The organism is Streptomyces sp. NPDC090445, from assembly GCF_044769385.1.
Taxonomy (GTDB): Bacteria; Actinomycetota; Actinomycetes; order Streptomycetales; family Streptomycetaceae; genus Streptomyces.
Map to the genome: position 1 here is coordinate 27,852 of NZ_JBIVXV010000020.1, position 57,671 is coordinate 85,522.

Annotated in this window: 48 protein-coding genes and 3 pseudogenes (1 of these 51 only partly in view); 34 read left to right on the forward strand and 17 right to left on the reverse strand. The window is 72.5% G+C overall.

Annotated features, from left to right (window positions below):
• Positions 1-179 precede the first annotated feature (179 nt).
• The 11 genes from ACIQUT_RS29005 to ACIQUT_RS29055 all read left to right on the forward strand — a co-directional run bounded on the left by ACIQUT_RS29005 (position 180) and on the right by ACIQUT_RS29055 (position 16,010).
• Positions 180-1,535: a lanthionine synthetase C family protein gene (locus ACIQUT_RS29005; RefSeq protein WP_403567027.1), complete on the forward strand. Its 1,356-nt coding sequence runs from the start codon at positions 180-182 to the stop codon at positions 1,533-1,535.
• A 50-nt stretch (positions 1,536-1,585) separates the two neighbouring features.
• Positions 1,586-4,912 (forward strand): lantibiotic dehydratase, encoded by a 3,327-nt coding sequence (locus tag ACIQUT_RS29010; RefSeq protein ID WP_403567028.1) that lies wholly within the window; start codon positions 1,586-1,588, stop codon positions 4,910-4,912.
• Complete coding sequence (locus ACIQUT_RS29015) at positions 4,909-6,729, forward strand: ABC transporter ATP-binding protein (RefSeq protein ID WP_403567030.1); 1,821 nt, start codon at positions 4,909-4,911, stop codon at positions 6,727-6,729. The genes ACIQUT_RS29010 and ACIQUT_RS29015 overlap by 4 nt, the downstream gene beginning before the upstream one ends.
• Before the next feature lie 57 nt (positions 6,730-6,786).
• Positions 6,787-7,029, forward strand: coding sequence for a hypothetical protein (locus ACIQUT_RS29020; protein WP_403567032.1), 243 nt, complete (start codon positions 6,787-6,789; stop codon positions 7,027-7,029).
• Positions 7,026-7,715 (forward strand): ABC transporter ATP-binding protein, encoded by a 690-nt coding sequence (locus ACIQUT_RS29025; protein WP_403567033.1) that lies wholly within the window; start codon positions 7,026-7,028, stop codon positions 7,713-7,715. The genes ACIQUT_RS29020 and ACIQUT_RS29025 overlap by 4 nt, the downstream gene beginning before the upstream one ends.
• Positions 7,712-9,382, forward strand: coding sequence for a DUF6297 family protein (locus ACIQUT_RS29030; RefSeq protein WP_403567036.1), 1,671 nt, complete (start codon positions 7,712-7,714; stop codon positions 9,380-9,382). The genes ACIQUT_RS29025 and ACIQUT_RS29030 overlap by 4 nt, the downstream gene beginning before the upstream one ends.
• 93 nt (positions 9,383-9,475) lie before the next feature.
• On the forward strand, positions 9,476-10,642 hold the full coding sequence (locus tag ACIQUT_RS29035; protein ID WP_403567038.1) for a S1 family peptidase: 1,167 nt from the start codon (positions 9,476-9,478) through the stop codon (positions 10,640-10,642).
• A 258-nt stretch (positions 10,643-10,900) separates the two neighbouring features.
• On the forward strand, positions 10,901-12,562 hold the full coding sequence (locus tag ACIQUT_RS29040) for a flavin monoamine oxidase family protein (protein WP_403567040.1): 1,662 nt from the start codon (positions 10,901-10,903) through the stop codon (positions 12,560-12,562).
• A gap of 261 nt (positions 12,563-12,823) precedes the next feature.
• Positions 12,824-14,062: a serine hydrolase domain-containing protein gene (locus ACIQUT_RS29045; protein WP_403567042.1), complete on the forward strand. Its 1,239-nt coding sequence runs from the start codon at positions 12,824-12,826 to the stop codon at positions 14,060-14,062.
• Between the two features lie 84 nt (positions 14,063-14,146).
• Positions 14,147-14,668 (forward strand): SigE family RNA polymerase sigma factor, encoded by a 522-nt coding sequence (locus ACIQUT_RS29050; RefSeq protein ID WP_403567044.1) that lies wholly within the window; start codon positions 14,147-14,149, stop codon positions 14,666-14,668.
• Positions 14,669-14,774: 106 nt separating this feature from the next.
• The gene (locus ACIQUT_RS29055; protein ID WP_403567046.1) at positions 14,775-16,010 is read left to right on the forward strand and encodes a hypothetical protein; all 1,236 of its coding nucleotides are present in this window, start codon (positions 14,775-14,777) and stop codon (positions 16,008-16,010) included.
• An 87-nt stretch (positions 16,011-16,097) separates the two neighbouring features.
• Here the strand turns inward: ACIQUT_RS29055 and ACIQUT_RS29060 are convergent, their stop codons facing one another.
• On the reverse strand, positions 16,098-17,816 hold the full coding sequence (locus ACIQUT_RS29060; protein ID WP_403567048.1) for a bifunctional 3'-5' exonuclease/DNA polymerase: 1,719 nt from the start codon (positions 17,814-17,816) through the stop codon (positions 16,098-16,100).
• A gap of 154 nt (positions 17,817-17,970) precedes the next feature.
• Here ACIQUT_RS29060 and ACIQUT_RS29065 point away from each other — a divergent pair, with 154 nt between their 5' ends.
• The gene (locus tag ACIQUT_RS29065) at positions 17,971-19,158 is read left to right on the forward strand and encodes a DUF2786 domain-containing protein (RefSeq protein ID WP_403567050.1); all 1,188 of its coding nucleotides are present in this window, start codon (positions 17,971-17,973) and stop codon (positions 19,156-19,158) included.
• A 116-nt stretch (positions 19,159-19,274) separates the two neighbouring features.
• The gene (locus ACIQUT_RS29070) at positions 19,275-19,511 is read left to right on the forward strand and encodes a DUF397 domain-containing protein (RefSeq protein WP_403567052.1); all 237 of its coding nucleotides are present in this window, start codon (positions 19,275-19,277) and stop codon (positions 19,509-19,511) included.
• Positions 19,512-19,643: 132 nt separating this feature from the next.
• Here ACIQUT_RS29070 and ACIQUT_RS29075 read toward each other — a convergent pair whose 3' ends face one another.
• A complete protein-coding gene (locus ACIQUT_RS29075) occupies positions 19,644-20,141 on the reverse strand; it encodes an ATP-binding protein (RefSeq protein WP_403567054.1) in 498 nt (165 codons plus the stop codon).
• 408 nt (positions 20,142-20,549) lie between these two features.
• Between ACIQUT_RS29075 and ACIQUT_RS29080 the strand changes: the two genes are divergently transcribed.
• The 6 genes and pseudogenes from ACIQUT_RS29080 to ACIQUT_RS29105 form a co-directional block, all read left to right on the forward strand.
• Positions 20,550-21,383 (forward strand): helix-turn-helix domain-containing protein, encoded by an 834-nt coding sequence (locus ACIQUT_RS29080; protein WP_403567182.1) that lies wholly within the window; start codon positions 20,550-20,552, stop codon positions 21,381-21,383.
• Positions 21,384-21,471: 88 nt separating this feature from the next.
• The gene (locus ACIQUT_RS29085; RefSeq protein ID WP_403567055.1) at positions 21,472-22,929 is read left to right on the forward strand and encodes an aldehyde dehydrogenase family protein; all 1,458 of its coding nucleotides are present in this window, start codon (positions 21,472-21,474) and stop codon (positions 22,927-22,929) included.
• A 77-nt stretch (positions 22,930-23,006) separates the two neighbouring features.
• A pseudogene (gene mrdA, locus ACIQUT_RS29090) lies at positions 23,007-25,076 on the forward strand (penicillin-binding protein 2); the annotation flags it as partial.
• 111 nt (positions 25,077-25,187) lie between these two features.
• Positions 25,188-25,721, forward strand: a pseudogene (locus tag ACIQUT_RS29095) (DinB family protein); the annotation flags it as partial.
• 137 nt (positions 25,722-25,858) lie between these two features.
• Complete coding sequence (locus ACIQUT_RS29100; protein ID WP_403567057.1) at positions 25,859-26,617, forward strand: MerR family transcriptional regulator; 759 nt, start codon at positions 25,859-25,861, stop codon at positions 26,615-26,617.
• Between the two features lie 172 nt (positions 26,618-26,789).
• Positions 26,790-27,440, forward strand: a pseudogene (locus ACIQUT_RS29105) (VTT domain-containing protein); the annotation flags it as partial.
• 184 nt (positions 27,441-27,624) lie between these two features.
• Here the strand turns inward: ACIQUT_RS29105 and ACIQUT_RS29110 are convergent.
• Together ACIQUT_RS29110 and ACIQUT_RS29115 are read right to left on the reverse strand one after the other, a co-directional pair.
• The gene (locus tag ACIQUT_RS29110; RefSeq protein ID WP_403567058.1) at positions 27,625-29,292 is read right to left on the reverse strand and encodes a threonine/serine exporter family protein; all 1,668 of its coding nucleotides are present in this window, start codon (positions 29,290-29,292) and stop codon (positions 27,625-27,627) included.
• A gap of 244 nt (positions 29,293-29,536) precedes the next feature.
• Positions 29,537-30,028 carry an inorganic diphosphatase gene (locus ACIQUT_RS29115; protein WP_179173985.1) on the reverse strand — a complete coding sequence of 164 codons (492 nt, stop codon included), beginning with the start codon at positions 30,026-30,028 and terminating at the stop codon, positions 29,537-29,539.
• A 174-nt stretch (positions 30,029-30,202) separates the two neighbouring features.
• Between ACIQUT_RS29115 and dacB the strand changes: the two genes are divergently transcribed.
• The 7 genes from dacB to ACIQUT_RS29150 all read left to right on the forward strand — a co-directional run bounded on the left by dacB (position 30,203) and on the right by ACIQUT_RS29150 (position 38,069).
• On the forward strand, positions 30,203-31,648 hold the full coding sequence (gene dacB / locus ACIQUT_RS29120; RefSeq protein ID WP_403567060.1) for a D-alanyl-D-alanine carboxypeptidase/D-alanyl-D-alanine-endopeptidase: 1,446 nt from the start codon (positions 30,203-30,205) through the stop codon (positions 31,646-31,648).
• A gap of 73 nt (positions 31,649-31,721) precedes the next feature.
• Positions 31,722-32,867 carry a zinc-dependent metalloprotease gene (locus ACIQUT_RS29125; protein ID WP_403567062.1) on the forward strand — a complete coding sequence of 382 codons (1,146 nt, stop codon included), beginning with the start codon at positions 31,722-31,724 and terminating at the stop codon, positions 32,865-32,867.
• A gap of 198 nt (positions 32,868-33,065) precedes the next feature.
• Positions 33,066-34,112 carry a tRNA lysidine(34) synthetase TilS gene (gene tilS / locus ACIQUT_RS29130; protein ID WP_403567064.1) on the forward strand — a complete coding sequence of 349 codons (1,047 nt, stop codon included), beginning with the start codon at positions 33,066-33,068 and terminating at the stop codon, positions 34,110-34,112.
• 63 nt (positions 34,113-34,175) lie between these two features.
• On the forward strand, positions 34,176-34,736 hold the full coding sequence (gene hpt / locus ACIQUT_RS29135; protein ID WP_403567066.1) for a hypoxanthine phosphoribosyltransferase: 561 nt from the start codon (positions 34,176-34,178) through the stop codon (positions 34,734-34,736).
• Positions 34,737-34,947: 211 nt separating this feature from the next.
• Entirely contained in the window at positions 34,948-36,969 is a 2,022-nt protein-coding gene (gene ftsH / locus ACIQUT_RS29140) for an ATP-dependent zinc metalloprotease FtsH (RefSeq protein ID WP_403567068.1), read from the forward strand.
• A gap of 109 nt (positions 36,970-37,078) precedes the next feature.
• Positions 37,079-37,684: a GTP cyclohydrolase I FolE gene (gene folE, locus ACIQUT_RS29145; protein ID WP_385423776.1), complete on the forward strand. Its 606-nt coding sequence runs from the start codon at positions 37,079-37,081 to the stop codon at positions 37,682-37,684.
• Position 37,685: 1 nt separating this feature from the next.
• A complete protein-coding gene (locus ACIQUT_RS29150; protein WP_403567070.1) occupies positions 37,686-38,069 on the forward strand; it encodes a hypothetical protein in 384 nt (127 codons plus the stop codon).
• Between the two features lie 22 nt (positions 38,070-38,091).
• Here the strand turns inward: ACIQUT_RS29150 and ACIQUT_RS29155 are convergent, their stop codons facing one another.
• From ACIQUT_RS29155 to ACIQUT_RS29180, 6 genes are all read right to left on the reverse strand, one after another.
• Positions 38,092-38,577 (reverse strand): DUF3180 domain-containing protein, encoded by a 486-nt coding sequence (locus tag ACIQUT_RS29155; RefSeq protein WP_403567071.1) that lies wholly within the window; start codon positions 38,575-38,577, stop codon positions 38,092-38,094.
• 67 nt (positions 38,578-38,644) lie between these two features.
• Entirely contained in the window at positions 38,645-39,253 is a 609-nt protein-coding gene (gene folK, locus ACIQUT_RS29160) for a 2-amino-4-hydroxy-6-hydroxymethyldihydropteridine diphosphokinase (RefSeq protein ID WP_403567073.1), read from the reverse strand.
• Positions 39,250-39,609 carry a dihydroneopterin aldolase gene (gene folB / locus ACIQUT_RS29165; protein WP_150209025.1) on the reverse strand — a complete coding sequence of 120 codons (360 nt, stop codon included), beginning with the start codon at positions 39,607-39,609 and terminating at the stop codon, positions 39,250-39,252. The genes folK and folB overlap by 4 nt, the downstream gene beginning before the upstream one ends.
• Positions 39,610-39,739: 130 nt before the next feature.
• Positions 39,740-40,183 (reverse strand): nuclear transport factor 2 family protein, encoded by a 444-nt coding sequence (locus tag ACIQUT_RS29170; RefSeq protein ID WP_403567074.1) that lies wholly within the window; start codon positions 40,181-40,183, stop codon positions 39,740-39,742.
• Between the two features lie 43 nt (positions 40,184-40,226).
• Entirely contained in the window at positions 40,227-41,096 is an 870-nt protein-coding gene (gene folP / locus ACIQUT_RS29175) for a dihydropteroate synthase (RefSeq protein WP_403567076.1), read from the reverse strand.
• 240 nt (positions 41,097-41,336) lie between these two features.
• Positions 41,337-43,190: a phosphatidylglycerol lysyltransferase domain-containing protein gene (locus ACIQUT_RS29180; protein WP_403567078.1), complete on the reverse strand. Its 1,854-nt coding sequence runs from the start codon at positions 43,188-43,190 to the stop codon at positions 41,337-41,339.
• Positions 43,191-43,342: 152 nt separating this feature from the next.
• Here ACIQUT_RS29180 and ACIQUT_RS29185 point away from each other — a divergent pair, with 152 nt between their 5' ends.
• Positions 43,343-44,452, forward strand: a complete 1,110-nt coding sequence (locus ACIQUT_RS29185; RefSeq protein ID WP_403567080.1) for an alpha/beta hydrolase-fold protein — start codon at positions 43,343-43,345, stop codon at positions 44,450-44,452.
• An 89-nt stretch (positions 44,453-44,541) separates the two neighbouring features.
• On the opposite strand, the gene ACIQUT_RS29190 is transcribed toward ACIQUT_RS29185, so the two are convergent.
• The gene (locus tag ACIQUT_RS29190) at positions 44,542-45,513 is read right to left on the reverse strand and encodes an ABC transporter ATP-binding protein (RefSeq protein ID WP_403567081.1); all 972 of its coding nucleotides are present in this window, start codon (positions 45,511-45,513) and stop codon (positions 44,542-44,544) included.
• Between the two features lie 722 nt (positions 45,514-46,235).
• Between ACIQUT_RS29190 and ACIQUT_RS29195 the strand changes: the two genes are divergently transcribed.
• From ACIQUT_RS29195 to ACIQUT_RS29210, 4 genes are all read left to right on the forward strand, one after another.
• On the forward strand, positions 46,236-46,922 hold the full coding sequence (locus ACIQUT_RS29195; RefSeq protein WP_403567083.1) for an ABC transporter permease: 687 nt from the start codon (positions 46,236-46,238) through the stop codon (positions 46,920-46,922).
• A 5-nt stretch (positions 46,923-46,927) separates the two neighbouring features.
• Positions 46,928-47,593 carry an ABC transporter permease gene (locus tag ACIQUT_RS29200; RefSeq protein ID WP_403567085.1) on the forward strand — a complete coding sequence of 222 codons (666 nt, stop codon included), beginning with the start codon at positions 46,928-46,930 and terminating at the stop codon, positions 47,591-47,593.
• A 103-nt stretch (positions 47,594-47,696) separates the two neighbouring features.
• The gene (locus ACIQUT_RS29205) at positions 47,697-48,686 is read left to right on the forward strand and encodes an ABC transporter substrate-binding protein (RefSeq protein WP_403567087.1); all 990 of its coding nucleotides are present in this window, start codon (positions 47,697-47,699) and stop codon (positions 48,684-48,686) included.
• A 97-nt stretch (positions 48,687-48,783) separates the two neighbouring features.
• Positions 48,784-49,962: a hypothetical protein gene (locus ACIQUT_RS29210; protein ID WP_403567089.1), complete on the forward strand. Its 1,179-nt coding sequence runs from the start codon at positions 48,784-48,786 to the stop codon at positions 49,960-49,962.
• A gap of 78 nt (positions 49,963-50,040) precedes the next feature.
• On the opposite strand, the gene ACIQUT_RS29215 is transcribed toward ACIQUT_RS29210, so the two are convergent.
• From ACIQUT_RS29215 to ACIQUT_RS29230, 4 genes are all read right to left on the reverse strand, one after another.
• Entirely contained in the window at positions 50,041-50,373 is a 333-nt protein-coding gene (locus ACIQUT_RS29215) for a hypothetical protein (protein WP_403567091.1), read from the reverse strand.
• A gap of 98 nt (positions 50,374-50,471) precedes the next feature.
• A complete protein-coding gene (locus tag ACIQUT_RS29220; RefSeq protein ID WP_403567093.1) occupies positions 50,472-50,684 on the reverse strand; it encodes a hypothetical protein in 213 nt (70 codons plus the stop codon).
• Positions 50,685-50,757: 73 nt separating this feature from the next.
• Positions 50,758-51,669, reverse strand: a complete 912-nt coding sequence (locus ACIQUT_RS29225; RefSeq protein ID WP_403567095.1) for an arylamine N-acetyltransferase — start codon at positions 51,667-51,669, stop codon at positions 50,758-50,760.
• Positions 51,670-51,724: 55 nt separating this feature from the next.
• Positions 51,725-52,867: an NADH-quinone oxidoreductase subunit D gene (locus ACIQUT_RS29230; RefSeq protein WP_403567097.1), complete on the reverse strand. Its 1,143-nt coding sequence runs from the start codon at positions 52,865-52,867 to the stop codon at positions 51,725-51,727.
• An 80-nt stretch (positions 52,868-52,947) separates the two neighbouring features.
• On the opposite strand from ACIQUT_RS29230, the gene ACIQUT_RS29235 reads away from it, so the two are divergent.
• Entirely contained in the window at positions 52,948-53,451 is a 504-nt protein-coding gene (locus ACIQUT_RS29235) for a PH domain-containing protein (RefSeq protein ID WP_403567099.1), read from the forward strand.
• Positions 53,448-54,869 carry a PH domain-containing protein gene (locus tag ACIQUT_RS29240; protein ID WP_403567101.1) on the forward strand — a complete coding sequence of 474 codons (1,422 nt, stop codon included), beginning with the start codon at positions 53,448-53,450 and terminating at the stop codon, positions 54,867-54,869. Before ACIQUT_RS29235 ends, ACIQUT_RS29240 begins: the two co-directional genes overlap by 4 nt.
• 81 nt (positions 54,870-54,950) lie before the next feature.
• On the opposite strand, the gene ACIQUT_RS29245 is transcribed toward ACIQUT_RS29240, so the two are convergent.
• Both ACIQUT_RS29245 and ACIQUT_RS29250 read right to left on the reverse strand, forming a co-directional pair.
• The gene (locus ACIQUT_RS29245; RefSeq protein WP_403567103.1) at positions 54,951-55,661 is read right to left on the reverse strand and encodes a response regulator; all 711 of its coding nucleotides are present in this window, start codon (positions 55,659-55,661) and stop codon (positions 54,951-54,953) included.
• Positions 55,662-55,710: 49 nt separating this feature from the next.
• Positions 55,711-56,910, reverse strand: coding sequence for a sensor histidine kinase (locus ACIQUT_RS29250; protein ID WP_403567105.1), 1,200 nt, complete (start codon positions 56,908-56,910; stop codon positions 55,711-55,713).
• Positions 56,911-57,017: 107 nt separating this feature from the next.
• Here ACIQUT_RS29250 and ACIQUT_RS29255 point away from each other — a divergent pair, with 107 nt between their 5' ends.
• Positions 57,018-57,671 carry the 5' portion of an SAM-dependent methyltransferase gene (locus tag ACIQUT_RS29255; protein ID WP_403567107.1) on the forward strand. Its footprint extends 318 nt past the window's final position, so 654 of the gene's 972 nt are visible here — the first part of the coding sequence; it begins with the start codon at positions 57,018-57,020; its stop codon lies off the right edge, out of view.

A 57,671-nucleotide genomic window follows, 5' to 3' on the forward strand; every position in this document is an offset into this window, starting at 1 on the left:
AATCAAAACCCCCCTGTTCTCTTTATTTTCGTCCACGGGCCCCCCGGCCAACACCCTCCCCCGGTTTTTCTTTTATTTGGTGCCCGGCCCCCCCGGGGGCGGGGGGGGGGGGGCGCCCGCCCGGCCGCCCCCCCCCCCTCCCCCCCCTCTCCGCCCCCTGCCGAAAGAAACACCTGGTCGTGTCCACTCCTGTGCAGATCCTCGTCCCGGACGCCCTCGCGGCGCGCTCCCGTGAATACGCAGAACTCATCGTGAGCCGCCTCGCTGATCCGGACGTGGTGCAGCAGGCGTTGAATTCCTGCGAGCAGAACTCCGTCAATCCATTTCTTTGGGGAGGGGTTTCCCTGCTCGCCGGCGAAACCGGAAGTGCACTCACATTCCGGTACGCGGCCCGCGCCATTCCCGATGCCGCCGAGCACTGGACGGGCCTCGCCCACCAGCGCCTCGCGGCCGTGGTCCGCTCGACCCACGACACCCCCATCGAGGAGCCCGGGCTCGCAGGCGGAACCGCCGGCCTCGCACTGGCACTCGCCGACTTCGCCGCCGACGACCCCCGCTACGCGCCGGCCCTGGCAGGCATCGACACCCAGCTGGCGGCCCAGGTCGCGGCCCTGCCGCCGGGCCACACGCTCCTCGGTGACGGCGTCGCCTTCGACGCGTACGACGTGGTGGCCGGCCTCTCCGGCATCCTCGCCCATCTCGCGGGCACTCCCACCGCGCAAGGGCCGGACGGCGCCGCCGTGCGGAGCGCAGCGCAGACGCTGACGGCCGAACTCGTCGGCCTGTCGGGTGCCCGCACCGCCGAGGGGCGCCCCGCCTGGTACGTACCGCCCCGGCACTACCCCCAGGACAACTACCGCGAGTCCTTCCCGCACGGCTACGTGAACCTCGGGCTCGCCCACGGCGCTCCCGGTATCCTGGCCGCCCTCGCCCTCGCGCTGTCCGCGGGAGACCCCACCCCGCAGCTCGCCGGGACGGTCCGGGCGATCGCCAACTACCTCGTGTCCGTGTCCTTCGAGGACCAGTGGGGCCTCAACTGGCCCAGTGGCGTACCCCTCGACGCCGCCGGGGCCGAAACGGCGACCGCGGGCCTCGCCTCCGCCCGCGCCTCCTGGTGCTACGGCGCCCCCGGCATCGCCTGCGCGCTGCTGAACGCCGCCGACGCGCTCGGCGACCCGCTGCTGCGCACGCTCGCCGTCGACGCCTTCGAGGCAGTGCTGCGCCGGTTCGACGCCGTCGGCCGCATCCCGTCCGCCACCGTCTGCCACGGAACGGCCGGCCTGGTGGTCATGTGCGCGGAGTTCGTCCGGCGGACCGCCAGCACGAAGGCCCGTACGTCCCTCCCCGTGCTGACCGAGCACTTGCTGAGCCACTGCGACCCGGACCTTCTGCTGGGCGTCCAGGAGCTGGAGCAGCCCGGGGTCCTCCTGGACAGCCCCGGCATCCTGACCGGCGCCGACGGAGTCGCCCTGGCGCTGTGGGCGGTCTCCACCCCGGTCGAGCAGCGCTGGACGCGCGCACTGCTGATCGCCTGACGGCGCGCCGGCCACCAGGACACCAACGGGTCATCGAGGAGCACATTCCCTTGCAGGCAGAACGTCACCCTTCCCCCACCGCCGTGGACGGCGGCACGCTGTACCGCGACGCCGGGTTCTTCCTGCTGCGCGCGCCCGTGCTGCCGGTGCAGGACTTCCTGGCGATCACGCAGGGTCCGGAGCCGCAGGGCGGCTCCCACCACGAGGAACCGTCGCGGCGGCTCGACCGCATGCGCGAGCACGGGCGCAGTCGGCTGCGGGCCATGGTGGACAGGCCTCGGGTGGCCCAAGCGCTGCACGTGGCCAGCGGCTCCGTCACGGCGGGTCTCGACCGGCTCGACGAGGACCCGAGCGACAGCCGCAGGGCCCGGCGCGCCTACTCCACGCTGCTGCGCTACCTGACCCGCATGTCGACCAGGTCCACCCCGTACGGCCTGTTCTCCGGCGTGGCGACGGGGCTGTTCGCCGACGCGGCCGACCTGGGGATGGCCGCCGACCCGGTCGCCAGGACGCGTACCCGGGCCGACCTGGGCTGGCTGCTGGCCGTGCTCAAGGAGGTCGAGAAGGATCCCGCCGTCCGGCCCCTGCTGGGGATGCGGGCCAACTCCGTCCTCTACCGCGTCGGCGGCCGGGCCGTGCTGCCCGGGGCGGACGTCTACGGTGAGGAGGACCACCGGCTCGCGGGCTTCCGGCTCACCGAGCCCGCGGAGCTGGCGCTGCGCCTCGCCGGCGTGCACGGAACCACGTACGGGGACATCCTCGACCGCATCACGACCGACGTCGCCGGAGCCACCCGGGACCGGGCCGAGGCCTTCCTCGCCCAGCTCTGGGACCTGCACGCGCTGACCAGCGACCTGCGCCCCTCCCTCCACGAGCCGCACCCCGAACGCGATCTCGCGAAGAGGCTGACCGGCCTCGACCCGGCAGCCGCCGTCCGGGACGCGCTGCACACGGTGCGGGACCTGGCCGACCGCGTCGACGCCGGACGCGGCGCGGCCCCGGTCTCCCTGCTCCGCGACCTCACCCGGCACCAGAAGTCCCTGGCGCCTGACTACCCGAAGGAGACGTACCAGCTCGACACGGCACTGGCGGTCACCGGCACCGGGCTGCCGAAGGAGATCGGCGCCGTGGCGGCGGGCACCACCGAGGCGCTCCTGCGGATGGGCGCCTTCCCACCCCGACCCCAGCACATCGCCGAGTACCACGCGGCCTTCCTGGAGCGCTTCGGCGTCGACTCCGAGATTCCGCTGCTCCAGCTGCTCAGCCCCGAGACCGGGCTCGACGCGCCCAACTCGTACACCAAGCCCGAACGGGCCTTCCCGCTGCCGGCGGTCGGCGAGGACCGGGTCGTCGGCAGGGAGCTGAAGCTGTCCGCCCTCGTCGCGGAGACCCTGCGGGCGGGAGCGTACGAGCTGGAGATCACCGACGAGCGGCTGGAACGGCTGTCCGTCTGGCAGGCCGGCGAGCAGCAGCCCCGGGTCCGTCCGGCGATCGACCTGTACGCGCAGGTCGCCGCGGAATCTCCGGAGGCGCTGCGCGGCGGTGACTGGCGGCTCGTGCTGGCACCGGCCGGCATGGCCGAGGGCGGGCGCACTTTCGGCCGGTTCTTCGACCTCTTCGACGAGGATACGGTCGAACGCCTGCGGGAGTACGCGCGGGCCGAGGAAGAGCTGTGCCCGGACGCGGTCTTCGCCGACCTCAACTACCTCCACCCCCACGGCCGGTCGGCCAACGTGGCCCTCCACCCCACCCTGCGGCGCTACGAGATCTGCGTCAACACGGCGCCCACGCTGCCCGCGGACCGGCAGATCCCGCTCAGTGACATCCTGGTGGGCGCCACGGCGAACCGCTTCTTCCTGCGCTCGGCGCGACTGGGCAAGGAACTGGTCGTGTCCCAGGGGCACATGCTCAGCGCCCTACAGGCCCCCAATGCCTGCCGGCTGCTGCTGGAGCTCTCCGAGGACGGGTACGCGCCGCTCACGGGCTTCGACTGGGGCCCGCTGCGCATGTCGCCGTTCCTGCCCCGGGTGACCCGTGGACGCGCCGTCCTGGCCCCCGCCCAGTGGTCGGTCACCGCCGAGCGGCTCGGGCTGCCCGCGGGGAAGGGCGCCCTGCCCGACCGCGACGCCTTCTACGCCGCCGTACAGCGTTGGCGCGAGCAGTGGAACGTGCCGCGGTACGTCTCGCTGGTGTACATGGACAACTGGCTGGCGCTGGACCTGGAACACCCGCTGTCCGTCGACGAGCTGTACGACGAGGTGGCCGGCCTGTCCGAGGCGGACCGGCAGCACGTGATCGTCCAGGAGGCCCTGGCCGGCTTCCCCCGCACCTGGCTGCGGGACCCCGCCGGCGGCCAGTACCTCAATGAGGTCGTGGTGCCGCTGCTGGCCCGCGACCCGAAGCGCTCCCGGCGCTCCGCCGTCGCGGTCCGTCCCCCGCGGACCGCGGCGGCCGGTCCGGGGGCGGTGCCGCTCGCCGACCTCGCCTCACCGGACCAGCGCCGTTCGTTCCCGCCCGGCAGCGAGTGGACGTACCTGAAGCTGTACTGCCCGATGGACGGGCAGGACGACCTCGTCGCAGGGGCGCTGGGCGAGCTCGTCGAGGGGCTGCGCTCCCAGGGCGCCGTCGACCGCTGGTTCTTCCTCCGGTACGCCGATCCGATGCCGCACCTGCGGATCCGGTTCCGCGCCTCCCGTCCCGAGCTGTCCGCCCCCGTCCTGGCCGCCTGCCTGGACTGGGCGAACGGGCTGATCGGCGAGGGCCTCGCCCATGACGTGGCCGTCGTCGGCTACGACCGTGAAGTGGAGCGCTACGGCGGCCCCGAGGCGATCGACGCCGTGGAGCGGGTCTTCCAGGCCAACAGCGAGGTGTGCGCCGCGCTGGTGGCGGCCCGACGGCACGGCGACGTGGAGCTGGACAGCGAGGTCCTGTGCGTGCTGGGGATGCACGCCCTCCACCGGGACTGGGGCGTCGACCCCATGGAGCTGCTGCCCCCGCCCTCGGAGCGGTCGATCCCGGAAGCCACCCGCAAGCACTTCCGGCGCGTGCAGCGGCAGTTGTGTGATCTCCTGGCTCCGTGGGACGCGCACCCGGACCTGACGGCGCGAACGAGCCGAGATCATCTCGAAGGTATACTTTCCCGACAGCAGGAGACGCTCGCCGAAGTCGGCCGCCACGTACGCGGGCTGGCGTCGGCAGACCGGCTGGTGGGGAACGAACGGCAGATGTTGGCAAGCCTGGCGCACATGCACGCCAACCGCTTCCTGGGCCTCGGGCAGGATCGTGAGCGGCTCTGCCTCGACCTGTGGGTCCTGGCCGCCGAGGCGATACGTCGCCGTCCCGAGGCCGCCCCGCAGCGGCCGGAGGGCCGCCGATGACCTCGAAGGACGAGAGCCCGGAACGCACCGGCCGGCACTGGGGGCGCACCCTTCGCCTGCTGTGGCAGGTGAGCCCGGCCCACATGCTGGGCGTGGTCGTCACCACCACGCTCACCGCCCTGCTGCCCGCGGTGTCCGTGCAGTTGACCACCGAGGTCGTGCAGAACGTGGCCGACGCCGTGGCGGGCGACGAAACCGCCGCCCGCGGTGCGATGGGCGTCGGCGTGCTGCTGGCCGCCGCCGCCGTCCTCGGGCACCTGTGCTCCACCGGCCAGGGCTACCTCGAGGCCCTGCTGCAGTACCGCATGGCCAACGGGATCAACACCCGCATCATGGAGAAGGCCGTACGGCTGCGGCTGGAGCACTTCGAGGACTCCGCCACCTACGACAGCCTGCAGCTCGCGAACCGGGAGGCGGCCTACCGCCCCTACCAGCTGTTCACCGAGCTCATATCGGTGATGTCCAACGCGGTCACCCTGGTCTCCGTCGCCGCCGTGCTGCTGTCCTGGGACCCGTGGGTGGCCCTCGCGGTCCTGTTCGCACCCGTGCCCGCGGTGGGCGCCACCATGTTCTACAGCCGGATCACCTGGAAGGTGGAGAACGAGCGGTCCGCCGACCGCCGCCGCACCAGCTACCTCCAGTACCTGGTGACCAACGACCGCACCTACAAGGAAACCCGGCTCTTCGGCCTCGGCGGCTTCTTCCTCGACCGCTACCGGGACCTCATCGGCCGCTTCTACCACGTCGACCGGTCCCTGGCGCGCCGGCAGTCCACCTCCAACGCGCTGCTGGGCCTGTTCAGCGTGGCCGCGACCAGCGGCGCCATCCTGTTCGCGATCAGCAGCACCATCGACAGCGGCAGCATCGGGCAGCTCGCCGGCTACATGGCGGCCGTCGCCGTCGTGCAGGGCGCCGCGCAGACCCTGTTCGCCGGCTTCGGGGAGCTGTACGAGCACAACCTCTTCCTCGGCAACCTCTTCGCCTTCCTGGACATGCCCGAGCGCGACGTGCCCTCGGGGACGAGGCCGTTCCCCGAACGCCTGGGCAAGGGAATCGAGTTCCGGGACGTCACCTTCGCCTACCCGGGCAGCGCCAAGCCGGTCCTCGACCGCTTCAACCTCACCCTGCCCGCCGGCCGCTGCGTGGCCCTGGTCGGGCAGAACGGCGCCGGCAAGACGACGATCGTGAAGCTGCTCTCCCGGCTGTACGAACCGGACGGCGGAACCATCCTCATCGACGGCCACCCGGTGGAGGAGTACGACCTCGACGAGCTGCGCGCCAACATCGGTGTCATCTTCCAGGACTTCGTCCAGTACGAGGAGACGGCCCGCGCGAACATCGGCTACGCCAAGGTGGCCGACCTGGACGACGAGGAGGGCATACTCCGCGCCGCCGCCCAGGCCGATGCGACCGGCTTCATCGAACGGCTTCCTCAGGGCCTGGACACCCAGCTCGGGCGGTGGTTCGAAGGCGGCCGCCAGCTCTCCGGCGGCCAGTGGCAGAAGGTGGCCCTGGCCCGGGCCTTCCTGCGCAACGCGCCCGTGGTCGTGCTCGACGAGCCCACCGCGGCCATCGACGCGGCGGCGGAGGCCGAGATCTTCGAGAAGCTCCGGGCGATCTCCGGGCGGGCCACCACGCTGCTGATCGCACACCGCTTCTCCACCGTGCGGGTGGCTGACCACATCGTGGTGATGGACGGCGGAAAGGTGCTCGAAGAGGGCACCCACGTAGAGTTGATGGAACACGACGGTACCTACGCCGAGTTGTTCCGCCTCCAAGCCGCTGGCTACCTCGACGGTCCCGTCGTGGAGGCGTGAGGCGACGTGAGCCGCACACCATCAGGACCGGTCCCCCCACACGAAGGCGAATCCACCATGTCCATCGAGCAGCGCGACGAAGCCGCCACCCCGGCCACCCCCTCCTCCAGGATCGCCTGGATCGCCGGCGGTGTCGCCCTCATCGTCCTCGGCGTCGCCCTGATCTGGGTGACGCAGGACCAGGCCGCCGACCTGTCGGAGGACATCCGCCTGGTCGTCAACGTGGCGATGCGCGGGGCGACCTTCCTCCTCCTCGGCGGCGGCGCCTGGTGTCTCGCACGGGGCTGGAAGCGCACGTGACCCGAACGCCGCTCCTCGAACTGGCGGGAGTGCAGCGGACGTACGACGAGCGCACCGTGCTGCACCCCGTCGACTTCGTCCTGCGGCCCGGAGAGTCCGTCGCCCTGATGGGGCCGAACGGATCCGGCAAGTCCACCCTGCTCCGGATGGCCGTGGGACGGGACCGGCCGAGCGCGGGCACCGTCGCCTTCGACGGGAGTCCCCTGTACGAGGACGATCCCCGAGTGCGGGCCCGCATAGCCGTCGTTGCGGAAGGCCCCTCCTTCTACCCCGACCTCAGCGTCCGCCAGCACCTCGAGCTGGTGGCCGTCGCACACGGGGCGGGAGCACGGGCGCCCGCGCTCGTCGACGCAGCGCTGGACGCCACCCGGCTCACCGACCGGGCGGGCCTGCGGCCCTCGGCGCTCTCCTCCGGGCAGGCCCAGCAGCTGCTGCTGGCCGCCTCGCTCGTACGCCCCCGCGACCTCCTCGTCCTCGACGAACCCGAACAGCGGCTGGACCCCGAGGCCCGTACCCGCCTCACCGAGCACATCCGGCGCGAGCAGCGCCGCGGTGTGGCCGTGGTGTTCGCCACGCACCACGCGGAGCTCGCCCTCGGCGCGGCGGACCGGGTCCTCGTCCTGGCCGACGGCCGCCTCGTCGCGGACGGGCCTCCCGAGCAGGTCCTGCGCGAGGCCGCCCGGTGAACCCCCACCTCGTGCAGGACGCCGGCCCGGCCGGCAGCGCGGGGACGACGGGGCGCGCCACGGCCGACGAGGCATTCGCCTACCTGCGCGAGGCGCGCCGGGGCCACCGCGTGCAGCGGCGCCGCGACACCGCCTTCCACGTCTACGTCGTCCTGCTGTTCGGCGCCATGTACCTGCTCCCGTTCGGGGCGATCGCCTACGGGGCGGCCGGCAGCCCGAGGGAGCCCTGGGCCTCGTACGCCCGGGACGCGTTGCCCTTCGCGGGATGCACCGTCGCCCTGGTCTGGCTGCGGATCGTCGTGGGCGACGCGCGCTGGCGGGGCCCCGTCCTCCTCGACGGGGCCACCGCGACCTGGCTGCTGCCCGCGCCCATCGACCGCGGCCGGCTGCTGCGGCCCAGGCTGCGGCGCGCGGTCCTGGCGCACGGCGCGGGGGCCGGGCTGCTGACCGCGGTGGCCGTGTACTTCCTGAACCTGGTGATGCTCGGTCGCCCCACGGCGGGCATCGGCCTGGCGGCGGCCGCGGCGGCGGCGTTCGGCGCGCTCTGCGCCGGGGCCGCCGGTCTCATCGTGTGCCGCGACGCGGTCGACCACGCACGCAGGGCGGCCACCGGGCTCACGGCGCTCGCGGGAGCAGCCCTGCTCTGCACTGTGGCCCGGGCTCCCTCCGCCCTGGAACCGGTCTTCCTCTGGTCGGGCCCCTGGGGCTGGGTCACGCAGTGTCTGGCCGCCGCGTCCGGCAACCCGCCCGCCGGATGGCCGGTCGGCGCAGCGCTGCTCCTCGCGAGCGCGGTGTGGGCGGTGGTCCGGGCGGACCGAGACGTCGCCGCCCTGCCCGCCGGTGTGCTGCTCCGGCGGATCCGCTCGGCCACTTCGGTCTCGGCGGCGGTGGTGACGGTCGACTTCCGGCTGGCACGCCTGGCGGTTCAGCAGGCCGGGCCCAGCCGGTCCCGGTCCCGGCTGCCTGCGCTGCCGCCTCCGCGCCGTCCTTGGCTGATCGTTCCCTGGCGCACCGCGGCCGGCTGGCTGGCCGGGCCGTCCCAGCCCGGCTGGGCCGCCGTATGGCTGGCCGTGGCGTACACCGCGGTGACGGTCGCCTCGGCCGCCCGGGATGCGGAACGGGTCGCGGCCACGCTGGTGGCCCTGGCCGCCGGATACGGTGCCGCCGCCCAGCTCGTGGAAGCCGCCCGGCTGGACGGCGACGACGTGAACCGCTCCCGGACGCTGCCCTGGACGTTCCCGTCGGTCGTGCTGCGGCACGCGCTGCTCCCCGTCGCCGCGCTGGCCGTCGCCGGTGCGGGTGCCTGCGCACTCGTCGCGGTGCTGGGCCGTCCCCTGCTGCCCGCGCTGCTGCTGGCCTGCTGCTTCCCCGCACTCGTCGCCGGGGCGCTGGTCTCCGCATGCCGGGGAAGGCTGCCGCACGAACTGCTCATCGGTGCCGAGACCGCCATGGGGAACACGGCCGTGCTCCAGGTGGCCGTCTGGTACCTGCGCGGTCCCCTGGCCGCCTGCGTCGTGCTGTTCCCCTTCCTGACCTTCGGGTTCCACCTGGGCACCGGCGGTGCGGCACTGGTGCGGGGGCTCGCCCTGGGCTGCGGTCTGCTCCTCGGCACCGCCGGGCTCACCGCGTGGGCCGGCTTCCGCGCCTGGTCGCACGTACGCCGCTGACGCGTCCGCCCCGGGCCTTCCCCTCCCTCCTTCCTTTCCCTCCCTCCTTCTCTCCTTTCGCCTTAGCGTTCCCGTTCGACCTCAAGGAGTCGTGTGAAGACCTCGCCCCTGTCCAGAATCCTGTGCGCCGGAGCCCTCGGTCTCGGCCTGCTGTCCGGCGTCGTCGCCCCCGCTCACGCAGCACCGCGCACGGACGGCCCGTACGGTGTGGCGGACCATCCGGTGTCCGGGACCGCCGAGACCAGGGCCGTCGCCCTGATGCGACGTCAGAAGCCCTTGCTGGACGCCGCCCACCAGCTGCGGCAGAAGGGGATCGCCGCCGAAGCGGGCTTCTCCGGCATCACCGTCGACCCGGAGCGCTCCACCCTCCACCTGTACTGGCGCGGCGCGCTCCCGAAGCAGGTGAAGCGGACGGTCCAGAGCCTGAGCCGGCCCTCCGTACGGATCGAGGTGCGCAAGGGGCCGGCCCCGGGGTCCGAGCGGTCCGGGGACGCCCCCAAGGTGTCGGTGGCCGCCGGGCCCGCCACCGGAGCGGCGGCCGGAACCACCGACCCCGCGCCCCGCCCCGCGGGCCGGGTCAACGACCGGTGGCCCGTGTCCGGGGGCGCCCTGATCATCACCCAGTCCGAGACCTGCACGACCGGCTTCGGCGTGGTCAGTGTGGCGAGGGGCCACAAGCAGCTGCTCACCGCCGGGCACTGCGGCCCGGTCGGCAGCCCGTGGTTCAACGGCGACGCCGAATTCATCGGCAATGCCGGGGCCCGCCACCCCGAGGTGGACGCCCTGGTCATCGACGCGAACAGCTCCGACAAGGTGTGGCACGGCGCGGTCACGGAAAGCCTCGACGGCATCGACGACAAGGCCCGGACGGTGACCGAGGCCCGCTCCCCGGAGGTCGGCCAGTACCTGTGCACCTCGGGTGCCGTGTCCGGGACACGGTGCGGCCTGCGGGTCACCCGGACCGGCGTGGTGGTGTCCATCGCCGGGACCGACGTCCCCGGCCAGGTCGAGGCCGAACAGGTCGACCACCTGGACGCGGCCGGCAACGGGGACAGCGGCGGACCGGTCTACTCCGGCACCACGGCCACCGGACCGGTCACGGCACACGGCATGATCACGGCCTACGACCGCCAGCAGACGGTGCCCTGCAGCGGCATGCCGACCGGCAACGGACGCAACTGCTCCTGGCGGGTCTACTTCACCGACATCCATGTGCTGCTCAAGGCCACCGGCACCCGGCTGCCCGCCCCGGGGGCCTGAGCCCACCCCGGCTCCTGGCACAGGGAAAAGCACTGGTCAGGGCTGTGGTGTGGGGGTTGGCCCGGTCGGGTGAAGTGTTGCGCGGGGCGTTGAGTTGGCCGCGGCGGATGCTGAAGCATCGGCCGCGACGGGCTGTGGAACATGCCGGCCGAATGGTCCGTGGCGTTCGGTCTCTTCGTACCCGCGTGCGCGCCGGGGCGTGAGTGGTCGGTGTCGTCCGTCGTCGTCCGCACGTTCCGAGGAGAGGTGCCCACCGAAATGACCCCTGTCCAAGATCCGGCGGCGCTGGCGGCCGCACCTGAGGCCGCGCAGGCGTTGTACCAGGCCATGATCGGAGCCGCGGGGCCCGCCGCGACCGGCTGGACCGGACCGCGGAGCCTGCCCGCACCCACCAGGTGGGGCGAGAAGGTGCTGATCCTCGGCGCCGGAGTCGCCGGGCTCACCGCGGCGTACGAGCTGAGCATGCTCGGCTTCGACTGCACCGTCCTGGAGGCCCAGCAGCGCGTCGGCGGCCGCAACCGCACGGCGCGCCGGGGCGACAAGCTCTACGAGATCGACGAGCACAGCGGGCGGGCGGTGCACACGCACACCTGTCGGTTTGACGATGGGATGTACCTGAACCTGGGACCGGGGCGCATTCCGTACCACCACCGCCGGGTGCTCAAGTACTGCCGGGACTTCAAGGTGGCGCTGGAGCCGTACGTCATGGAGACCACGGCCAACCTCGTCCGGCCGCCGAACGCGGCGAAGCCGCTGCCCAACCGCCGCGTGGCCAACGACACCCGCGGCCACATCGCGGCGAAGCTCGCCGAAACCCTGGTCACGCACGACGCGTTCACCGGGGAGGTGCGGGATCTGCTGCGCATCTTCGGCGCGCTCGACGTCGACGGCAAGTACTCCCAGGCCAGACGGTCCGGGTACCTCTACGACCCGGTGATCGAGGAGCCGTTCCCGGTGCCCGCCCCGCCGTTGACCTGGGAGGAGCTGGTGGAGTCGGGCTTCTGGCGGACCAGTTTCTACCAGCCGCTCGACTACCTGTGGCAGGCGACGATGTTCCAGCCGGTCGGCGGCATGGACAAGATCGTCGATGCGCTGGCGCAGCAGGCCAGGCTCGCCGGCGCGGAGATCGTGCTCGGTGCCGAGGTCACGGCGATCGATATCGGCAGGGACGGGCCCGGGGCCGTGGTGTCGTACGTGCACGGCGGCCGGGAGCTGGAGGCCGAGGCCCGCTACTGCGTGAGCAACATCCCCGTTCCGGTCCTCAAGGGCGTCGGGCGGACCGGCTTCTCCGAGGCGTTCGAGAACGCGATCGGCGTCGTGGAGTTCGAGAAGACCTGCAAGGTGGGCTGGCAGGCCAACCGGCGTTTCTGGGAAGGGGATTTCGACGGTGCGGGCACCGTCGGGGGCATCTACGGCGGGATCAGCTGGACCTCCCACAACATCACGCAGATGTGGTACCCGTCCAACGACTACTTCTCCGCCAAGGGCACCCTGACCGGCGCCTACAACTTCAAGGAGAACGCCGGACACCTCGGCAGCCTGCCGACCGGGGAGCGCCTGGACCTGGCCCGCGAAGGCGCCGTCGCACTGCACCCCGAGTTCGGGAGCGACGAACTCGTGCCCCAGGACAAGGGCGTCACCATCGCCTGGCACAAGGTGCCCTACCAGCTCGGCGGCTGGGCGTACTGGAAGCCCGGCGAGGGCGGCCACATCGAGGCGTACCGGCAGCTGCTCCAGCCGGAGGGCGGTGACGTCTTCTACGTCACCGGCGACCAGATCTCCCCGCTGCCGGGCTGGCAGGAGGGGGCGATGATGTCGGCCGAGTACGTCGCCTGGCAGATCCTCGGGATCATCCCGCGCACGGTGCCCGAGGTGGTCGCCGTTCCGGACTCGGACGCGCTGACACAGGGCATGAGCTGACCCTGACCCCCGCGCTCCCCCTCCTGGGGCCCGAACGACCCCGGCGGCCCCGGTGACCCCGGCGGTCCCGCGACCCTGGCGACCCCGGTGACCCTGGCGACCCCGGTGACCCCGGCGGCCCCGCACCACCCCCGGCCCGACCGCGCGGAGTTTTCCGCTCCGCCGGTTGGGCCGTCAGGGTGCGGTCGCCGCCGTTCGGGGGGCGGGCTAGCTTGGAAGGGCTGGACCTGGACCTGGACGTCGCGTGGCAGGAGGCCGGGCATGACGACACGGTTGCGCAGGGCGGCGGTGGCGGGGGCGGCCGCGGTGGGGCTGCTGGCGGCGCCCCTCGGAACGGGGACCGGGTACGCACAGGACACGGACACGCGGACGGCACGCACCGCGGCGGTGTCGGCGGCCCCCACACGGCAGGGGGAGTTCCCGCAGCTCACCCCGGCGGTGGCCCGGCAACTGGACCGGGCCGTGCGGAAGGTGCTCGCCGAGGCCAAGGTGCCCGGTGTCATGGTGGCCCTGTCCGCGCCCGGGAAGGGCGAGTACATCCGCAGCTTCGGCGTCGCCGACAAGTCGACCGGCCAGCCCATGACCACCAACCTGTACATGCGGATCGGCAGCGAGACCAAGACGTTCACCGTCACCGCCCTGCTGGAGCTGGTCGACCAGGGCAAGGTCGGCCTGGACGACCCGATCGGGCAGTACGTCGACGGGGTGCCGAACGGCGACAGGATCACCCTGCGCGAGCTCGCCGGGATGCGCAGCGGTCTGTACAACTACTCCGAGGACCCGGACTTCTTCAAGGCGCTGACGAGCAACCCGCGCAAGCCGTTCACCCCGCAGGAGCTGCTCGCGTACTCCTTCAAGCACCCGGTGATGTTCGAGCCGGACGCCAGGTTCTACTACAGCAACACCAACCTGATCCTGCTGGGCCTGGTGGTCGAGAAGGTCAGCGGGATGAAGCTCAACGACTACATCGACAAGTACGTCACCACCCCCGCCGGGCTGCTGCACACCGTTTTCCCCGTCGGCGCCGAGTTCCCGACGCCGCACGCGCAGGGCTACACCGACCAGACCGCCGACGGGCAGGTGCAGGACGCCACGGACTGGAACCCGTCCTGGGCGTGGGCGGCCGGCGCGATGGTCTCCGACCTCGCCGACCTGCGCAAGTGGGCCCGGATCCTGGCCACGGGCACGCTGCTGGAGCCCGCGACCCAGGCCGAGCGGCTGAAGGTCGTCGACGCGCTGCCCGGGACCGGCTACGGGCTGGGCATCTTCAACGTGCAGGGCTGGATCGGCCACAACGGCTCACTGCCCGGCTACCAGTCGCTGACCGTCTTCCTGCCGGAGGCGCAGGCCACGCTGGTCGTGCTGCTCAACACCGACATCGCGGCCGAGGGGGAGGAGCCCAGCACCCTCTTCGGCAAGGCCATCACGGAGATCGTGACCCCCGACCACGTCTTCGACCTGCCGGCGCAGGGCGGAGCGGGAACGCCCCCGCCGAGGTGAGACAACCGAGGTGAGACAACCGAGGTGAAACATTCCTGCATCCCCATCGCGTCAACGTGGTGAGACGGGCACGAGGGGGAGTGGATGCGGCAGGGGCGCAGGGACGGGTTCCGCGAGTTCGCGGCAGGCCGATCGGGACACCTGTACCGGTCGGCCTGCCTCCTGACCAGCGGGGACACCCATCTCGCGGAGGACCTCGTCCAGGAGACCCTGGGGCGGATGTACCTGCTCTGGGGGCGGATCTCCCGCATCGACAACCCCGCCGCGTACGCGCAGGCGGTGCTCGTACGGACCTTCCTGACGCACCGTCGGCGCCGCTCGGCGGCGGAACGCCCGCTCGGGGACGTCCCCGAGCAGCCGGGCGGGCCCACGGCGGCGGAGGGCGGTGACCCGGCGCTGCGGCTCACCCTGCTGCAGGCCCTGGGGAACCTGCCGCCCAAGGACCGGGCGGTGCTCGTCCTGCGGTACTGGGAGGACCGCAGCGTCGAGGAGACCGCAGACGCCATGAACTCCAGCTCCGCGGCCGTACGCACCCGCAGCACGCGGGCGCTGGCCCGGCTGCGGGATCAACTGGGGGGTTCGCTGGCCGAGTTCGCGGGGCGGTGAGGGCTGCCCGACCGGTCGATCTCCGTGCCCGCCCCCGTCCCCTTTTCTTTTCTTCTCTTCCCGTACCTCCCCTGCCCTTACTACTTGGTGGAAGGTCTGGTTCCGCATGCCTTTTGAAGATGAGCTCGGCGGCGCCCTGCGGCGCGTCGGCAACGAATTCGACGCCGACCGGCAGGCCCTCGCCGAAGCCGGCGAGCAGCGCGGGCGGCGCCTGGTGGCCCGGCGCCGCGCCGCCGTCGTCGGCGGGTCGGCCCTGGCCCTGGCCGTGATCGGGGCGGGTGGCGCCTACACCGGCGGCCTGTTCGGCACCGGCAGCACCGGGGTGCACGCGGCTTCGTCGCCCACCGAACCGAAAGGCGAAACACTCGGCCGGGGGCCCGGCAGCGGGGCCGTCACCGCCGACCAGCTGGTCGGCGTACTCAAGCAGCTGCTCCCGGGCGGCACCCTGACCGGCACCGAGGCCCGCGGCACCGGCGACCAGCCGGGCCCGATGGTGTCCGGGGTGTACGACGACGGCAAGGGCGGGGCGGCCGTCTCCGTGGGCCTCTCGCGGGTCGACCCCAAGGGCCAGGACGCCGACGCGGCCGTCAGCTGCGCGGAGGAGCCGCGGGCACAGTACGACGCGTGCGAGACGTCGACCCTCCCGGACGGGTCCCGGCTCAAGGTCTTCCAGGGCCACGAGTACCCCGACCGGCGCGAGCCGACCAAGCGGTGGCTGGCCGTGCTCGTCACCGACCAGGGCTTCCGGGTGGACGTACAGGAGTGGAACGCTCCGGCCGAGAAGGGAGCTCCCGTATCGCGGCCCCAGCCGCCCCTGGACAAGGGCCGGTTGACGGAGGTGGCGGCCTCGCCGCTGTGGCACCCGGCCCTGAACGACCTGCCGGCCGCAGCGCAGGACAGGCAGCAGCCCCTCGCCCCGTCCACCGGGCCGGACGCCGGAGCGGTCCTGCGGGAGCTGCTCCCCAAGAACGGCGCCACGGTCACCGAGAAGGGGGGCAAGGCCGGCTACGCCTACGCCGTGCTCGACGACGGCCGGGGCGGCTCCCTCGTCCAGGTCAACGCGCAGACGGGGATGGGCGAGCTCCTGGCGGGGCAGTTCGCCAACCTGCAGACGACCGTGCTGGGGGACGGCACCAAGGTCCTCGCGGAGAAGAAGGGCGGCGAGAAGGGCGGCAAGGGCGTCGTCATGTGGACCGTGGACACGCTGCGCCCGGACGGCCGGCGCGTGGTGGTCTCCGCGTTCAACACCGCCGACCAGAACAAGGCGGCGACCCGGGCCGAGCCGCTGCTGACGATCGAGCAGCTTCGGCAGATCGCCCTCGACCCCAAGTGGCTCGGCTGAGGCGGAGCCACTGCCGGGGTCGAAGCGGAGCACCGATCGGAGGGCGGAGCGGAGGCCGGAGCCGAGGCCCGGGTCGTCGGGCCGGGGTCACTTGGCGTCGGCGTAGCACTCCACGACCGCCGTCGTGAACGGGAACCGGACCGGGGTGTCGCCGAACGCGATCCGCCCGGCCCGGTCCCCGGCGGCGCGGATCGCCTCGGCGACGGCCTCCGCCTCCTCGGCCGGGCAGTGGACTATCACCTCGTCGTGCTGGAAGAACACCAGCTCGGCCCGCATCCCGGCGGCCGCGATGGACTGCCGCAGCGCCGCCAGGAGCAGCAGCGCCCAGTCGGCGGCGCTGCCCTGCACGACGAAATTGCGGGTGAAGCGGCCGCGGGCCCGGGAATCGGTGGAGGCGTACCCCGGGGTCCAGGCGTCCTCCCGGCGGCTCTGCGGGAGGCCCGCCTCCCCGGGCTCGTCGGTGTGGCCCGCCTCGCCGCCGTCCGCGTCCTCGGCGTCGCCGCGGCGCACCGGGGGCGGGCAGGTGCGGCCCAGCCACGTCCGGACGAGGCGGCCCTCCTCGCCCGCCTTCGCCGCGTCGTCCACGTACGCCACGGCCTGCGGGAAGCGGCGGCGCAGCGCGGCCAGGTTCTTCAGGCCGTCGCCGGAGGTCTGGCCGTACACCGCGCCGAGGACCGCCAGCTTGGCCTGGTCCCGGTCGCCGGAGAAGCCCTGCCGGGAGATCGCCGTGTACAGGTCCTCCCCGCGGCCCGCCACCTCCATGAACGCCCGGTCGCGGGAGATCGCGGCCAGGACGCGCGGCTCCATCTGGTCGGCGTCGGCGACGACCAGCCGCCAGCCGGGATCGGCGACGACCGCCCGGCGGATCACCTTGGGGATCTGCAGGGCGCCGCCGCCGTTGGTGACCCAGCGGCCCGTCAGGGTGCCGCCGGGGACGAACTCGGGGCGGAAGCGGCCGTCGCGGACCCAGTCCTGGAGCCAGCCCCAGCCGTGCGCGGTGTAGATCCGGTACAGCTTCTTGTACGCGAGGAGGGGCGCGACGGCGGGATGGTCGAGGCCCTCGATCTCCCAGCGGCGCGTCGACGTGAGCCGGATCCCCGCCGCGGCGAACGCCTTGACCACGTCGGCGGCCAGCTCCGGGCGCACGCGGCGGCCGAACGCCGCCGAGACCTCGTCGGCGAGCTCGGCGAGGCGGCGGGGCTCGCCGCCGCCCGCATAGCGCTCGCCGAGGAGCTCGGTGAGCAGGGCGCGGTGCACGTCGGCCCGCCAGGGCATCCCGGCGCGGTGCATCTCGGCGGCGATCAGGAACGCCGCCGACTCCGCGGCCGTCAGCAGCCGCATGCGGTCCGGGTGGGCGGTGGCCGCCTGCCGCCGCTCCTGGTTCTCGTAGACGGCGATCAGCGCGTCGAGGGGCAGCGGAGCGGGCCGCGGCTCGAACAGGGAGTCCTGCGCGCCCGGCGCGGCGGCCCGTGCCGGGGGGTCGGGCGGGACCGGCGCGCCCGACAGCCGGGCCCAGGCGGCGGCCGCGGAACGGGGCTCGCCGGAGCGGCCCTCGTGGCCGAGGAGGAGCAGCTCGGCGTCCTCGACGTCGTAGCAGCGGTCCACGCGGATGCCGGCGGCGAGCAGGCGCGGGTAGACGGCGGAGGTGGACCGCCAGATCCAGCGGGTGGTGGCGGGCGCCGCCCGGACGGCCTCGGCGGGGTCGGCGACCGTGATCCGGGGCCCGGCCGAGGGGGTGAGGGGGGTGGCGTGCCAGCGGCCTTCGGCGTCTTCGGCCAGGGCCCACCGTGGGGGGCGGTCGCTCATGCGTCCGAGTGTCCCACCGGGGTCTGACAGCGCCCCGCCGCCGCCCCGGGGCTCCGCCCCGGCCCCGCGCCTCAAACGCAGGCGGGGCTGGATTGGCGGCGGGGCTGGGTTGCGGCGGACGGCTGGGACTGTGTTTGTGGGGGCGTGGGAGGCTGTGGGGGTGAGGGATGTTGTTGATCGGGCCTGTGAGGCCGCGCTCTATGGTCAGGACGATGCCGGGCTGGACACGGGGGCCTCGTTGCTCGCCGCCGATCCCGGCCGCTGGGCCGAGGCCGGGCGGGAGCTGCTGGCGCGCGGGGAGGCGTACGCACGGCAGGCCTGGGAGCGCGGCTGGCGGCCCGCGGACGTGCTGCGGCTGGTTTGCCGGGACCTCGGCGAGCGGCATCTGCGGATCACCGGGGACCTGATCGCGGGCGAGGCGCGGCGCTACGCCCGGCTGCCCGAGGGGTGGACGGACGCCGAGGCGTGGTGGACGGACGACACCCGCTACGGGGAGCGGCTCGCGCAGCGGGAGAGGGCGGACCGGTTCGCGCTGGCGACGGCCTTCCTGGAGGTGTTCCGCCTGCTGATCCGGCTGCCGTCGATCGAGCCGGTGGGCCCGCTCCCCGGTGACGCGGCCGCCGACGCCCTGGAGCACGCGCACATCGAGCCGCGCATGCTCGGCCGTATCCGCGCCCTGCTCGCCAAGGCGGAGGCGACCACGTACCCGGAGGAGGCGGAGGCGCTCAGCGCCAAGGCCCAGGAGCTGATGGCCCGGCACACCGTCGACGAGGCGCTGCTCGCGGCCGGCGGCAAGGGGCCCGCGCAGACGCCCGCGGCCTGCCGGATCGGGGTCGAGCCGCCGTACGAGGAGGCCAAGGCGGTGCTGCTGGACGCGGTGGCCACCGCGAACCGCTGCCGGGCGGTGTGGAACGGCGCCTTCGAGTTCTCCACGGTGGTCGGCTTCGAGAGCGACCTGGAGGCGGTGGAGCTGCTGTACACCTCGCTGCTCGTGCAGGGCACGGCCGCCATGACCCGGGCCGAGGCCGAGCAGCGGGCCGGCGGGCGCAAGCGGACAAAAACGTTCCGGCAGTCGTTCCTGCTCGCCTACGCGAGCCGCCTCGGGCGCCGGCTCGCCGAGACCGCCGAGCACACCGCGGCGCAGGCCCCGGACAACCTGCCCGCGCTGGTGGCCCGCGACGTGGCCGTCACCGCCCGGGCGGACGAGATGTTCCCCCGCACCACGACCACCCGGCTGCGGGGGGCCACGGACCCGGCGGGCTGGAACGACGGCACGGCCGCCGCCGACCGGGCGCACATGGGCAACGGCAGGCAGCGGCCGGACCGTTCGCTCCCGCGTTAGCCCCAGAACGTGATCAAGAGAGCACCCTCCGCGTGCACGTGCATCTGCCCATGCAGCTACCCGTGAACACAGCTATGATCCGGTGGAGTTGACATCTGCACTATCGGGGGCTTCCTGTGGACCACGCGTACAACGGGATGGCAGCTGCAGAACTCGACGGCGTGACCTGGCAGAAGAGCAGACACAGCAACTCGCAAGGGTCCTGTGTGGAGTTCGCCAAGCTGCCGGGTGGCGCTGTCGCCGTGCGCAACTCCCGCTTTCCTGACGGACCGGCACTCGTCTACACGCCGGCCGAGATCGAGGCGCTGCTGCTGGGCGTCAAGGACGGCGAGTTCGACCACCTGATCGGCTGAGAGGCGGACTCGGGAGCGGACTCGCACCACTCAGGAACCGTGCCACCGATCAAGCCGTGCACGTGCACCGGCCGGAACCGATCGCCATGATCGATTCCGGCCGGCTGCCCGTTCCCGCGCCGCTGCGGGCCGTTACTCGGGGAGCATGAACAGCGCCCACACGACCTTGCCGGTCAGCCGCCCCGCGAGCGGGTGCCAGCCCCAGCTGTCGCTGTAGGCGTCCACCAGGAACAGCCCGCGCCCGGACTCCAGGTCGCAGTTCTCCCGGGTGTGCTCCGGTTCGAACGATCCGCCCGGCCGGTCCTCGCTGGGGTCGCGCACCGCGCACACCAGCCGCGAGCTCCACCGCATCAGGTGCAGCCGCACGGCCGCCTCGGGCTCGCCGCCCGCGGCCGCCGCCGGCCGCGGATCCCCGGGCAGGGCGTGCCGCAGCGCGTTGGTGACCAGTTCGGAGACGACCAGGGCCACGTCGTTGAAGCGGTCGTCGAGGCCCCACTGGGACAGGGTCGACCGGGTGAACGAGCGGGCGCCGCGGACCGCTTCGAAGCGGGCGGGCAAGGAGCAGGAGGCGGACCCGGACACGGCGGTGGGGTCGACCGGGGGCAGCCCCTGCCGTAACGGCTCGAGCATGGTCGATCCATTCGTCCCCATGCGAGGCACTCCCGGGATTCGCGGACGTGGCGGCGGCTTGCGTCCAGAAAGAACTGCGGGGTGGGTCCGGCGCCGGCGCGAAGAGCACGCAGGTGCGCGGCACCATCGTTCCGAATGCAGAAGCTGGATGCAAGGGCAGATGCACGTGCACGCGCCCGACCCGTCCCTTCCCGTGATGGTTCTTGCTCATTTCTTCCTACGCATACTTACGGACTTCTTTTACGGCGGCCGGGATTCCGTTACAGAACGAGTACGGGCCGATGCGTTTTGGTGGCAGACTGCGTGGCCTGGGTTCGGGGGCCCAGCGACGCAGCACACGCGCAGACCACGCGTATCCATGGCGATGGGGAGGGCAGGACAGTGACCGCAGAAGCAGGCGGTTCCGTGGTGCGCCGCATCCTCCTGGGCTCACAGCTCAGGCGACTCCGAGAATCCCGGGGCATCACCCGTGAGGCGGCCGGCTACTCGATCCGCGCATCCGAATCGAAGATCAGCCGCTTGGAGTTGGGAAGGGTGAGTTTCAAGGCACGAGACGTCGAGGACCTCCTCACGCTCTACGGGGTCACGGACGGCGCGGAGCGCGAGTCGCTCCTCGGCCTCGTCCGCGAGGCCAACGCGACCGGATGGTGGCACAGTTACGGCGACGTGCTGCCCGGCTGGTTCCAGACCTACATCGGCCTGGAGGGCGCCGCCTCGCTCATCCGGATCTACGAAGTCCAGTTCATCCACGGCCTGTTGCAGACCGAGGCGTACGCCCAGGCCGTCGTCAGCCGCGGCATGCCCGGCGCCTCCCAGGCCGAGATCGACCGCCGCGTCGCGCTGCGCCTGGAGCGCCAGAAGGCGCTCGTCTCCGAGAGCGCCCCGGTCTTCCACGCCGTCCTCGACGAGGCCGCCCTGCGCCGCCCGTACGGGGGCCGCGACGTCATGCGCGGCCAGCTGGAGCACCTCATCGAGGTCTCCCAGCGGCCCAACGTGCAGCTCCAGGTGATGCCGTTCTCCTTCGGCGGCCACTCCGGCGAGAGCGGCGCCTTCACCCTGCTGCGCTTCCCCGAGTCCGACCTCCAGGACATCGTCTACCTGGAGCAGCTCACCAGCGCGCTCTACCTCGACAAAGAGGAGGAGGTCGCGCAGTACGAGCGGGCGATGACCCGGCTCCAGGAGGACTGCCCCGACCCCGACCGGACCCGTGATCTCCTGCGCGGGCTACTCCAACTGTCTTGATTCGCACGTAGTATGACGTCTGATCAGTGCATGACCGATCGGATCTGACGGTGCAGCGCACGGGTGCGCGCTCGCAGTAAGGGATGGCATGTCCATATTCGACGACCTGGCTCACCAGTACATCGACGGCACATGGCAGGCCGGCACCGGTTCGTGGGACATCATCGACGTCAACCCGTACAACGGGGAGAAGCTCGCGGCCATCACCGTGGCCACCGTCGAGCAGGTGGACCAGGCCTACCGCGCCGCCGAGCGCGCGCAGAGAGACTGGGCCGCCACCAGCCCCTACGCCAGACGGGCCGTCCTGGAGCGCCTCCTGCGGATCACCGAGGAGCGCGAGAAGGAACTCGTCGAGGCGATGATCGACGAGCTCGGCGGCACCCGCTCCAAGGCCGAGTACGAGATCGCCCTCGCCAAGGAGTTCGTCCGCGAGGCGATGCAGCTGGCCGTCCGCCCCGAGGGCCGGATCCTGATCTCGCCGGTCGAGGGCAAGGAGAGCCGCGTCCAGCGGCTCCCCGTCGGGGTGGTCACCGTGATCAGCCCCTTCAACTTCCCCTTCCTGGTCACCCTGAAGTCGGTCGCGCCCGCCCTGGCCCTGGGCAACGCCGTCGTGGTCAAGCCGAACCAGAACGCACCCGTGATCGGCGGCGGGGTCATCGCGAAGCTCTTCGAGGACGCGGGCCTGCCGCCCGGCCTCCTCAGCGTGCTGGTCACCGACATCGCCGAGATCGGCGACGCCCTCCTGACCCATCCGGTCCCCAAGGTGATCTCCTTCGCCGGCTCCGACCGCGTCGGCCGGCACGTCGGCGCGGTCGCCGCCCGCCACTTCAAACGGACCGTCCTGGAGCTCAGCGGCAACAGCGCCCTGGTCGTCCTCGACGACGCGGACATCGACTACGCCGTCGACGCGGCCGTCTTCAGCCGCTTCGTCTACCAGGGCCAGGTCTGCATGGCCGCCAACCGGATCCTGGTCGACGCCTCCGTCGCCGAGGAGTTCACCGAGAAGTTCACCGCCCGGGTGCGGGGCCTGAAGACCGGCGACCCCCGCGAGGCCGACACCCACATCGGCCCCCTGATCAACTCCTTCCAGGCCGAGGCGCTCACCGCCCTCGTGGACCGCGCCGTGGAATCCGGCGCCCGCGCCCTCGTACGCGGCGCTACGCGCGGCAACCTGGTCGAACCCACCGTGCTGACCGGGATCCCCGAGGACTCCCCGCTGCTGGGCCAGGAGATCTTCGGCCCCGTCGCCCTGCTGATGGTCTTCGACGGGGAGGAGGAGGCCGTGGCCCTGGCCAACGCGACCCCGTACGGGCTGTCCGGCGCCGTCCACACCCGGGACGTCGAGCGCGGCGTCCGCTTCGCCCAGCGCATCGAGACCGGGATGATCCACGTCAACGACTCCACCATCGGCGACGAGCCGCTGGCCGCGTTCGGCGGGGAGAAGGCCTCCGGGCTCGGCCGGCTGAACGGCGAGGCCACGGTCGAGGCCTTCACCACCCAGAAATGGATCTCGGTCCAGCACGGCAGGAGCACCTTCCCGCTCTGAGAGCGGCCCGCTCTAGACTCGGCGGGACCGGCACCCGGCCGGGTCGGCGGCGGGCAGCGCTTCGGGGGAGTTTCGAGTTGAGCAACATTCCGGAGACGGGGCGGACGCCCCGGGTCCAGAACCGCCTGGTGGTCATCCAGGTGGTCGTCTTCTCGCTGCTGCTCACCCTCGGCGGCCGCCTGTGGTACCTCCAGATCCGCAACGGCCAGGAGTACACGGACGAGGCGAAGAACAACCACGTCCAGCAGGTCGTCCAGCCCGCCGTGCGCGGCTCGATCCTCGACGCCCGCGGGGTCCCCCTCGCCGACAACGAGACCCGCATGGTGGTCTCCGCCAGCCGCACCGAGCTGAGCAAGATGAAGGACAAGGGCAAGGACGTCCTCACCCGCCTCGCGGGCGTCCTCGGCATGCAGCCGGAGAACGTCGTCAACAGTGTCCGGCTGTGTGACGCCAAGACCCCCAAGCCCTGCTGGAACGGTTCGCCGTACCAGCCGATCCCCATCACCGCCGAGGCCACCACCGACCAGGTCCTGGAGATACGGGAGCACGCCGAGCGGTTCCCCGGCATCACCGCCGAGCCCACCGCCCTGCGCCGCTACCCCGCCCCGGACCAGGCCAACACCTCCCAGGTGCTGGGCTACCTCTCGCCCGTCACCGACGCGGAGATCGCCAAGGCGAAGAAGACCGACTCCCCGTACCTGCGCTCCGACCAGGTGGGCCGCTCCGGCCTGGAGCGCACGTACGACAAGGAGCTGCGCGGCAAGGCGGGCGTCACCCGCTACGAGGTCGACAACCTCGGCCGGGTCATCGGGCTGGCCCAGGCCGACAAGCCCACCGCCGGCGCCAACGTCGTCACCTCGATCGACTCGCGCGTACAGGCCGTCGCCGAGCGCGAGCTGGCCTACGCGATGGCCGAGGCCCGCAAGACGTACGACAGGAACACGCGGCGGAACTACGAGGCCGACTCGGGCGCCGTCGTCGTCATGGAGTCCAAGACCGGCCGGATCGTCGCGATGGCCTCCAGCCCGACGTACGACCCGGGGCTGTGGGTCGGCGGCATCTCCGCCAAGGACTACGCCTCCCTCACCGCGAAGGACTCCAACTACCCGCTGCTCAACCGGGCGATCCAGGGCCAGGCCGCCCCCGGCTCGATCTTCAAGGTGGTCTCCTCGACGGCCGCGGTCAACGCGGGCTACCCCTTCGACGGCCGCTACCCCTGCCCCAGCTCCTACTCCGTCGGCGGCCAGACCTTCACCAACTTCGAGTCCCAGGGCTACGGCGACATCAACATCGGCCGCGCCCTGGAGGTCTCCTGCGACACGGTCTACTACGCCCTCGCCGACCGGGAGTGGAAGAAGGACGGCGGGATCAACCCGAAGAAGGACCCCAAGGACTGGTTCCTGAAGACCGCCCACGAGTTCGGCCTCGGCAAGCCGACCGGCATCGACCTGCCCAACGAGGTCGCCGGCCGGGTCCCCGACCGCCAGTGGAAGAAGGACTTCTTCGAGGCCAACAAGGCCGCCTGGTGCCGGGACGGCAAGAAGGACGGCAGCTTCGCCGAGAAGATCGCGTACGAGAACTGCCGCCAGGGCAACCAGCTGCGCGAGGGCGACGCCATCAACTACTCCATCGGCCAGGGCGACACCCTCGTCACCCCGGTCCAGATGGCCTCCGTCTACGCGGCCATCGCCAACGGCGGCACCCTGCACCAGCCCACCATCGGCAAGGCGATCGTCAGCGCCGACGGCACCGCGGTCAAGGAGATCGCCCCCAAGGAGCAGGCCCGCCTGCCCATGGACGCCGAACTGCGCGACGACATCGACCGGGCCCTCGCCTCGGTGGTCACCTCCGGCAGCGCCGCCTGGCGGTTCGGCGGCTGGCCGCAGAAGCAGATCCCGATGCACGCCAAGACCGGCACCGCCGAGGTCCAGGGCAAGCAGACCACCTCCTGGTTCGCCTCGTACACCGAGGACTACGCGATCGTCATGACGATCTCCCAGGGCGGCACCGGATCCGGCGCCTCCGGACCGGCCGTCCGCAAGATCTACGAGGCGATGTACGGGCTCGACGAGAAGGGCGCCCAGGACCTGTCCAAGGCGCTCCTGCCCAAGCCGATGACCGAGCTCCCGGCGATCCGCCCGGACGGCGACGCGTCCTGAGCGGCCCGTCATGATCTAGGACAGGATCTGACCTCATTGATCCGTAGCGTGGTGGATGTCAGGACGACACACCGGCACCCGGAAAACGCGGAGGTCCCCATGCCCACGTTCGTACCCGCAGAAGCTCCCGGCGACGAGCGCAGCGCGCTCCTGTCCTACGTCGACGCCCAGCGCGGCGCGCTGCGCCGCGCGGCGCACGGCCTCACCGAGGAGCAGGCGGCGAGCCGCCCCAGCGCGAGCGGACTGTCCCTGTCGGGACTGCTCAAGCACGCCGCCGAGGTGGAGCTGAACTGGCTGCGGATGGCGCAGCGGCAGCCCAACGAGCGCCAGCGCAACGAGCAGACCTGGGGCGACAGCTTCCGGCTCGTCGGGGACGAGACCGTCCCCGAGATGCTCGCGTTCTGGGACGCGGTCGCGGCCGAGCTGGAGAAGTTCATCCGCGAGGTGCCCAGCCTGGACGACACCTTCCCGCTGCCCGCCGTGCCCTGGTTCCCCCAGGACGCCAGCGTGTCGATGCGGTGGCTGATGCTCCACCTGGTCGAGGAGCACGCCCGGCACGCGGGGCACGCCGACATCATCCGGGAGTCCCTGGACGGGAAGACCGCCTTCGAGCTGGTGGCCCTGGCGCAGGGCGGGACTTGGCCGGAGGCGTAGTCTCCGCCACGGCCCGGACGGCGAGGACGGCGAGGAGCGACAAGGGGCGGCAAGGGCTTGCACCTCACGCGGCGTGAGGAGGGAGAGTCGAGGGCGTACGAGAGAAGGGCGGAAACATGAGCTACTCCGTGGGCCAGGTCGCCGGATTCGCCGGAGTCACGGTGCGCACGCTGCACCACTACGACGAGATCGGCCTGCTCTCCCCGAGCAGCCGCAGCCACGCGGGCCACCGGCGGTACGGCGACGCCGACATGGACCGGCTGCAGCAGATCCTGTTCTACCGGGAGCTCGGCTTCCCCCTCGACGAGGTCGCGGTCCTGCTGGACGACCCGGAAGCGGACCCGAGGGAGCACCTGCGTCGGCAGCACACCCTCCTGTCCGACCGGATCGCCCGGCTCCAGCAGATGGCCGAGGCCGTGGAGCACGCCATGGAGGCGAAGAAGATGGGAATCAACCTCACGCCCGAGGAGAAGTTCGAGGTCTTCGGGGACAACGACCCCGACCAGTACGCCGAGGAGGCCGAGCGGCGCTGGGGCCATACCGACGCGTACAAGGAGTCCACGCGCCGGGCGGCCTCCTACACCAAGGAGGACTGGCAGCGGATCCAGGCCGAGGGGGACGACCTGCAGCAGCGTCTGGCCGCGCTGCTGGACGCGGGGGCGGCCGCCGACTCCGGGGAGGCCATGGACCTGGCCGAGGAGCACCGCGCCTGGATCGAGCGGAACCACTACAGCTGCCCGTACGAGATGCACACCGGCCTCGGCGAGATGTACGTCTCCGACGAGCGGTTCACGGGCTACTTCGACGCCGTGCGGACCGGGCTGGCGGTGTTCCTGCGGGACGCCATCCTCGCCAACGCGGCACGCAAGGCGTGACCGTGGCGTAGTCGTGGCGTAGCCGCGGCGCGGCAGGGGGACATTTGGCGTACGGCCACCTCCGGGTACCTGGAACCCGGAGGTGGCCGTATCCGTTGAAAATTGAGACACTCCCCCCAGTCCGCCGCACCCGCCCGCGCGGACGCACCCGATTCTGGAGATACCCGCACCCGTGTACACGCTTGCGCTCGCCCCTGAGTGGATGTCGCCGGACTATTTGATCTCCCACTTCGGGCTGATCGGCATCCTGGTCATCGTCTTCGCCGAATCGGGCCTGTTCGCCTTCCTGCCCGGTGACTCCCTGCTCTTCACGGCGGGCCTGCTCGTCGCCAACGGCGAGTACATCAAGCAGCCGCTGTGGCTGGTGTGCACCCTGATCACGGTCGCCGCGATCCTCGGCGACCAGGTCGGCTACATGATCGGCAAGTTCTTCGGCCCGAAGCTCTTCAACCGGCCGAACTCCAAGCTCTTCAAGCGGGAGAACCTGGACAAGGCCCACGAGTTCATGGACAAGCACGGCCCGAAGGCCATCGTGCTCGCCCGCTTCGTGCCGATCATCCGCACCTTCGCGCCGATGGTCGCGGGCGCCGGCTCGATGCAGTACCGCACCTTCCTGACGTACAACGTCATCGGCGGCGTCGCCTGGGGCACCGGCATCACCGTCGCGGGCTTCTGGCTCGGCCAGATCGACTTCATCAAGGCCAACGTCGAGGCGATCCTCGTCGGGATCGTGCTGCTCTCCGTGATCCCGGTGGTCTTCGAGGTGCTCAAGGCCCGCAAGGAGGCCAAGGCGGCCGGCGGCCCGGCGGCCGCGCCCGCCGCGGGCGAGCGCCGCCGCCACGCCAAGCGGTAGCAGCCCTTCCGCGGCCCGCGGACGAGTCTCCTGCGCCCCGGTGGACCCTGGTGGTCCCGCCGGGGCGCAGTCGTGTTCCGGAGGCCCGCAGGCGGCGCCCTACGCCCCCGGCCGGGGGCGTAGGGGCGGGCCCGGGGGCGTACGGCGGCTGATGTCAGAAGCCGCGGGTCCGCTTCGCCGCGGCGCGGCGGCGGGCGGCGCTCGCGGCCTGCGGGATCCGCATGAACAGCCGCGAGGTCTCCGCTCCGAGGTTGACCCCGATCGCGATGGCGAGCGCGATGGCCGCGGCGTTGGTCAGCGAGCCGAGGCCCTTGTTGAGCTGGTTCTCGGCGATGAGCAGCAGCCCGTAGTACGTCGCGGAGCCGGGCAGCAGCGGGCCGATGGCGGCGGTCACGTACGGCAGGGCGGAGGCGGAGCGGTAGCGGGAGAAGAGCTGGCCGAACAGGCCGACGAGCCCGGCGGCGACGGCCGTGGAGGGCACGGGCGGGATCCCGCCCGCGTAGTGCAGGGCCCCGAAGGTGGCCCAGGCGACGCCGCCGTTCAGCGTCACGATCCACACGGTGGAACGTTCCTGCTGGAGCAGGATCGCGAACGTGAACACCAGCACCATCGACGCCGCGATCTGGATCAGCGGCCGCTGCGTGATCTGGAGGACCTCCTCCGGCCGGGGTGCGGCGCCCAGCTGAAGCCCCAGGTACAGCACGACCAGTACGCCCATGATGATGCCGATGAAGAGGTACATGACCTCCAACAGGCGGGCCGAGGCGGTGATGTAGAAGCCCGTCAGGCCGTCCTGCACGGCCGCGACCAGGGGCCGCCCGGGCAGCAGCGCGAACAGTCCGCCGGTGATCACGGCCGAGGCCTGGATGTCCTCGATCTCCAGGAGCTTGAGCGCCACCCCGAACGCGGCGGGCGGCATCGCCGCGACCACGAACTGGTAGAACTCCGGCAGCCCGCGCCCGGCGCACAGCCAGGCCAGCCGGTCGCCGAGCATGGCCCCGATCGCGGCTGCGAAGAAGACGATCACACCGCCGCCGACCAGGATGGAGGCGGCGCCGGCGAGCAGCCCGGCGGCGGCCGTGAGGACCCACGTCGGGTACGGGTGCCGGTTGCGCCGGATCACGGCGAGCCGCCGGTAGGCCTCCTCCAGCGAGACGTCGACCTCGGGCGTGCTGATGTCCGCCACCAGCCGGTAGACCGCCGCCAGCCGCGTGTAGTCGGTGCCGCGGCGGCGCACCGTCCGGTTCGCCGACACCGGGTTGCCGACGAGCGACGGGTGGTGGGTGATCGACAGCATGGTGAAGGTGACCGTCGGCTCGCAGCGGTCCAGCCCGTAGCTGCGGGCCACCGCGAACATCGCGGCCTCCACGTCCTCGGCGCCCTCGCCGCCCGCCAGCATCAGCTCCCCGATGCGCAGGGTCAGGTCGAGCACCCGGCCCACGGCGGGCCCCGTCTCGGCCGGCTTCTGCACCGGTTCGGGGACGGGCCGCACGTCGACCGGCATGCGCAGCATGGTGCGCATCCGGTCCTGCCAGGGCGACTCCGTCATCCAGGACACGGGGAACCCGCCGGCCCCGGGGACGTACGTCGTCGGGGGGTGCTGCGCGCTGTACGTGGACGGGGGCGCGAACGCGGACCCCTCGGCCTCGGCGGGCTCCCCCTGCGGCAGGGGCAGCCCCTCCGGCACGGTGAACTCCGAGGTCGGCTGCTCGTCCCCGGTGAACTCCGGCTCCGTCCCGGGCGGCGGGGAGAAGGCGCTGTGCGCCTCGTCGGAGGCCGGTTTCCGGTCCTCCGCGCCCTCGGGTCCCTCGGCCTCCGCCACGCGTCCTCCCGTCCCCGGCCAGCCCGGGTATCAGTATGCGGAACGGTTTCATCCACGGCGAAACCAGTGGGCTGCGCGCAGGGAAACGGCAGCGGGCGGCACCCCCTGTGAAAGGGGGTGCCGCCCGCGGTGTCACGGGAGCCAGCCGGCCGCCACCGGGATCCGGTGGCCGTCACCGGGCCCGGTGACGGTTACCGGGGTCCGGTGACGGTTACCGGGGTCCGGTGCGGTGGCCGTCGAGGGCTCAGTGGCCGCCCTGCTCCTGCAGACGCTTGTAGGAGCGCTCGATCTCGGCCTCGGCCTCGGCGCGGCCGACCCAGTTGGCGCCCTCGACCGACTTGCCCGGCTCCAGGTCCTTGTAGACCTCGAAGAAGTGCTGGATCTCCAGGCGGTCGAACTCGGAGATGTGGTGGATGTCCCGCAGGTGCTCCACGCGCGGGTCGGACGCCGGCACGCACAGCAGCTTGTCGTCGCCGCCGGCCTCGTCCGTCATGCGGAACATGCCGATGGCGCGGCACTTGATCAGGCAGCCCGGGAAGGTCGGCTCGTCCAGGATGACCAGCGCGTCCAGCGGGTCGCCGTCCTCGCCGAGGGTGTTCTCGACGAAGCCGTAGTCCGTCGGGTAGCTGGTGGAGGTGAACAGGCGACGGTCCAGACGGATCCGGCCGGTCTCGTGGTCCACCTCGTACTTGTTCCGCGAACCCTTGGGGATCTCGATGGTGACGTCGAACTCCACGTCCTGCTCCTCCATGATCAGCTTCGTTGCTCGAGTGATAGCGCGTCCGGCTGCCCAGCCCCCCGGCTACCGCTGGGAGTGCCCCCAGCCGGGTGGGGTGCCATGCTCGCGGCAAGACGCAGTGATTAAGTGTCCCTCACGCATATCGGTGATCGCGAAAGGGGCTGGTCCGAGGTGCCCTTGGTCAAGACGTGGCAGCTCATCGCGGGGTCGACCGTCGCCGGTCTGGCCCTGTCGGTGGCAGCGGTGGCCGCTGCCGGTCCTTGGGACTCCGGCCAGCGTAAGGCCGAGCGGGACAGGGCCGCCTCCTGGAGCCTGCTGGGTGGCGCAGATCACGCCGAGCCCCCGGCGCCCGCCGCGCCCAACGCCCCCGGCGTGCTCGCGGGCATCGGCCCCGGCGGCGCCATCGGGGCCGGGAACGGCGCCGGCACCGCCGCGGCCGGCGACACCCGCCTCGCCGACGCGCTGCGGCCGCTCCTCGCCGACCCGGCGCTCGGCCCCGCCCGCACCGCCTCGGTCGTCGACGTCGGCACCGGCCGGGTCCTCTTCGAGTCCGGGGCGCGCGAGCCGATGACCCCGGCCTCCACCGTCAAGATCGTCACCGCGGCGGCGGCGCTGGCCGCCCTCGGCCCCGAGCACCGCATCCGCACCACCGTCGCCCCCGGCGCCGGACCCGGGCAGATCGTGCTGGTCGGCGGCGGGGACCCCTCGCTCACCGCCCGCAAGAAGAGCCCCGCCGGATCCGGCGGCAGCCTCGTCGCCCTCGCCGCCGACACCGCCCAGGCCCTCAAGGCCGCCGGCACCGACTCGGTGGCCCTCGGCTACGACGACACCCTCTACACCGGCCCCGCCCGCCACCCGATCGGCGCCAACCCCAACATCGCCCTCGTGACCCCGCTGGCCGCCGACGAGGGCCGCCCCGACGAGTCCGTCTCCGGGCCCGTCGACCGGGTCGAGGACCCCGCCCGGGAGGCCGCCCGCTCCTTCGCCGCCCTGCTCAAGGAGCGCGGCGTCACGGTCACCGGCGAACCCGGGAAGGCCAAGGCCGCCGCCGGCGCCCAGCCCCTCGCCGCCACCCTGTCCACGCCCGTCGCCGGCCTGGTCGAGCGGATGCTGACCAACAGCGACAACGACATCGCCGAGGCCCTCGCCCGGCAGACCGCCCTCGCCTCCGGACAGCCCGCGAGCTTCGAGGGCGCCGAGAAGGCCGTCGCCGCCCGCCTCGCCGCCCTGGGCCTCGACACCGCCGGCTCCCGCTTCGCCGACGGCAGCGGGCTGAACCGCGCCGACAAGGTCAGCAGCGGCCTGCTCACCGGGCTCCTGGCCCGCGCCGCCGACCCGCGGCACCCGGAGCTGCGGCCGGTCCTCACCGGGCTCCCCGTCGCCGGCTTCACCGGGACCCTGCGCGCCCGCAACGCCGGCACCTCCCCGGCCGCCGGCCTCGTACGGGCCAAGACGGGCACCCTGACCGGCGTGAACTCCCTGTCCGGCACCGTCGTCGACGGCTCCGGGCGGCTGCTCGCCTTCGCCTTCCTCACCGCGGACGCCGCCGACGGCCCGGCCGCGGAGAAGGGCCTCGACAAGCTCGCCGCCGCCGTGGCCGCCGCCGCGCAGCGGTAGCCGGGCCGCGCCGGGCCCACCCGGTGGATCCGCAGGGGATCCGCAAAGGGGCCGGTCCACGTACCGTTGACGCATGACGAGCATCGGTGGTGCCGAGATGGTCGACTGGAACCTCGCGGTCTCGACCGCGGTCCGGCTGGTCCGGCCGGGTCCGGAGGTCAGCCGCGACGAGGCCCGGGCCGTGGTGGCGGAACTGCGCAGGCATGCCAGGACCTCCGAGCGCCACGTCCGCACGTTCACCCGGATGATCGGTGACGGTGCCGACGTCCCCGACACCCCCGTCCTCGTCGTCGACCGGGCCGGCTGGGTCCGGGCCAACGTGGCCGGGTTCCGCGAGCTCCTCGCCCCCCTGCTCGGCAAGATGCAGGACCGCCGGGCCGGCACGCCCGGCGGCGCCGTCCTCGGCGCCGTCGGCGGCAAGGTCACCGGCGTCGAGCTGGGCATGCTGCTGAGCTTCCTGGCCTCCCGCGTCCTCGGCCAGTACGAGACCTTCGCCCCCGCCGGGCGGGACCTGCCGGGCGGCCGCACGGGCGGCGGCCGGCTCCTGCTCGTCGCCCCCAACATCGTCCACGTCGAGCGCGAGCTGGACGTGCACCCGCACGACTTCCGGCTGTGGGTCTGCCTCCACGAGGAGACGCACCGCACGCAGTTCACCGCCGTCCCGTGGCTACGCGACCACCTGGAGGGCGAGATCCAGACCTTCCTCGGCGCCACCGAGATGGAGCCCGCGGCCATCCTGGAGCGCCTGCGCGAGGCCGCCCAGTCCTTCGCCGGCGCCCGCCCCGAGGCCGAGCGCGGCGACGAGGGCCGCTCCCTCGTCGAGCTCGTCCAGACCCCCGAGCAGCGCGAGGTCCTCGGCCGGCTCACCGCCGTCATGTCCCTGCTCGAAGGCCACGCCGACTTCGTCATGGACGGCGTCGGCCCCGAGGTGGTGCCCTCGGTCGCCGAGATCCGGGAGAAGTTCCAGCAGCGCCGCGCCAGCGGCGCCGGACGCCTCGACGCCGCCCTGCGCAAGCTGCTCGGCCTCGACGCCAAGCTGCGCCAGTACCGCGACGGCGAGCGGTTCGTCCGCGCCGTCGTCGAGCAGGTCGGCATGGACGGCTTCAACCGGGTGTGGACCTCCCCGAACACCCTGCCGACCAAGGCCGAGATCGCCCGGCCCGCGGACTGGGTGGCGCGCGTGCACCGCAAGGGGAGCGAACCGAGCAAAGGAGAGTGACGCGCGGGGCGTAAACATGTCTCGATGGGGGAAGAAGCGTCACCCGTCCGAGGGACCGTGGGGCGTGGAAGGGCGTGCGATGCTCAGGGAACGGCTCGGCTCTGTCACCATCGACGCACTCTGAGTGACAACCGCCATCTCGCGGGGGCCGGGCACCGGCCCCCGAGGCATCCGAACTCCTCCCGAAGGGAACCGGACATGGGTCCCCATCCTGCGGTCGCGGCGATACGCCTGGCGGTCCGCCGCGTGCTCCACGATGTCCTGACCGACCTCACCGAACGTCCCGCCGCCGACCGCCCCGCCGCGGCGGACGGCACGCCGCTCGTACTCGTCGCCTGCTCCGGCGGCGCCGACTCCATGGCACTCGCCTCCGCGCTCGCCTTCGAGGCGCCCAAGCTCGGGATCCGGGCCGGCGGCATCACCGTCGACCACGGCCTCCAGCCGGGCTCCGACCTGCGCGCCGCCGAGGTCGTCACCCGCATGGCCGCGCTGCGCCTCGACCCGGTCGAGTCCGTCGCCGTGCGCGTCGGCCGGGAGGGCGGCCCCGAGGCCGCCGCCCGCGACGCCCGCTATGCCGCCCTGGACGAGGCCGCCGACCGGCTCGGAGCCGTGGCCGTGCTGCTCGGCCACACCCGGGACGATCAAGCCGAAACCGTCCTGCTGGGCCTCGCCCGCGGCTCCGGCATCCGCTCCCTGTCCGGGATGCCCGAGGTCTCCGGAGGCCCCGGCGGCGCCGGGCGCACCCACCGCTACCGCCGCCCCTTCCTCCAGGTGGACCGCCAGACCGCCCGCAAGGCCTGCATGGTCCAGTCGCTCGCCGTCTGGGACGACCCGCACAACATCGACCCCGCCTACACCCGCTCCCGGCTCCGCCACGAGGGACTGCCCGCCCTCGAAAAGGCGCTGGGCAAGGGCGTCGTCGAGGCCCTGGCCCGGACCGCCCGGCTGTCCCGCGACGACGCGGACGCCCTGGACGCCTGGGCCGCCGAGGCCGAGGCCGGCGTACGCGACGCGGACGGCCGCCTGGAGTGCGCCAAGCTGTACGCCCTGCCCCCGGCCGTCCGCCGCCGCGTGCTGCGCAGGGCCGTGGTCGCCGCCGGGTCGCCCGCGGGCTCCCTCTTCGCCCGCCACATCGAGGAAGTCGACCGGCTCATCACCGGATGGCGGGGCCAGGGCGCCATCAACCTGCCCGGTCGGGTGGAGGCCCAGCGGCAGGGTGGCAGACTTGTCATCCGGCAGGGCTGATTGGTGCCGAAACACGGCTGAGTCCTCCGGGCCCTCCCGGAGTCCCGGCCGACAACGAAAGTGATGCGGGTGGACGAGAAGGACATGGGCAGCGACCTGGCGTCGGTGCTCATCACCAAGGAAGAGATCGACGCGAAGCTGGCCGAGCTGGCCGCGAAGATCGACGCGGAGTACGCGGGCAAGGACCTGCTCATCGTCGGCGTCCTCAAGGGCGCCGTGATGGTGATGGCGGACCTGGCGCGCGCCTTGTCCACCCCGCTCACCATGGACTGGATGGCGGTGTCGTCCTACGGCGCCGGGACCCAGTCCTCGGGCGTGGTGCGGATCCTGAAGGACCTGGACACCGACATCAAGGACAAGCACGTCCTGATCGTCGAGGACATCATCGACTCGGGCCTGACGCTGTCCTGGCTGCTGTCTAACCTGGGCTCCCGCCAGCCGGCCTCCCTGGACGTCGTCACGCTCCTGCGCAAGCCCGATGCCGCGAAGGTCGCCATCGACGTGAAGTGGGTCGGCTTCGACATCCCGAACGAGTTCGTCGTGGGCTACGGCCTCGACTACGCGGAGAAGTACCGCAACCTGCCGTTCGTCGGCACGCTCGCCCCGCACGTCTACGGCGGCTGACGCACACCCTGTCCCGCGGGGGCCCCGGCCGGGGTCCCCGCGGGGGAACCCCGGAACGATCCCAGGCGTTGGAGCAGGGGAAGGACAGGACTGTCAGCCGTCCCACGGGACCGCGGGTGACAATTCAGGGGTACATTCCGAAGAACAGTCTTTATTCACAGCAGCATTTACCTACGGGCAGGAGGGACGGGGCGCCTGGCGTCCCGTATGGATGGACGTGAAGCGATACTTCCGTGGGCCAGTCATGTGGATCGTGCTGGCCGTCCTCGCCGTGGTCGTGTTGATGAATGTCGTCAGCTCAGGCGGCGGCTACAAGTCGGTGGACACCAGCGAGGTCATCAAGGCGATCAACAGTGGCCAGGTGGAGCAGGCGCGCCTGACCACCGGCGACAGCCAGATGATCAAGATCGACCTGAAGAAGGACGAGAAGCTCGAAGGTAGCTCTGGCAGCAAGTTCCAGGCCAACTACATCGGAGACCAGGGCGTGCAGCTCGCCCAGAGCCTCCAGGCCAAGTACGAGGCCGGCCAGATCCCCGACGGCTACTCTGTCAGCCCGGACAAGACCAGCCCGTTCCTCAGCGTGCTGCTCTCCCTGCTGCCCTTCGTCCTGATCGTCGTCGTCTTCCTGTTCCTGATGAACCAGATGCAGGGCGGCGGCTCCCGGGTCATGAACTTCGGCAAGTCCAAGGCCAAGCTCATCACCAAGGACACCCCGAAGACGACGTTCGCCGACGTCGCGGGCTCGGACGAGGCCGTCGAGGAGCTCCACGAGATCAAGGAGTTCCTCCAGGAGCCGGCGAAGTTCCAGGCCGTCGGAGCGAAGATCCCCAAGGGCGTCCTGCTCTACGGCCCGCCCGGCACCGGCAAGACCCTGCTGGCGCGCGCCGTCGCCGGCGAGGCCGGCGTGCCGTTCTACTCGATCTCCGGCTCCGACTTCGTCGAGATGTTCGTCGGTGTCGGCGCCTCGCGCGTCCGCGACCTGTTCGAGCAGGCCAAGGCCAACGCCCCGGCGATCGTCTTCGTCGACGAGATCGACGCCGTCGGCCGGCACCGCGGTGCGGGCCTCGGCGGCGGCCACGACGAGCGCGAGCAGACCCTCAACCAGCTGCTCGTCGAGATGGACGGCTTCGACGTCAAGGGCGGCGTCATCCTGATCGCCGCCACCAACCGGCCCGACATCCTCGACCCGGCGCTGCTGCGCCCGGGCCGCTTCGACCGGCAGATCGCCGTCGACCGCCCGGACATGCAGGGCCGTCTGGAGATCCTCAAGGTCCACCAGAAGGGCAAGCCGGTCGCCCCGGACGTCGACCTGTCGGCCGTCGCCCGCCGCACCCCCGGCTTCACCGGTGCCGATCTGTCCAACGTGCTGAACGAGGCCGCGCTGCTCACGGCCCGCTCGGACAAGAAGCTGATCGACAACCACATGCTGGACGAGGCGATCGACCGCGTCGTGGCGGGCCCGCAGAAGCGGACCCGGATCATGTCGGACAAGGAGAAGAAGATCACCGCGTACCACGAGGGCGGACACGCCCTGGTCGCGGCGGCCTCCCCGAACTCCGACCCGGTCCACAAGATCACGATCCTGTCCCGCGGCCGCGCCCTGGGCTACACGATGGTCCTGCCGGACGAGGACAAGTACTCGACCACGCGCAACGAGATGCTCGACCAGCTGGCCTACATGCTGGGCGGCCGCGCGGCCGAGGAGCTGGTCTTCCACGACCCGACCACGGGCGCCGCGAACGACATCGAGAAGGCCACCACCACGGCCCGCGCGATGGTCACCCAGTACGGCATGACCGAGCGCCTCGGCGCGATCAAGTTCGGCGGCGACAACACCGAGCCGTTCCTGGGCCGCGAGATGGCGCACCAGCGCGACTACTCGGAAGAGGTCGCGGCGCTGGTCGACGAAGAGGTCAAGAAGCTCATCGAGACCGCGCACAACGAGGCCTGGGAGATCCTGGTCGAGAACCGCGACGTCCTCGACAACCTGGTCCTGGCCCTCCTGGAGAAGGAGACCCTGGGCAAGGAGGAGATCGCCGAGATCTTCTCGACGGTCGTCAAGCGCCCGGCCCGCCCGGCGTGGACCGGCTCGGCCCACCGCACCCCGTCGACCCGCCCGCCGGTGCTCTCGCCCAAGGAGCTCCAGCTGACGAACGCGGCCAACGGCGCCGCGGCGGCCACCCCGGTCGTGTCGGTGGAGAAGGACCCGGTCACCGAGGACCGCGCCGAGTAACCGCCGGTCCGCAGCCCGGCCCGGAATGGATGCCGCGCCTCCCAGGTTCTAGCCTGGGGGCGCGGCATTTTCGTATGCCCGTGTGATCGAAGACAGGAACGAGGCACAGATGACCGACCCAGTGACCCTGGCCGGCGAGGGCACGATCGGCGTGTTCGACGAGAAGCGGGCCGAGGCCGCCGTCCGAGAGCTCCTCATCGCGGTCGGCGAGGACCCGGACCGCGAGGGGCTCCTGGAGACGCCGGCCCGCGTGGCCCGGGCGTACCGGGAGATCCTCGCGGGCCTGTGGCAGAAGCCCGAGGACGTCCTGACGACGACGTTCGACCTCGGGCACGACGAGATGGTGCTCGTCAAGGACATCGAGATCGTGAGCCTGTGTGAGCACCACCTGCTTCCCTTCCACGGCGTGGCCCACGTCGGGTACATCCCCGCCGAGAGCGGGAAGATCACCGGGCTGTCCAAGCTGGCGCGCCTCGTCGAGGTCTACGCCCGCCGTCCGCAGGTCCAGGAGCGGCTCACCACGCAGATCGCGGACTCCCTGATGGAGATCCTGGAGGCGCGCGGCGCGATCGTCGTCGTCGAGGCCGAGCACATGTGCATGTCGGTCCGCGGCATCCGCAAGCCGGGCGCGAAGACCACGACCTCGGCGGTCCGCGGCCAGCTCCGCGACATCGCCACCCGCAACGAGGCGATGAGCCTGATAATGGCCCGCTGACATGGCCGACGGGTCCCCGTCCGACGGCTGGGAGCCGCTGAGCGAGGACGTCCGGCGCACCCTGGAGCTGCTGCTCGACGGTGACTCGGACGTCCACCGCGGCCTGCGGGCGCAGATCCCGCACGCCGAGATGCGCGGGAGCGGCTGCGCCTGCCCGTGCGTGTACCTGAGGGTGGACACGGGGGCGGTGGCGGCCGTGCCGTTGGAGGAGACCATGGACGCGGTGGCGGGCGCGCCACTGTTCGATGCCGGGGGCGGCTACGACGGCGAGGCGATGCTCCTCGCCTCCGGCGGTCTCCTCGCGGACCTGCAGTTCTGCGACTGGGAGGGCCGGGGGCCCGGAGACCGCGGGCTCTGGGAGTGGCTGGGACCCCGCCACCCCTGAGACGGCCCCGGCCGGGTCCGGGTCAGGCCCGGGCCGAGCCCTGTGGGGTGTCGTCGTCCTCGGGAAGCTTCAGGACGCGCTCCAGGAAGAGGGCCGCGGCGATGACCGCCGCACCCGCCAGCACCGAGAACGCCGCGTACCAGGCTTGATCGCGGCGGGCCGGCACCTCCAGGCCGTCGGCCAGGAGGAAGACGCCCACGCCGCCGTACATGCCCGCGACGAGAGCCGCGACGAGGGCGCTGGCCTGGCCGAAGACCAGGGCCCGGGCCGCCATCAGCGGCTCCACGCCCTTCGCGTCGGGCTGCCGCTCGCGCTGGGCCTTGAGGCGGGAGCGCAGCGACAGGGCCGTCGCCAGCAGCACGACCGCGATGGCGCCCAGCACGATCGGGGCGGCCAGCGGGACGCCCGGCAGGGTCCCGTACGCGTTCCACAGGCGGGCACCCGCCCAGGACAGCACCCCGGCCACCACGAAGATGCCCGCCAGGACCGCTGGCCTCAGTTGCTTCACGTGCCTGTTCCCCGCTCTCTGCGCCTCTGCCTCAGCCGTCCGTCGGCAGACCACAGGCTATCGACGTCTACTCGGGGAGGTGCAGTTCCAGGTCGGGGCGGCGGGTGACGCCGGCCAGGCCGATCCCGGCGAGCAGGTCGGCGACGGGGCCGTGGCCGGGGATCCGCGCCTCGGGGTCGACGTCGTGCCAGGGGGCGAGGACGAAGGCCCGCTCGTGGGCGCGGGGGTGCGGGAGGGTGAGGACGGGGTCGTCGGAGACCACCTCGGCGTACGCGATGATGTCCACGTCGATGGTGCGGGGGCCCCACCGCTCCTCGCGGACGCGGTCGAAGGCCTCTTCGATGGCGTGGCCGCGCTCCAGCAGGCTGGACGGGGGCAGGGTGGTCCGCACGCGGACCACCGCGTTCAGGTACGACGGCTGGGAGCCGGGCTCGACGCCCCACGGCTCGGTCTCGTAGACGGGGGAGACGGCCTTGACCCGGACGCCCGGGGTGTCGCCGAGGGCGTCGATCGCGCCCTGCAGGGTCTCCATCCGGTTGCCGAGGTTGCCGCCGAGGGCGATCACGGCCCATTTGGGGTTGGACAGGGTGACGTCGGCCGCGTCGACCGCCTCGACGACGGAGGCGGGCACCGGCTGGACGGTGGGGTCGCTCTGGGCGTTCAGTCCGTTGTTCACGCGCGGCTCCGGGTGATCGTGATGGTCACGTCGTCGAAGGGGACGGTGATGGGCGCGTCCGGCTTGTGGACGACGACCTCCACTTGGGCCACCGCTTCGTGCTTGAGGCACTGCTGGGCGATGCGCTCGGCCAGGGTCTCGATCAGGTCGACGGGCTCGCCCTGGACGACGTCGACGACTTCCTCGGCGACGACCCCGTAGTGGACGGTCTTCGCCAAGTCGTCGTCCGCCGCAGCCGGGCGCGTGTCGATGTGCAGAACCAGGTCGACGATGAAGGTCTGGCCTTCTTCGCGTTCCCGGGGGAAGACGCCGTGGTGCCCGCGAGCCTTGAGGCCGCGCAGCGCGACACGATCCACGCGAATCACTCCTGCTTTCGTAGGTGCATGCGGTCCGGGACTCCCCGGATCCATGGGCCTGCGCCGAGTGCGGTCGGCGTCGTCCGTCTTCGAATCTACCTGCGAAAGGGGCCGGTACCCGCCGGAGGGGTCAGCCGGAGGCCTCTTCCTCGTCCTCGTCGGACTCCGTCAGGACCGGAGAACCGTGGTGGGACCAGAGGCGCCAGCCCTCGGATGTGCGTCGGAACACATTTGTGGCGACGACGAGCTGGCCGACGAGCGGTCCGAGCTCTCCGCCGTCCCCGGCGGGCCCTCCGCTGAGGATGTTCTCGGTGCAGGTGACCAGGGCCGTGTCGGCGATGACGGCGACCTTGGTGTCGGTCAGGAAGAACTGGATGTACTCGGTGTGGGACATGATCAGCGCGTACGAGCGGAGCACCTCGCCGCGGCCGCTGAGCACCGGCCAGCCCGGGTGGACGCAGGACACCTCGTCCTCCAGCCAGAGCGCCGACATGGCGTCGAAGTCACCCCGCTCCATGGCCTCGTAGAAGGCCGTGTTGACCTGCTCGACGGCTTCGATGTCGGTACGGCTCACCGTGCCCCTCTCCTGGCAGTACGGGCCCCGGGTGCGGGCCGGGTCACCAAGCCCCTTCCACCGCGCGGGCCACCCGAACCGCGTCGGCCGTGGCGCGTACCTCGTGGACCCGGACGGCCCAGGCACCCTGGTGGGCGGCGATGGCCGAGACGGCGGCGGTGGCGGCGTCGCGCTCGCGGGCCGGCGGCGGGGCGGCGTCGGCGCCGGCCAGGACGCGGCCGAGGAACCGCTTGCGCGACGCGGCGACGAGCAGCGGGAAGCCGAGGGCCCGCAGCTCGGGGAGGTGGGCGACGAGGGCCAGGTCGTGGTCGGCCATCTTCGCGAAGCCGAGGCCGGGGTCGACGACGATCCGCTCGGGGGCGATGCCGCCGGCGATGACGGCTTCGATGCGGGTCCGGAGCTCGGCGGTGACCTCGGCGAGGACGTCGTCGTACACGGCGAGGCTGTTCATGTCGGCGCTGAAGCCGCGCCAGTGCATCACCACGAAGGGCACCTCGGCGGCGGCCACGGCCGGGATCATGCCGGGATCGGCGAGCCCGCCGCTGACGTCGTTGACCAGTGTCGCGCCGGCTTCGACGGCCCGGGCGGCGACCGAGGCGCGCATGGTGTCGACGGAGACGGTGACGCCTTCGGAGGCCAGGCCGCGGACCACGGGGACGACGCGGCGCAGCTCCTCCTCCTCGTCGACGCGGGTGGCGCCGGGCCGGGTGGACTCGCCGCCGACGTCGATGAGGTCGGCGCCCTGGGCTATGAGGTCGAGGCCGCGCTTGACGGCGGCGGTGGTGTCGAACCAGCGGCCCCCGTCGGAGAAGGAGTCGGGGGTGACGTTCACGACGCCCATGACCGCGCAGCGGTCCCAGTCCGGCAGGCCTGTGACCCGGCCCCTGCCGGCGGCCCCGTGCTTGATGTTCATGGTCCCAGGGTAGGGCTGCCCCGGATCGGGCACGGCCCGGGCGGTGCGCGGCGGGAGCCGGGCGGTACGGGGCCCCGGGTGCGCGCCCGGGGAGGCCGGAAGGCGGGAAGCCCGCGGCGCGGAGCCCGGCGCGGCACGAGGCCTTGCGCGGTACGAGGCCCGGCGCAGCACGAAGCCCGGCGCCCCGGGTTCACCGGGGGCCGGGCTTCACGTGCGGTGCGGCGGTGCGGCCGCGGGGCGTCAGGCCGCCTGGGCCTCGCGCTCCGGCCGGGCGGGTACGGCGCTCAGGTGGGTGTGGGCGCAGGCGCGCTCCGGCTTGGGGCCGCGGCGGCCGGCGAACAGCCGGGGCAGGGCCAGGGTCACGAAGCCCTCGGCCTGCATGACGGCGAAGCCGATGCGGGGCAGGTCGCGGGTGGTGCGGTAGACCATGAAGCGCGGCTCCCAGCGGGGGCGGAACTTCGCGTTGAACTTGTACAGCGACTCGATCTGGAACCAGCGGGACAGGAAGACCAGCAGGCTGCGCCACATGCGGAGCACCGGGCCGGCGCCGATCCTCTCGCCGCGGGCCAGGGCCGAGCGGAACATCGCGAAGTTCAGGGAGACCTTCTCGATGCCGAGGGACGGGGCGGCCTCCAGGGAGGCGACGATCAGCAGCTCGTTCATGCCGGGGTCGGCTGCGCGGTCGCGGCGCATCAGCTCCAGCGACATGCCGTCCTTGCCCCACGGCACGAAGTGCTGGATGGCCTTCAGGTCCCCGAACGGGCTGGTGTCGCCTTCCTCCACGCGGTGGGCGGTGGCGATGATGCAGTCGCCGTCGCCCGGGTCGCCGACGCGGCCGAGGGCCATGGAGAAGCCGCGCTCGGTGTCGGTGCCGCGCCAGGCCTCGGCAGCGCCGCGGACCTGCTCCAGCTCCTCCTCCGTGAGGTCGGCCACGCGGCGGACCTTGGTGGTGTAGCCGTTGCGCTCGATGCGCTTCACCATCTGGCGGACGTTGCGCATGGCGCGGCCGGTGAGGGAGAAGTCTTTGACGTCGACGATGGCCTCGTCGCCGAGCTCCAGGGCGTCCAGGCCGGTCTCGCGGGTCCAGACCTCGCCGCCGGTCTCGCTGCAGCCCACGACGGCCGGGGTCCAGGAGTGGGCCTTGGCCTCCGCCATGAACCGCTCGATGGCGCCGGGCCAGGCCTCGACGTCGCCGATGGGGTCGCCGGAGGCGAGCATCACGCCGGAGATGACGCGGTAGGTGACGGCGGCCTTGCCGCTGGGGGAGAAGACGACGGCCTTGTCGCGGCGCAGCGCGAAGTGGCCGAGGGAGTCGCGGCCGCCGTGCTTGGTGAGCAGCTCGCGCAGCTTGTCCTCGTCGTCGGAGGTGAGCCCGGCGGCGGGGTGCTCGGGGCGGAAGGCGAGGTAGATGGTGGTCAGCGCGGTCAGCATGCCCAGCGCGCCGAGGGAGTAGCCGACGATCCAGTCCGCGCGGCCGCCGGAGTAGGCGACCGGGCCCTCGATGCCGACGAGCCCGTACAGGACGTGTGCGATCTGCTCGTAGAGGCCGGGGCGTCCCACCACCTTGCTCGGGTGGGCGTTGACGATGACCAGGCCGAGGCCGATCGAGCCGGCGCTCATGAGGATGAAGTTGGCCAGGGCCTTCCAGCGGCTGCGCGGGTCGGGCAGCGCCTTGAATTCACCCTGATGGCGCAACAGGAGGGCGAGCAGGGCGACAGCGATCACCACGCCGATGTAGGAGTGGCGGTACACGAACTGTGCGGCGGCTCCGACCGGCAGCAGGAAGACGGCCGCCCGCCAGGCGCGGCGCTTGCGGCGCTTGAGGCCGTGGGCGAGCAGGAGCAGCAGGACGCCGGCGCAGATGGTGACGGCTGCCGCCATGGGCCGGGTCGAGCCGGGTATCACCTCCGCGACGGCGCGGAGCCGGCTGTGCTGGAACCGCGGGAACACGCCCGCCGCAACGTCGAGGAGGCCGACGACCGTGACGGCCGTTCCCACCAGCCCGGGCACGGACTCCGGTCGTGGTCCGCGGAAGATTCGGCGTACCCCGCTCGGAACCTGTCCCGACTTATCGCCATCTATCCTGCTAGACATCGCTTCCCGTTGCTCCGCGAGAGATCAAGTGGCCGAAGGCCGCGACAGCCTCCGGAGTGTGGTGCGTCCACTAGGACGACATCGAGCGCGAGCGGGTTCACTCTTTCGTCGAGAAAAACTTGTCCTGCCACCAGAAAGTCGACTGACAGCTCATGGGTCTCACCAGTAATACGGTTCTGGCGATCGCCGTCGCTGCCGGTGTGCTGCTCTTTGCAGCCACGGTGTGGTTCTGGCCCCGGCTCTCGGGCCGCACGTGGCGTGCGGTGCTGGGCCGGATCGGCCTCCTGTTCGCGACGCAGCTGGCGGTGTTCTCGGCGGTCGGCCTGGCGGCGAACCAGTCCTTCTCCTTCTACGGTTCGTGGGCGGACCTGTTCGGCAAGGAGACCTCGGTCGGCAAGGTCGTCGACCACTCGATGAGCAGCAAGGACATCAAGGTCGTCGACAAGCAGAAGCTGGAGGTCCCCGGCGGGGCCCAGCCGCAGGTCGGCGGCCAGATCCTGAAGGTGTCGATATCCGGCGAGAAGTCGAAGATAACGAGCCCGGGGTACGTGTGGCTGCCGCCGGAGTACTTCCAGCCGCAGCACAAGGACAAGAACTTCCCCGCCTCGATCGTGCTGACCGGCTACCCGGGCACCGCGGAGAACCTGATCAAAGGGCTGAACTACCCGATGACGGCCTTCAAGCAGGCCAAGGCGGGCAAGATGAAGCCGATGATCCTGGTCATGCTGCGCCCGACCGTGGCGCCGCCGCGTGACACCGAGTGCGTGGACATCCCCGGCGGCCCGCAGACGGAGACCTTCTTCGCGCAGGACCTGCCCCAGGCCATCCAGAGCACCTTCCGGGTCGGCAAGAAGCCCGAGAACATGGGCTTCATCGGCAACTCCACCGGCGGCTACTGCGCCCTGAAGATCGCCGCGCACTACCCGCAGACCTTCGGTGCCGCGGCCGGCCTGTCCGCGTACTACGAGGCCCCGAACGACGCCACGACCGGCAACCTGTTCCAGGGCGACGAGAACCTGAAGAAGCGCGCCGACGTCCTGTACAGCATCGAGCGCAAGAAGCCGACGGGCACCTCGTTCCTGGTGACCAGCAGCGAGACGGGCGAGCCGAACATCACGGACACCCGCAAGTTCGTCAAGCTGGTCAAGGGTCCGGACCGGGTCTCGTCGATCATCCTCGACAGCGGCGGCCACAACTTCAACACCTGGCGCCGCGAGATCCCGCCGATGCTGACGTGGATGAGCAACCGCATCCAGGCCTGACGGCCTGCGCCGAACGACCTGTGACGACCGTGTGGCCGGCCCGGAAGGGCCGGCCACACGGCGTTTTCCGGCCCGGTCGGCGGGCCCGGTCAGGCCGCGTCGGCGTCCTCGGCGCGGGCCCGGAGCAGCGTCCGGTGCACCCCCTGCGGGGTCAGGACGCCGACCAGCGCGCCGGATTCCGGATCCGTGACCCCGATCCGTCCCGAGTCCTCCTGGAGCAGCGCGGCCAGGGCCTCGCGCAGGCTGGCCCCGAGCGCGACCGAGGCCTCCGGTTCCGCCCCGTCGGCCGGTGCGAGGTCGGCGGTCCCGACCGGGGTGACCGCGAGCCGCTTGAGCCCGCGGTCCGCGCCGACGAAGGAGGCGACGTACGCGGTGGCGGGGGAGCCCAGTACCGCGGCCGGGCGGTCGAACTGCTCGATGGTGCCCGTCCCGTAGACGGCGATGCGGTCGCCGAGCCGGACGGCCTCGTCCAGGTCGTGCGTGACCAGCAGGATCGTCTTGCGGACCGTCTTCTGCAGCGTCAGGAACTCGTTCTGCAGCCGCTCGCGCACCACCGGGTCCACCGCCCCGAACGGCTCGTCCATCAGCAGCACCGGCGGATCGGCGGCGAGCGCGCGGGCCACGCCGACGCGCTGGCGCTGCCCGCCGGACAGCTGGTGCGGGTAGCGGCCGCCGTACACGGCCGGGTCCAGGCCGACCAGTTCGAGGAGTTCGGCCGCCCGGGCCCGGGCCTTGGCCCGGGGGGTGCCGACGAGCTGCGGCACGGTCGCGGTGTTCTCCAGCACCGTCTTGTGCGGGAACAGCCCCACCTGCTGGATGACGTACCCGATGCGGCGGCGCAGCTCGACCGGATCGGCGGCCGCGATGTCCTCGCCGCCGAGCAGGATCCGCCCGGAGGTGGGCTCGATCAGCCGGTTGACCATCTTCATCGTGGTGGTCTTGCCGCAGCCGGACGGGCCCACCAGCGTGACCAGTTCGCCCTCCGCCACTTCGAAGGACAGGTCCTCGACGGCGGTCGTCCCGTCGGCGTAGCGCTTGGTCACATGCTCGAATCGGATCACACCGCCATCCTTCCCTACCGGCGGCGCGGACGTGTGAAGAGCGTGTTGCCCGATCCGCATCGCCGAGCGGCACCGCTGCGCGGGGGTCGCGATCGAGGACCTGGGCTTCGACGACGCCCGCGCCACCGGCCGGGAGACGATGGGACGGGGCGGCCGCGGCAAGCGCTTCCGCCGCACCGTCTCCGGCATCCCCACCGCGAAGTTCCGCGAGCGCCTGCGCTCGATGGCCTTCCACCGGGGCCTGGTCGTCATCGCCGTCGATCCGGCCTACACCAGCATTTGGGGCGAGCGGTACTGGAAGACCCCGCTCCAGCAGCAGACCAAGACCACGGTCACCAGGCACCACGGTGCCTCGGTGGCCATCGGACGACGCGCCCTCGGGCACCGAACACGGCGTCGGCCAGGTGTGACCGGCCACGACCAGAGGATCGTGGAGCGGAGAGCTGCCGGCCAGGCCGTATTCATCCCGAGGGCGCGTGGGACCGTGAGCCCACCCAGGACAGGACGCACGCCAACCAGAGGCGGCAAGACGGACCTGCTCCAAGGTGACCAGCACACGCTGTTCCCCGACCTTCACGACCGTTCGGAAGGTCACCGGACTACCTGTCCGGATTCATGCGATGCGGCCAACACCGGCCAACGTCGCTAGGAACGGTTAGGGTCGCTCCTGGCTTCATGTTTTCGGACGGATGTGCGTACGACCGGCGGGGAGGGGGGACGGCATGGCGGAGCAGAGCTGCCTGGTGGCGAACGACTGGATCTGCTGGGAGTACGTCACCTCCCGCTCCCAGGAGCTGACCGCCGCCACCCTCGAACACGTCTGGATCACCGCCGCGTCCGTGCTCATCGGCCTCGCCGTGTCCGTCCCGCTGGCCCTGCTGGCCCGCCGCGGCCGGCACTGGGCCGCACCCGTGCTGGGCCTGACGACGCTGCTCTACACGGTCCCCTCCCTCGCCATGTTCTCCCTGCTGCTCCCGCTGTTCGGGCTGTCCGCCTCCCTGGTCGTGACCGGCCTGGTGCTGTACTCGCTGACCATCCTCGTCCGCAACGCGCTGGCCGGGCTGGAGGCCGTACCGGAGGAGGTGCGGGAGGCCGCGCGCGGCATGGGCTACGGGCCCGCGCGGCTGCTGTGGCAGGTCGAACTGCCGCTGGCGCTGCCGGCGCTCTTCGCCGGGCTGCGGATCGCCACCGTCTCGACCGTGGCGCTGACCACCGTCGGCTCGATCGTCGGCAAGGGCGGCCTCGGCAACCTCATCGCCCCGGCCGTGAACAGCTCTTTCAAGGCCCAGGTGCTCACCGCCTCCGTGCTGTGCGTGCTCCTCGCCCTCGTGGCGGACCTGCTGCTGCTCGGGCTGCAGCGGCTGCTCACGCCGTGGACGCGCACGGCGGCGACGGACAGGGGGGCGTAAGGGCCGTGGGTGTCATGGGAGGGGCCTGGGACTGGCTGGCGGACGGCGCGCACTGGTCCGGCGAGAACGGGGTGTGGCACCGGCTCGCCGAGCACGCCTGCGTCAGCGGCATCGCCCTCGCGGTCGCCTGCGCGGTGGCCCTGCCCGTCGGGCTGTGGCTCGGCCACATCGGCCGGGGCGGGGCGCTGGCGGTCAACCTCTCCAACGCCGGGCGGGCCGTCCCCGTGTTCGCGGTGCTCGCCCTGTTCATGGTCTCGCCGCTGCGCAGCGCGGGCTACCTGCCCACGGTCGTCGCGCTCGTGCTGTTCGCCGTGCCGCCTCTGCTGACCAACGCGTACGTCGGCATGCGCGAGGTCGACCGGTCCGTGGTGGAGGCCGCCCGCGGCATGGGCATGTCCGGCGGCCAGCTGTTCCTGCGGGTCGAACTGCCGCTCGCGCGGCCGCTGCTGATGACGGGTCTGCGCTCGGCCGCCGTCCAGGTCGTCGCCACGGCCACGATCGCGGCGATGGTCGGTCAGGGCGGCCTCGGCCGGATCATCACCGCCGGCTTCAACACGTACAACACGCCGCAGGTCATCGCGGGCGCCCTGCTCGTGGCGGCGCTGGCCCTGCTGGTCGAGGGGGTCCTCGTGGCGGCGGAGCGGCTGCTGGCCCGGCCGGCGGCGCGCTGACCACGGCCGATGGCGCGCCGACACGGCCGGCGGCGCGCTGGTCGCGGCCGGCCGCCCGGCCCGCCCGTTCCTGTTCGCATCCACCTCACCGGAGGAGCACGACATGAGCAAGTCCACCCGCGCCCTGGCCGCGGCCCTCGCGGCGGCGTCCCTCGCCGCCTCCCTCACCGCCTGCGGCGGCGCGAGCCTGGAGCAGAGCAAGGAAGCCGGCGGTGCCGCGTCCGCGTCCGGGGACGGCGACTCCGGCAAGGGGAAGCTGGTGATCGGCGCGGCCGGGTTCACCGAGTCCAACGTACTGGCGGAGCTGTACGCCCAGGTCCTCCGGGACGCCGGCTACAGCACCTCGATCACCACGGTCAACAACCGCGAGCTGTACGAGCCCTCCCTGGAGAAGGGCGAGATCGACATCGTCCCGGAGTACGCGGCCACGCTCGCCGAATTCCTGAACGCCAAGGTCAACGGCCCGAAGGCACCCCAGGAGAAGCCGGTCGCCTCCAGCGACCCGGCCGCCACGGTGGCCGGGCTGGAGAAGCTGGCGGCACCGCTGGGCCTGAAGGTCCTGCCCGCGGGCGGGGCGGTCGACCAGAACGCCTTCGCGGTGACGAAGGAATTCGCCCGGAAGAACAACCTCCGGACCCTGTCCGACCTCGGCAGGTCCGGGCTGAAGGTGAAGATCGCGGCCGGCGACGAATGCGCCGTACGCCCCTTCTGCGCCCCGGGCTTGAAGACCGCCTACGGAATCGACGTCTCCGGCATCGACCCGAAGGGAGTCGGCACCCCCCAGGCCAAGCAGGCCGTCAAGGACGGCACCGACCAGCTGGTGCTCACCACGACCACGGACGCCACGCTGGACAGCTTCGACCTGGTCCTGCTGGAGGACGACAAGAAGCTCCAGAACGCCGACAACGTCCTGCCCGTCGTCAACGCCAAGGACGCGGGCGCCCCGGAGATCGCGGCCGCACTGGACAAGCTCACCAAGGCCCTCACCACCGCCGACCTCGTCGAACTGAACGGCCGGATCGACGCCCGGCGCGAGAAGCCGGCGGACGCCGCGAAGGCCTATCTGAAGGCCAAGGGGCTGATCGGCGGGTAGCGGCCGCCGGGGCGAGGGGCACCGCGGATAACTGACCGGGAACAGATTGCCGGGCAGCCATCCCCAAGCGGCCCCCACGCCCTGTAAATTTCTGGCCATGCCCCGAGGACGCCACCGCAATCCCGAACCCCTGCACCGGCTGCTCACTCCCGCGGCCGTGGCCGGTGTTTCCCTCACCACTGCGACCGTGGCCTGGCTGCTCGCGGATCCCGTGGCGCTGCGGCTGCTCGTGGCGCTGGCCGCGGCCGCGGGCATCGCGGCCGCCCTCGTCATGCGCACCTGGGACCGAACGGCCGGGCGGCGCGTCACGGAACTGGCGCGCGAGCGGGTCAAGGACGAGTGGAAGACCGACGAGCGCATGGCCGAGCTGGAGTCCGACCTCGAAGAGGCCCGGGTCCTGCGGGCCAAGCTCGACGCCAAGCTGCGGGCCAAGCGGGTCGAGATCGCCGGGCTGCGCGGCGAGCACGCGGCGCTGCTGCGCCGGTACGCCACCGCCGAGACCGAGCGGGCCACCGCCCTGGAAGGCCGCCGGCTGCTGGCCATCGAAGCGTCCGCGGCCCCGGTGGCCGGCCCCGCGAAGGAGCTCCCGCCGGTCACCGAGGAGCGCACCTCCAGCGGCGCGCCCACCGCGGTCGGCTACGCCCGCGCCCATGCGGCCCTGAGCGCCCTGATCAACAAGGCCGAGGCCGGTCCGGCGGGCCCGGGAGGCCCCGGGGGACCGGGCGCCCGGGCTCCGCTGCCCGCACCGGCGAAGCCCGCACAGCTCCCGGCCGGGCAGCGGCAGCCCGCGCCGGCCGACGGGCCCCAGTCCGGCACCGGACCCCAGTCCGGCACCGGACCCCAGTCCGGCACCGGACCCCAGTCCGGCACCGAGCCGCAGGCCGCAGCAGACACCCGGTCGGCCGGCTCCGCCCTCCCGGCGCGCCGCCCCGCGGGGCCGGTGGCCCCGTACCAGGCCGCACGCCGCCCGGCCTCCCGCACCGTCGGCGGCTTCGACTTCTTCGGCACGAAGGGCGCCGACCAGGCGCGCGCGGCGATCGAGTCGGTCCAGAACGAGGACCTGGCCGACGTGGTCGGGGAGGAGGCCCTGGCCGTCCACAAGGCGGAGTCGGACCGGGCCGCCGAGCCGGAGCCGCAGCAGGAGCCGAAGCCGGAGTCCGATGCCGCCGCTGCGGCCGCGGCCGGGCCGGACGAGGCGGGCCAGGTCATCGACCTGACCGAGCACGACGAGACCGAGCCGATCAACGTGGGCCGGCTGCGCAGCGCGATCTCCTGAGCGCCGGCCGTCGGACAGCGCCGCGCAGGGACCGGACGGTACGCACCCACTCCGGTTCCGCGCCCGCCGTGCCCGTGTTCAGGGGTAGGCGAGCACCACGTTCATGGCGACGACCTCCAACAGCAGCTGCACCCCCAGCGCGACCCGCTGGGCCGTCAGCGGCCGTGCCGTCATCGCCACCGCGAAGGCGACCAGCACGCCGCCGACCAGCGACAGGAAGAACACGCCGGGGAAGGGCTCGCAGCCGCCGCGCATCAGGCACGTGCCGCCCTCCTCCGTGGCCAGCACCGCCAGCTTCGCCAGGAACAGGACGGGCAGGAACAGCACGAAGGCGATGCCGGAGCCCCGCTTCGCCCGCTTCGAGGCGGCGCGCTGCGGCGAGGCGGGCGACTGCTGGTACCAGGTGGTCATGGCGCCATCCTGTCCCGCCCGGCCGGGCCGGGGATCCGTACGGCTACTCAGCTCCGCGGCCCGGCGTACTCAAACGCCCGGGGCGGGGTGCCCGGCCCTCAGAACAGCGGGAGCTGGCCCGGCAGGTCCGGCAGGACGAAGCCGTCGAGCGTCGGCGCGGCCGCGCCGAGCACCACCCGGGCCCGGGAGCCGGGGCAGGACACCATGCCGCGGTCCCGCCCGGCGGGCGGGTCGTGCCGGGCGATCCGGCCGGCGGTCACGGCGCAGTCGCGCCCGCATGCGGGACAGGCTCGTCGGGGGGAATGCGCCATGCCCCCAGTGTGCCCTCCCGCACCGACAGCGCCCCCGCCGGGGACACCGCTTGCCGCGATGGTCCGGCGATGGTCAGACCCCGGCCTCCGCGTCCGCCTCCGCCGAGTCCCGGTCCGCGCTGCGGTCCGTGTCGCGGGTGGCCAGCCAGGCCGCGTGGGCCCGGCCCACCCGGTCCCACAGGGCCTCCCGGTCCTCCTGCGTCAGGTCGTCGAGGGCCCGCTCGAACAGCCCGCCCACCACCGACCAGAACTCCCCGGGCGTGTCCAGGATCCGCTCGCTGGCCCCCTTCACCGGGTCGATCCGGCTGAGGACCCGCCCCCGCAGGGTGTCGATCCCGTGCGCGTCGCGCCGCAGCATCGCGAAGGTCCGGACGAAGCCGGAGTCCTCGGAGGTGGACAGCCGTTCGTGCGTGGCCTCGAAGTCGGCCGTCGCGGCGGGCGCCGCGAGGAAGTTGACCACCGGGCACGGTCCCGCGTCGTTGAGGTACCGCCAGCCGGGCTCGTCGCCCTCCAGCGGGGCCAGCCCGTACGTGAACGCCCCCTGCCGGTGCGTTCCGGCCCGCAGCGGCAGCGGCTCGTACGGCCCGTCGCCCAGCCCGGCGTCGACGAAGTACTCCTCGCCGTCCACCCGCACGGTCAGCGCCAGGTGGTCCCCGCTCACGTCGTGCCGGTCGCGGTCCGCCGGGCCGAGGACGCCCGCCCGGTGCCGGGTCACGTCGTACCCGAGGGACTCCAGCAGCAGGGCGAAGGCGCCGTTGAGGTGGAAGCAGTACCCGCCGCGGCCGTCGGCGAAGCGGCGCACCGACAGCGCGGGGTCGATGCCGGGCGGCCGGCCGAGCTGGATGTCGACGTTCTCGTACGGGATGCGCTCCAGGTGGGCGCGCTGAAGTGCGAAGAGGGCCTCGGTGGTGGGCCGGGGCGGCTCCGCGAAGCCGAGCCGCCGCAGGTATCCGTCGTGGCCGTCGCATATGCCAAGGGTGGTCATTCCCGCACCCTAGGCGCTGACGGCCCCTGGTTTCCCGCGACTTGTCCGTCCGCGACTACTTGTCGATGTCGCCGACGACGAAGAACAGCGAGCCCAGGATCGCCACCATGTCCGCGACGAGCGTGCCCGGCAGCAGTACCGACAGCGCCTGGATGTTGTTGTAGGAGGCCGAGCGCAGCTTCAGCCGGTACGGGGTCTTCTCGCCTTTGGAGACCAGGTAGTAGCCGTTGATGCCGAGGGGGTTCTCGGTCCAGGCGTACGTCGCCCCCTCGGGCGCCTTCAGGACCTTCGGCAGGCGCTGGTTGACCGGGCCGGGCGGCAGCTCCGCCATCCGGTCCAGGCAGGCGTCGGCCAGGTCGAGGGAGTTGTGCGTCTGGTCCAGCAGGCACTCGAAGCGGGCCAGGCAGTCGCCCTCGGTCCGGGTGACCACCTTCAGGACGTCCTGCAGCTCGCCGTAGGCCAGGTACGGCTCGTCGCGGCGCAGGTCGAAGTCGACGCCGGAGGCGCGGGCGATCGGGCCGGAGACCCCGTACGCGTGCACCGCCTCGGCGGACAGGACGCCGACGCCGCGCGTGCGGCCCCGGAAGATCTCGTTGCCGTGGACCAGCTTGTCGTACACGTCCATCCGGCTGCGGACGTCGGCGACCGCGGCACGGGCCCGGCCGAGCCAGCCCGCCGGCAGGTCCTCCTTGAGGCCGCCGACGCGGTTGAACATGTAGTGCATGCGGCCGCCGGAGATCTCCTCCATGACGGCCTGGAGCTCCTCGCGCTCGCGGAACGCGTGGAAGATCGGGGTGATTCCGCCCAGTTCGAGAGGGTACGACCCGAGGAACATCAGGTGGTTCAGCACCCGGTTCAGCTCGGCGAGCAGGGTCCGCATCCACACGGCCCGCTCGGGGACCTCCATGCCGAGCATCCGCTCGACCGCCATGACCACGCCGAGCTCGTTGGAGAACGCCGACAGCCAGTCGTGGCGGTTGGCGAGCATGACGATCTGCCGGTAGTCGCGGGCCTCGAAGAGCTTCTCGGCTCCGCGGTGCATGTAGCCGACCACCGGATCGGCGCTCGCGATGCGCTCGCCGTCCAGGACGAGGCGCAGGCGCAGCACGCCGTGCGTGGAAGGGTGCTGCGGTCCGATGTTGAGCACCATGTCGGTGCTCTCCGCCGCTCCGCCGATGCCGACCGTGGTCTCCGTCATGGCCGCATTGTCTCAGCCGGGCGCCGGATCTCGTCCTCTGGTCCCATGGGGCGGGCTCCCCGCCGCCCTAGGGTGGGGACATGGACACGGGGACGGGGACGGGGACGGGGATGGACGGGGCGGGGCCCGGCTGGGTGGGCCTTCAGGGCGGGCTGCTCACGGTGCGAAGGCTGCTGCTGGTGGTGTGGATGCTGCTGCTGGCGGGGGCGACCGCCCTGCTGCTGTGGCTGCTGGCCGGCCCGGTCTGGGCGGCGGCCGGGGCGTTCTGGCTCGCGGTCCTGGCCTGGGGGTGGGGGCTGCTCGAACGCAACTGGCGGTCCTGGCGCTACGCCGAGCGGGCCGACGACCTGCTGATCAGCCGGGGCGTGCTCTGGCAGGGGCAGATCGTGGTCCCGTACGGGCGGATGCAGCTGGTCGAGGTGACCTCGGGGCCGCTGGAACGCCGCTTCGGGCTGGCCTCCGTCCAGCTGCACACGGCGGCCGCGGCGACCGACGCCAAGATCCCCGGCCTGCTGCCGGCCGACGCCGAGCGGCTGCGGGACCGGCTCACGGAGCTGGGCGAGGCAAGGTCGGCGGGCCTGTGACCGCCGAGTCCGCGGAGACCGGTCCCGTCGTCTCCGATTCCGCCGCCGTGCCTGCTGCCGCTCCCGCCGCCGTGCCCACTACCGTGCCCGGTGCCGTGCCCGCTGCCGTTTCCGCGGTGCCCGGACCGGCCGCCGAGCGGCGGCTGCACGTGCTCACCCCGCTGCGCCGCGCCTGGGTGCCGATCGCCGCCACGGCCGGCGTGGTGGCCCAGCAGGGCGAGCGGCTGGCCGAGTGGGTCGAGGACCTCACCCCCGCCGTGCGGGCCGTGGTGATCGCCGTCCTCGTCGTCGTCTTCGGCGTGTACGGCTTCCTGAGCTGGTGGTTCACCCACTATTCGGTCACCGACACCGAGCTGCGCATCCGCACCGGCCTGGTCTTCCGGCGCACCGCGCACATCCGGCTGGACCGGATCCAGGCCGTGGACGTCACCCGCCCGCTGCTGGCCCGGATCGCCGGGGTCGCCAAGCTGCGGCTCGACGTGATCGGCACCGAGTCCAAGGACGAGCTGGCCTTCCTCGACGAGCGCGAGGCCGCGGAGCTGCGGGCCGAGCTGCTGGCCCGGGCGGCCGGCTTCGCCCCCGCGGAGGCGGCGGCGGTGGGCGAGGCCCCGCAGCAGGAGCTGCTGCGGGTGCGGCCCCGCGACCTCGCGGTGTCGCTCGCGCTCAACCTCGGCACCTGGGCCGCCGTACTGGCCGTGGTGGCCGCGCCGCTGGCCGTCTGGTGGTTCAGCGACAGCGTCTGGGCGACCCTCGGCACGCTGGTGCCGATCCTCGGCGGCATCTGGGCGGCCACGGCCGGCCGCTTCCAGGAGGAGTACGACTGGCGGGTCGCCGAGTCCCCCGACGGGCTGCGCATCGACCGCGGGCTGCTGGACCGGGCCCACGAGACCGTGCCGCCGGGGCGGGTGCAGTCCCTGCGGATCGTCGAGCCGCTGCTGTGGCGGCGGCGCGGCTGGGTCCGGGTGGAGCTGTCCGTGGCCGGCTCGAAGAACGGCGTGCTCGTCCCGGTGGCCTCCCGGGCCGCCGCGGGGGCGTTGATCGCCCGGGTGCTGCCGGGTGTGGACCCGGACGCCCTGGACTTCCGCCCGTCCCCGGGGGACCGGGCGCGCTGGGTGGTCCCGGTGTGGTGGAAGGGGTACGCGCTGGCCGTCTCCGGGGAGGTGTTCGCGGCCCGGCGCGGGCGGCTGTGCCGCCGTACGGAGCTGGTCCCGCACGCGAAGGTGCAGAGCGTCCGGCTGATCCAGGGCCCGTGGGAGCGGGCCCGCGGTGTGGCCGACGTCTGCGTGGACACCGGCGCGAACACCACGGTCACGGCCCGGGTGCGGGCCGCGGACGAGGCCGCGGCCCTGCTGGAGGCGCAGGCGGACCGTTCGCGCACCTCCCGTGCGGACGCCCGCCCGGACCGCTGGATGACCTGAGCGGAGCCGCTGTGACGGTCCGGTGATCGTCTGCGGGCCCGTCGTGGCCGGTCGCGCAGTTCCCCGCGCCCCTTCCGGGCGCTACGCGGGGCCGGGCCCGCCGCCCGCCCGGACCAGGCCGGACTCGTACGCGAGGACGACGACCTGCACCCGGTCGCGCAGGTTCAGCTTGGTCAGGATGCGGCCCACGTGCGTCTTGACCGTGGCCTCCGACAGCACCAGCCGGCCCGCGATCTCACCGTTCGACAGGCCCTGGGCGACCAGCAGCATGACCTCCCGCTCGCGCTCGGTCAGCCGCTCGATCTCCTTGTTCTGCGGCTCCTGGGTGCCGGTCGGCAGCAGGGGCGCGAACCGGTCGAGCAGGCGCCGGGTCGTCGAGGGGGCCACCACCGCGTCACCGCTGTGCACCGAGCGGATCGCGGCCAGCAGCTCCGCCGGCGGGACGTCCTTGAGCATGAAGCCGCTCGCGCCCGCCTTCAGCCCGGAGAAGGCGTACTCGTCCAGGTCGAAGGTGGTCAGGATGATCACCTTGGGGTGCTCGGGGCGCTCGCAGATCCGCCGCGTGGCCTCGACCCCGTCCAGCCGGGGCATGCGGACGTCCATCAGCACCACGTCCACCTTCGTGGACCGCAGCACCTCCAGCGCCTCCAGGCCGTCGCCGGCCTCGGCGACCACCTCCATGTCCGGCTGGGCGGCGAGCACCATGCGGAAGCCCGTGCGCAGCAGCACCTGGTCGTCGACGAGCATGACCCTCACGGAATTCGCCGGCGTGGGCGCATCAAAGGCAGTCATGTGGCGAGCATACGCAGCGGCCCGGTCCCGTCGGACCCGTGGCGGCCCGTCAGCTCTTCTTCAGCGGCAGCAGCGCGCTGATGCGGAAGCCGCCGCCGGGGCGCGGGCCCGCGTCGAGGGTGCCGCCGACCATGCCGACCCGCTCGCGCATGCCGATCATCCCGTGCCCGGCGCCGTCGGCGCCGCCGTCCTCGTACAGCTCGTGGGCCGCGCCCCGGCCGTCGTCCTCGACGAGCAGGCCGAGCCCGTCGTCGAAGTAGACCAGCCGGACGCTCGCCCTGGCGTCCGGGCCGCCGTGCTTGCGGGTGTTCGTCAGCGCTTCCTGCACGATCCGGTACGCGGTCAGCTCGACGCCGCTGGGCAGCTTGCGCGGGGTGCCCTCGACCTCGAAGTCCACGGTGAGGCCGGCGGCCCGCACCTGCTCGACGAGGACCTCGATCTGCTCGACGTCCGGCTGCGGCACGTAGTCCTCGGACTCCTGCGGCTCCCCGGTGCGCAGCACGCCCAGCAGGCGGCGCATCTCCGCCAGCGCCTGCCGGCCCGTGCCGGAGATGGTCTGCAGGGCCTCCTTGGCCTGTTCCGGCGCCACGTCCATGACGTACGCGGCCCCGTCCGCCTGCACCACCATCACCGACACGTTGTGCGCGACGACGTCGTGCAGCTCGCGGGCGATCCGGGCGCGCTCGGCGGCGACGGCCACCTTGGCCTGGGCCTCGCGCTCCTTCTCCAGCCGCTGGTTCCGCTCGACGAGCTGGGCGTAGTAGGCGCGGCGGGTGCGCAGGGAGTCTCCGAGCACCCAGGCGAGGGCGAACGGGACCATGGCGAACAGGACGAACATGACGTTGCTGGCGCTGTTGCCCTTGTCGACGGGGAAGCGCAGCGCGTACAGCGGGGAGGCGGCGAGCCCGAGGCCGAGCGCGGCCCGCGACAGCGGGCGCGGGAGCTCGGCCGAGGCGGCGACGGTGTACAGGACGACCAGCATGCCGAAGTCCGCGATGTGGGACTCGACGCCGGCCAGCAGCTGGTAGGCGCCGGTGCCGACGGCCAGCCAGAACATCTGCCGCGTCCACTTGCGGCGCAGGGCGACGACGACGCCCATCGCGATCACCGAGGGGGCGGCGATCAGCTTGGCGGCGGTGTCGGCGCCGCTGTCGGCGACCACCAGCATGGCGATCCCGGACAGGAGGACAGCCCAGAAGGTGTCGACGCCCGTCGGGTGTCTGCGGAGGAAGTCGTAGAGGCGCTGCACGTAACCCAGCGTAGGCAAAGAAGATAGGTGCTGGAGTCAACCACAGGTGCGATCCGTGATCCGGGGCCGTACTCCGCAAGGTGGAGGACGAGCTTAACGTGTGGGGGATGAGCACTCAGGACGAACTCAGGGGTCCGGTCGGCTGGCGTACGGCGATGGAAGCCGCGCTGTACGGGCCCGGCGGCTTCTACGTCCGCCCCGGCGGCCCGGGCCCCGCCGGGCACTTCCGCACCTCCGTGCACGCCTCCCCGCTGTACGCGGGGGCCGTGGCCCGGCTGCTGCTCCGGGTGGACGAGCAGCTCGGCCACCCGGAGGGGCTGGACCTGGTCGACGTCGGGGCCGGGCGCGGGGAACTGCTGGCCGGCGTGCTCGCCGCCCTGCCGGAACCGGTGGCCGCGCGGGTGCGCCCGTACGCGGTGGAGAAGGCGGAGCGGCCGCAGGGCCTGGACCCGCGGATCCGGTGGGCGGCGGAACCGCCGGCCGGGACCGCGGGGCTGCTGTTCGCCAACGAGTGGCTGGACAACGTACCCCTGGACATCGCGCAGGACGGGCACTACGTGCTGGTCGCGCCGGACGGCACCGAGAGCCGCGGCCCGGCGGTGGAGGCCGCCGACCGGGCCTGGCTGGAGCGGTGGTGGCCGGGGCCCGGCCGCGCCGAGATCGGGCGGCCGCGGGACGAGGCCTGGGCCGCGGCCGTCGCGACCCTGGAGCGGGGGCTGGCGGTGGCCGTGGACTACGCCCACACCCGCGGGACGCGGCCG

Bases quoted from the DNA above. Each gene is read 5' to 3' on its own strand.
- ACIQUT_RS29085 (WP_403567055.1), top strand. From the start codon at position 21,472: ATGTCCATATTCGACGACCTGGCTCACCAGTACATCGACGGCACATGG.
- ACIQUT_RS29180 (WP_403567078.1), bottom strand. From the start codon at position 43,190: ATGTCTAGCAGGATAGATGGCGATAAGTCGGGACAGGTTCCGAGCGGG.
- ACIQUT_RS29150 (WP_403567070.1), top strand. From the start codon at position 37,686: ATGGCCGACGGGTCCCCGTCCGACGGCTGGGAGCCGCTGAGCGAGGAC.
- ACIQUT_RS29020 (WP_403567032.1), top strand. From the start codon at position 6,787: ATGTCCATCGAGCAGCGCGACGAAGCCGCCACCCCGGCCACCCCCTCC.
- ACIQUT_RS29055 (WP_403567046.1), top strand. From the start codon at position 14,775: ATGCCTTTTGAAGATGAGCTCGGCGGCGCCCTGCGGCGCGTCGGCAAC.
- ACIQUT_RS29125 (WP_403567062.1), top strand. From the start codon at position 31,722: ATGACGAGCATCGGTGGTGCCGAGATGGTCGACTGGAACCTCGCGGTC.
- ACIQUT_RS29245 (WP_403567103.1), bottom strand. From the start codon at position 55,661: ATGACTGCCTTTGATGCGCCCACGCCGGCGAATTCCGTGAGGGTCATG.
- ACIQUT_RS29100 (WP_403567057.1), top strand. From the start codon at position 25,859: ATGAGCTACTCCGTGGGCCAGGTCGCCGGATTCGCCGGAGTCACGGTG.
- ACIQUT_RS29210 (WP_403567089.1), top strand. From the start codon at position 48,784: ATGCCCCGAGGACGCCACCGCAATCCCGAACCCCTGCACCGGCTGCTC.
- ACIQUT_RS29185 (WP_403567080.1), top strand. From the start codon at position 43,343: ATGGGTCTCACCAGTAATACGGTTCTGGCGATCGCCGTCGCTGCCGGT.
- folE (WP_385423776.1), top strand. From the start codon at position 37,079: ATGACCGACCCAGTGACCCTGGCCGGCGAGGGCACGATCGGCGTGTTC.
- ACIQUT_RS29220 (WP_403567093.1), bottom strand. From the start codon at position 50,684: ATGGCGCATTCCCCCCGACGAGCCTGTCCCGCATGCGGGCGCGACTGC.
- ACIQUT_RS29235 (WP_403567099.1), top strand. From the start codon at position 52,948: ATGGACACGGGGACGGGGACGGGGACGGGGATGGACGGGGCGGGGCCC.
- ACIQUT_RS29205 (WP_403567087.1), top strand. From the start codon at position 47,697: ATGAGCAAGTCCACCCGCGCCCTGGCCGCGGCCCTCGCGGCGGCGTCC.
- ACIQUT_RS29045 (WP_403567042.1), top strand. From the start codon at position 12,824: ATGACGACACGGTTGCGCAGGGCGGCGGTGGCGGGGGCGGCCGCGGTG.
- ACIQUT_RS29015 (WP_403567030.1), top strand. From the start codon at position 4,909: ATGACCTCGAAGGACGAGAGCCCGGAACGCACCGGCCGGCACTGGGGG.
- ACIQUT_RS29050 (WP_403567044.1), top strand. From the start codon at position 14,147: ATGCGGCAGGGGCGCAGGGACGGGTTCCGCGAGTTCGCGGCAGGCCGA.
- ACIQUT_RS29230 (WP_403567097.1), bottom strand. From the start codon at position 52,867: ATGACGGAGACCACGGTCGGCATCGGCGGAGCGGCGGAGAGCACCGAC.
- tilS (WP_403567064.1), top strand. From the start codon at position 33,066: ATGGGTCCCCATCCTGCGGTCGCGGCGATACGCCTGGCGGTCCGCCGC.
- ACIQUT_RS29075 (WP_403567054.1), bottom strand. From the start codon at position 20,141: ATGCTCGAGCCGTTACGGCAGGGGCTGCCCCCGGTCGACCCCACCGCC.
- ACIQUT_RS29040 (WP_403567040.1), top strand. From the start codon at position 10,901: ATGACCCCTGTCCAAGATCCGGCGGCGCTGGCGGCCGCACCTGAGGCC.
- folP (WP_403567076.1), bottom strand. From the start codon at position 41,096: ATGAACATCAAGCACGGGGCCGCCGGCAGGGGCCGGGTCACAGGCCTG.
- ACIQUT_RS29225 (WP_403567095.1), bottom strand. From the start codon at position 51,669: ATGACCACCCTTGGCATATGCGACGGCCACGACGGATACCTGCGGCGG.
- ACIQUT_RS29195 (WP_403567083.1), top strand. From the start codon at position 46,236: ATGGCGGAGCAGAGCTGCCTGGTGGCGAACGACTGGATCTGCTGGGAG.
- ftsH (WP_403567068.1), top strand. From the start codon at position 34,948: ATGGACGTGAAGCGATACTTCCGTGGGCCAGTCATGTGGATCGTGCTG.
- hpt (WP_403567066.1), top strand. From the start codon at position 34,176: ATGCGGGTGGACGAGAAGGACATGGGCAGCGACCTGGCGTCGGTGCTC.
- ACIQUT_RS29060 (WP_403567048.1), bottom strand. From the start codon at position 17,816: ATGAGCGACCGCCCCCCACGGTGGGCCCTGGCCGAAGACGCCGAAGGC.
- ACIQUT_RS29215 (WP_403567091.1), bottom strand. From the start codon at position 50,373: ATGACCACCTGGTACCAGCAGTCGCCCGCCTCGCCGCAGCGCGCCGCC.